Source organism: Streptomyces globisporus C-1027 (assembly GCF_000261345.2).
In the GTDB taxonomy this organism is placed as follows: domain Bacteria; phylum Actinomycetota; class Actinomycetes; order Streptomycetales; family Streptomycetaceae; genus Streptomyces; species Streptomyces pakalii.
In genome coordinates, this window is the sequence record NZ_CP013738.1 from 1,877,980 (window position 1) to 1,933,984 (window position 56,005).

The 56,005-nt window shown below is 72.5% G+C and carries 55 protein-coding genes and 1 riboswitch (2 of these 56 running past the window's edge); of the genes, 23 read left to right on the forward strand and 32 right to left on the reverse strand.

Going from position 1 to position 56,005, the window contains the following annotated elements; all coding sequences use genetic code 11:
* The 3 genes in view from WQO_RS08235 to rsmH are tightly spaced (at most 37 nt apart) and all read right to left on the reverse strand, a layout consistent with a single transcriptional unit that may run on beyond the window.
* Window positions 1-854 carry the 5' portion of a peptidoglycan D,D-transpeptidase FtsI family protein gene (locus WQO_RS08235; protein ID WP_010057885.1) on the reverse strand. The gene continues 1,135 nt to the left of window position 1, outside the view, so the window shows 854 of its 1,989 coding nt (coding positions 1-854); the start codon lies at window positions 852-854; its stop codon lies off the left edge, out of view.
* A 4-nt stretch (window positions 855-858) separates the two neighbouring features.
* Window positions 859-1,440 (reverse strand): cell division protein FtsL, encoded by a 582-nt coding sequence (gene ftsL / locus WQO_RS08240; RefSeq protein ID WP_010057883.1) that lies wholly within the window; start codon window positions 1,438-1,440, stop codon window positions 859-861.
* Window positions 1,441-1,477: 37 nt separating this feature from the next.
* On the reverse strand, window positions 1,478-2,443 hold the full coding sequence (rsmH, locus tag WQO_RS08245) for a 16S rRNA (cytosine(1402)-N(4))-methyltransferase RsmH (RefSeq protein WP_010057882.1): 966 nt from the start codon (window positions 2,441-2,443) through the stop codon (window positions 1,478-1,480).
* A 426-nt stretch (window positions 2,444-2,869) separates the two neighbouring features.
* Here rsmH and WQO_RS08250 point away from each other — a divergent pair, with 426 nt between their 5' ends.
* From WQO_RS08250 to WQO_RS08265, 4 genes are all read left to right on the forward strand, one after another.
* Entirely contained in the window at window positions 2,870-3,433 is a 564-nt protein-coding gene (locus WQO_RS08250; protein WP_010057881.1) for a beta-class carbonic anhydrase, read from the forward strand.
* Between the two features lie 251 nt (window positions 3,434-3,684).
* Window positions 3,685-4,728, forward strand: a complete 1,044-nt coding sequence (locus tag WQO_RS08255; protein WP_010057880.1) for an AAA family ATPase — start codon at window positions 3,685-3,687, stop codon at window positions 4,726-4,728.
* Window positions 4,728-6,095, forward strand: coding sequence for a DUF58 domain-containing protein (locus tag WQO_RS08260; RefSeq protein ID WP_010057879.1), 1,368 nt, complete (start codon window positions 4,728-4,730; stop codon window positions 6,093-6,095). The genes WQO_RS08255 and WQO_RS08260 overlap by 1 nt, the downstream gene beginning before the upstream one ends.
* Window positions 6,092-8,509 (forward strand): transglutaminase TgpA family protein, encoded by a 2,418-nt coding sequence (locus WQO_RS08265; protein ID WP_010057878.1) that lies wholly within the window; start codon window positions 6,092-6,094, stop codon window positions 8,507-8,509. Before WQO_RS08260 ends, WQO_RS08265 begins: the two co-directional genes overlap by 4 nt.
* Before the next feature lie 326 nt (window positions 8,510-8,835).
* Here WQO_RS08265 and WQO_RS08270 read toward each other — a convergent pair whose 3' ends face one another.
* The 3 genes from WQO_RS08270 to WQO_RS08280 all read right to left on the reverse strand — a co-directional run bounded on the left by WQO_RS08270 (window position 8,836) and on the right by WQO_RS08280 (window position 10,938).
* The gene (locus tag WQO_RS08270; RefSeq protein ID WP_006123866.1) at window positions 8,836-9,240 is read right to left on the reverse strand and encodes a DUF3040 domain-containing protein; all 405 of its coding nucleotides are present in this window, start codon (window positions 9,238-9,240) and stop codon (window positions 8,836-8,838) included.
* Between the two features lie 247 nt (window positions 9,241-9,487).
* A complete protein-coding gene (locus tag WQO_RS08275; RefSeq protein ID WP_010057876.1) occupies window positions 9,488-10,246 on the reverse strand; it encodes a methyltransferase in 759 nt (252 codons plus the stop codon).
* 164 nt (window positions 10,247-10,410) lie between these two features.
* A complete protein-coding gene (locus WQO_RS08280) occupies window positions 10,411-10,938 on the reverse strand; it encodes an SAV_6107 family HEPN domain-containing protein (RefSeq protein ID WP_010057874.1) in 528 nt (175 codons plus the stop codon).
* Window positions 10,939-11,103: 165 nt separating this feature from the next.
* On the opposite strand from WQO_RS08280, the gene WQO_RS08285 reads away from it, so the two are divergent.
* From WQO_RS08285 to WQO_RS08305, 5 genes are all read left to right on the forward strand, one after another.
* The gene (locus WQO_RS08285; protein ID WP_010057872.1) at window positions 11,104-11,949 is read left to right on the forward strand and encodes an ATP-binding cassette domain-containing protein; all 846 of its coding nucleotides are present in this window, start codon (window positions 11,104-11,106) and stop codon (window positions 11,947-11,949) included.
* Window positions 11,921-14,008, forward strand: coding sequence for a YhgE/Pip family protein (locus tag WQO_RS08290; protein ID WP_010057871.1), 2,088 nt, complete (start codon window positions 11,921-11,923; stop codon window positions 14,006-14,008). Before WQO_RS08285 ends, WQO_RS08290 begins: the two co-directional genes overlap by 29 nt.
* A gap of 53 nt (window positions 14,009-14,061) precedes the next feature.
* Window positions 14,062-14,673 (forward strand): TetR/AcrR family transcriptional regulator, encoded by a 612-nt coding sequence (locus WQO_RS08295; RefSeq protein ID WP_006123872.1) that lies wholly within the window; start codon window positions 14,062-14,064, stop codon window positions 14,671-14,673.
* A gap of 349 nt (window positions 14,674-15,022) precedes the next feature.
* A complete protein-coding gene (locus tag WQO_RS08300) occupies window positions 15,023-15,640 on the forward strand; it encodes a DUF4126 domain-containing protein (RefSeq protein WP_010057870.1) in 618 nt (205 codons plus the stop codon).
* Window positions 15,641-15,671: 31 nt separating this feature from the next.
* Window positions 15,672-17,186 carry a phytoene desaturase family protein gene (locus WQO_RS08305; RefSeq protein ID WP_079055636.1) on the forward strand — a complete coding sequence of 505 codons (1,515 nt, stop codon included), beginning with the start codon at window positions 15,672-15,674 and terminating at the stop codon, window positions 17,184-17,186.
* Between the two features lie 38 nt (window positions 17,187-17,224).
* Here the strand turns inward: WQO_RS08305 and WQO_RS08310 are convergent, their stop codons facing one another.
* The 6 genes from WQO_RS08310 to WQO_RS08335 form a co-directional block, all read right to left on the reverse strand.
* The gene (locus WQO_RS08310) at window positions 17,225-18,166 is read right to left on the reverse strand and encodes a hypothetical protein (RefSeq protein ID WP_058953917.1); all 942 of its coding nucleotides are present in this window, start codon (window positions 18,164-18,166) and stop codon (window positions 17,225-17,227) included.
* Window positions 18,167-18,215: 49 nt separating this feature from the next.
* Window positions 18,216-19,133 (reverse strand): methylenetetrahydrofolate reductase [NAD(P)H], encoded by a 918-nt coding sequence (gene metF, locus WQO_RS08315; RefSeq protein WP_029182030.1) that lies wholly within the window; start codon window positions 19,131-19,133, stop codon window positions 18,216-18,218.
* A 137-nt stretch (window positions 19,134-19,270) separates the two neighbouring features.
* Window positions 19,271-19,921 carry a thiamine phosphate synthase gene (gene thiE, locus WQO_RS08320; protein WP_010057864.1) on the reverse strand — a complete coding sequence of 217 codons (651 nt, stop codon included), beginning with the start codon at window positions 19,919-19,921 and terminating at the stop codon, window positions 19,271-19,273.
* Window positions 19,922-20,026: 105 nt separating this feature from the next.
* Window positions 20,027-20,392 carry an Rv2175c family DNA-binding protein gene (locus WQO_RS08325; protein ID WP_010057863.1) on the reverse strand — a complete coding sequence of 122 codons (366 nt, stop codon included), beginning with the start codon at window positions 20,390-20,392 and terminating at the stop codon, window positions 20,027-20,029.
* Window positions 20,393-20,473: 81 nt separating this feature from the next.
* A complete protein-coding gene (locus tag WQO_RS08330) occupies window positions 20,474-21,649 on the reverse strand; it encodes an NAD(P)/FAD-dependent oxidoreductase (protein WP_237274207.1) in 1,176 nt (391 codons plus the stop codon).
* Window positions 21,650-21,778: 129 nt separating this feature from the next.
* The gene (locus tag WQO_RS08335; RefSeq protein WP_010057860.1) at window positions 21,779-22,120 is read right to left on the reverse strand and encodes an avidin-fold protein; all 342 of its coding nucleotides are present in this window, start codon (window positions 22,118-22,120) and stop codon (window positions 21,779-21,781) included.
* Between the two features lie 52 nt (window positions 22,121-22,172).
* A riboswitch (TPP riboswitch) is annotated at window positions 22,173-22,285 on the forward strand.
* On the opposite strand from WQO_RS08335, the gene thiO reads away from it, so the two are divergent.
* The 5 genes from thiO (at window position 22,283) to WQO_RS08360 (ending at window position 27,560) form a co-directional block, all read left to right on the forward strand.
* A complete protein-coding gene (gene thiO / locus WQO_RS08340) occupies window positions 22,283-23,491 on the forward strand; it encodes a glycine oxidase ThiO (protein ID WP_010057858.1) in 1,209 nt (402 codons plus the stop codon). Its footprint overlaps the riboswitch before it by 3 nt.
* The gene (gene thiS / locus WQO_RS08345) at window positions 23,488-23,766 is read left to right on the forward strand and encodes a sulfur carrier protein ThiS (RefSeq protein ID WP_010057857.1); all 279 of its coding nucleotides are present in this window, start codon (window positions 23,488-23,490) and stop codon (window positions 23,764-23,766) included. Before thiO ends, thiS begins: the two co-directional genes overlap by 4 nt.
* 2 nt (window positions 23,767-23,768) lie before the next feature.
* A complete protein-coding gene (locus tag WQO_RS08350) occupies window positions 23,769-24,563 on the forward strand; it encodes a thiazole synthase (RefSeq protein ID WP_010057856.1) in 795 nt (264 codons plus the stop codon).
* Window positions 24,564-24,753: 190 nt separating this feature from the next.
* Window positions 24,754-26,688 (forward strand): Stk1 family PASTA domain-containing Ser/Thr kinase, encoded by a 1,935-nt coding sequence (gene pknB, locus WQO_RS08355; protein ID WP_010057855.1) that lies wholly within the window; start codon window positions 24,754-24,756, stop codon window positions 26,686-26,688.
* Between the two features lie 5 nt (window positions 26,689-26,693).
* A complete protein-coding gene (locus WQO_RS08360) occupies window positions 26,694-27,560 on the forward strand; it encodes a deoxyribonuclease IV (protein WP_010057854.1) in 867 nt (288 codons plus the stop codon).
* Window positions 27,561-27,564: 4 nt separating this feature from the next.
* Here the strand turns inward: WQO_RS08360 and WQO_RS08365 are convergent, their stop codons facing one another.
* On the reverse strand, window positions 27,565-28,197 hold the full coding sequence (locus WQO_RS08365; protein WP_010057853.1) for a sulfite oxidase-like oxidoreductase: 633 nt from the start codon (window positions 28,195-28,197) through the stop codon (window positions 27,565-27,567).
* A gap of 158 nt (window positions 28,198-28,355) precedes the next feature.
* Here WQO_RS08365 and bfr point away from each other — a divergent pair, with 158 nt between their 5' ends.
* The gene (bfr, locus tag WQO_RS08370; protein WP_003969666.1) at window positions 28,356-28,835 is read left to right on the forward strand and encodes a bacterioferritin; all 480 of its coding nucleotides are present in this window, start codon (window positions 28,356-28,358) and stop codon (window positions 28,833-28,835) included.
* A 15-nt stretch (window positions 28,836-28,850) separates the two neighbouring features.
* Here the strand turns inward: bfr and WQO_RS08375 are convergent, their stop codons facing one another.
* Together WQO_RS08375 and WQO_RS08380 are read right to left on the reverse strand one after the other, a co-directional pair.
* Window positions 28,851-29,093 carry a (2Fe-2S)-binding protein gene (locus WQO_RS08375; RefSeq protein WP_010057850.1) on the reverse strand — a complete coding sequence of 81 codons (243 nt, stop codon included), beginning with the start codon at window positions 29,091-29,093 and terminating at the stop codon, window positions 28,851-28,853.
* Window positions 29,094-29,261: 168 nt separating this feature from the next.
* On the reverse strand, window positions 29,262-30,608 hold the full coding sequence (locus tag WQO_RS08380) for a class II 3-deoxy-7-phosphoheptulonate synthase (RefSeq protein WP_029182028.1): 1,347 nt from the start codon (window positions 30,606-30,608) through the stop codon (window positions 29,262-29,264).
* Between the two features lie 102 nt (window positions 30,609-30,710).
* Here WQO_RS08380 and WQO_RS37375 point away from each other — a divergent pair, with 102 nt between their 5' ends.
* On the forward strand, window positions 30,711-30,779 hold the full coding sequence (locus WQO_RS37375) for a trp operon leader peptide (protein ID WP_106969533.1): 69 nt from the start codon (window positions 30,711-30,713) through the stop codon (window positions 30,777-30,779).
* 136 nt (window positions 30,780-30,915) lie between these two features.
* Window positions 30,916-32,865 carry a phenazine-specific anthranilate synthase component I gene (locus WQO_RS08385; protein WP_010057845.1) on the forward strand — a complete coding sequence of 650 codons (1,950 nt, stop codon included), beginning with the start codon at window positions 30,916-30,918 and terminating at the stop codon, window positions 32,863-32,865.
* A 10-nt stretch (window positions 32,866-32,875) separates the two neighbouring features.
* On the opposite strand, the gene WQO_RS08390 is transcribed toward WQO_RS08385, so the two are convergent.
* From WQO_RS08390 to WQO_RS08405, 4 genes are all read right to left on the reverse strand, one after another.
* Window positions 32,876-33,871 carry a 2-hydroxyacid dehydrogenase gene (locus tag WQO_RS08390; RefSeq protein ID WP_010057843.1) on the reverse strand — a complete coding sequence of 332 codons (996 nt, stop codon included), beginning with the start codon at window positions 33,869-33,871 and terminating at the stop codon, window positions 32,876-32,878.
* Window positions 33,872-33,955: 84 nt separating this feature from the next.
* A complete protein-coding gene (locus WQO_RS08395; protein ID WP_010057842.1) occupies window positions 33,956-34,660 on the reverse strand; it encodes a response regulator in 705 nt (234 codons plus the stop codon).
* Window positions 34,657-35,910, reverse strand: a complete 1,254-nt coding sequence (gene macS, locus WQO_RS08400; protein ID WP_010057841.1) for a MacS family sensor histidine kinase — start codon at window positions 35,908-35,910, stop codon at window positions 34,657-34,659. Before macS ends, WQO_RS08395 begins: the two co-directional genes overlap by 4 nt.
* Window positions 35,911-35,941: 31 nt before the next feature.
* Window positions 35,942-36,712 carry a lysophospholipid acyltransferase family protein gene (locus WQO_RS08405; RefSeq protein ID WP_010057840.1) on the reverse strand — a complete coding sequence of 257 codons (771 nt, stop codon included), beginning with the start codon at window positions 36,710-36,712 and terminating at the stop codon, window positions 35,942-35,944.
* Between the two features lie 220 nt (window positions 36,713-36,932).
* Between WQO_RS08405 and WQO_RS08410 the strand changes: the two genes are divergently transcribed.
* Both WQO_RS08410 and WQO_RS08415 read left to right on the forward strand, forming a co-directional pair.
* Entirely contained in the window at window positions 36,933-37,712 is a 780-nt protein-coding gene (locus WQO_RS08410) for an alpha/beta hydrolase (protein ID WP_010057839.1), read from the forward strand.
* A complete protein-coding gene (locus tag WQO_RS08415; RefSeq protein ID WP_010057838.1) occupies window positions 37,705-38,400 on the forward strand; it encodes a hypothetical protein in 696 nt (231 codons plus the stop codon). Before WQO_RS08410 ends, WQO_RS08415 begins: the two co-directional genes overlap by 8 nt.
* Before the next feature lie 36 nt (window positions 38,401-38,436).
* Here the strand turns inward: WQO_RS08415 and WQO_RS08420 are convergent, their stop codons facing one another.
* The 6 genes from WQO_RS08420 to WQO_RS08445 form a co-directional block, all read right to left on the reverse strand.
* A complete protein-coding gene (locus tag WQO_RS08420) occupies window positions 38,437-39,192 on the reverse strand; it encodes an endonuclease/exonuclease/phosphatase family protein (protein WP_010057836.1) in 756 nt (251 codons plus the stop codon).
* Between the two features lie 79 nt (window positions 39,193-39,271).
* Window positions 39,272-40,213: an ROK family glucokinase gene (locus tag WQO_RS08425; protein ID WP_010057834.1), complete on the reverse strand. Its 942-nt coding sequence runs from the start codon at window positions 40,211-40,213 to the stop codon at window positions 39,272-39,274.
* Between the two features lie 75 nt (window positions 40,214-40,288).
* Window positions 40,289-40,756, reverse strand: a complete 468-nt coding sequence (locus tag WQO_RS08430; RefSeq protein ID WP_010057832.1) for a DUF5304 domain-containing protein — start codon at window positions 40,754-40,756, stop codon at window positions 40,289-40,291.
* Between the two features lie 82 nt (window positions 40,757-40,838).
* Complete coding sequence (locus WQO_RS08435; protein ID WP_010057831.1) at window positions 40,839-42,026, reverse strand: ArsA family ATPase; 1,188 nt, start codon at window positions 42,024-42,026, stop codon at window positions 40,839-40,841.
* Between the two features lie 5 nt (window positions 42,027-42,031).
* The gene (locus WQO_RS08440; protein WP_006123902.1) at window positions 42,032-42,481 is read right to left on the reverse strand and encodes an SRPBCC family protein; all 450 of its coding nucleotides are present in this window, start codon (window positions 42,479-42,481) and stop codon (window positions 42,032-42,034) included.
* Between the two features lie 109 nt (window positions 42,482-42,590).
* Window positions 42,591-43,397, reverse strand: coding sequence for a metallophosphoesterase family protein (locus WQO_RS08445; RefSeq protein ID WP_010057830.1), 807 nt, complete (start codon window positions 43,395-43,397; stop codon window positions 42,591-42,593).
* Window positions 43,398-43,675: 278 nt separating this feature from the next.
* On the opposite strand from WQO_RS08445, the gene WQO_RS08450 reads away from it, so the two are divergent.
* A complete protein-coding gene (locus tag WQO_RS08450; RefSeq protein WP_010057829.1) occupies window positions 43,676-45,472 on the forward strand; it encodes an AMP-dependent synthetase/ligase in 1,797 nt (598 codons plus the stop codon).
* An 87-nt stretch (window positions 45,473-45,559) separates the two neighbouring features.
* On the opposite strand, the gene WQO_RS08455 is transcribed toward WQO_RS08450, so the two are convergent.
* A complete protein-coding gene (locus WQO_RS08455; RefSeq protein WP_010057827.1) occupies window positions 45,560-46,702 on the reverse strand; it encodes a glycosyltransferase family 4 protein in 1,143 nt (380 codons plus the stop codon).
* 108 nt (window positions 46,703-46,810) lie between these two features.
* Between WQO_RS08455 and WQO_RS08460 the strand changes: the two genes are divergently transcribed.
* Complete coding sequence (locus WQO_RS08460) at window positions 46,811-48,061, forward strand: glycosyltransferase 87 family protein (protein WP_010057825.1); 1,251 nt, start codon at window positions 46,811-46,813, stop codon at window positions 48,059-48,061.
* On the opposite strand, the gene WQO_RS08465 is transcribed toward WQO_RS08460, so the two are convergent.
* The 5 genes from WQO_RS08465 to WQO_RS08485 all read right to left on the reverse strand — a co-directional run bounded on the left by WQO_RS08465 (window position 48,037) and on the right by WQO_RS08485 (window position 53,565).
* Window positions 48,037-49,293: a hypothetical protein gene (locus WQO_RS08465; RefSeq protein ID WP_010057824.1), complete on the reverse strand. Its 1,257-nt coding sequence runs from the start codon at window positions 49,291-49,293 to the stop codon at window positions 48,037-48,039. The two genes, WQO_RS08460 and WQO_RS08465, sit on opposite strands and share 25 nt — an antisense overlap.
* Before the next feature lie 16 nt (window positions 49,294-49,309).
* Entirely contained in the window at window positions 49,310-50,338 is a 1,029-nt protein-coding gene (locus WQO_RS08470; protein WP_010057823.1) for a C40 family peptidase, read from the reverse strand.
* 265 nt (window positions 50,339-50,603) lie between these two features.
* Window positions 50,604-51,629 carry a C40 family peptidase gene (locus WQO_RS08475; RefSeq protein ID WP_010057822.1) on the reverse strand — a complete coding sequence of 342 codons (1,026 nt, stop codon included), beginning with the start codon at window positions 51,627-51,629 and terminating at the stop codon, window positions 50,604-50,606.
* 292 nt (window positions 51,630-51,921) lie between these two features.
* Window positions 51,922-53,283, reverse strand: a complete 1,362-nt coding sequence (locus WQO_RS08480) for an NYN domain-containing protein (RefSeq protein WP_010057821.1) — start codon at window positions 53,281-53,283, stop codon at window positions 51,922-51,924.
* A gap of 39 nt (window positions 53,284-53,322) precedes the next feature.
* Window positions 53,323-53,565 (reverse strand): hypothetical protein, encoded by a 243-nt coding sequence (locus WQO_RS08485; RefSeq protein ID WP_003969643.1) that lies wholly within the window; start codon window positions 53,563-53,565, stop codon window positions 53,323-53,325.
* A gap of 194 nt (window positions 53,566-53,759) precedes the next feature.
* Between WQO_RS08485 and WQO_RS08490 the strand changes: the two genes are divergently transcribed.
* Both WQO_RS08490 and WQO_RS08495 read left to right on the forward strand, forming a co-directional pair.
* Complete coding sequence (locus tag WQO_RS08490) at window positions 53,760-54,515, forward strand: rhomboid family intramembrane serine protease (RefSeq protein WP_010057820.1); 756 nt, start codon at window positions 53,760-53,762, stop codon at window positions 54,513-54,515.
* Window positions 54,512-54,793 (forward strand): Lrp/AsnC family transcriptional regulator, encoded by a 282-nt coding sequence (locus WQO_RS08495; protein WP_003969641.1) that lies wholly within the window; start codon window positions 54,512-54,514, stop codon window positions 54,791-54,793. The genes WQO_RS08490 and WQO_RS08495 overlap by 4 nt, the downstream gene beginning before the upstream one ends.
* A 64-nt stretch (window positions 54,794-54,857) precedes the next feature.
* Here WQO_RS08495 and WQO_RS08500 read toward each other — a convergent pair whose 3' ends face one another.
* Window positions 54,858-56,005, reverse strand: partial view of an aminotransferase class V-fold PLP-dependent enzyme gene (locus tag WQO_RS08500; RefSeq protein ID WP_010057815.1) — the 3' portion only. 232 nt of this gene lie beyond the right edge of the window; only the last 1,148 of its 1,380 coding nucleotides appear in the window; its start codon lies off the right edge, out of view; its stop codon occupies window positions 54,858-54,860.

Sequence of the window (56,005 nt, forward strand, 5' to 3'; positions counted from 1 at the left end):
ATCTCGCTGCTGCCCGCCGTGGGGACCCGCCGGCCGCCCGCCTGGGCGTAACGGATCTTGCCGTCCTCGCCCGCCAGCTCCTTGTTCAGCTGGGACTCCAGGCCGCCGCCGCCCTTGCCGTCGGCGCTGACGAAGCCCAGTATCCCGGCGGCGAGATCCCCGTTGGGGTAGACGCGCTTGGTGGTCGGCTCCTGGAGGACACCGGCCAGGACGTTGGCTCCGGGGCCGCCCTTGAGCTGGTCCTCGGACGCCTTCTCGGCGAAGACGGCCTTGAGGTCCTTGATCTGCTTCCAGACCTGGGGGGTCTGCCGGTAGGCGAGGACGGTGTAGCGGCTCTTGGGCGCCGAGAGCTTCTTGACCAGCTCGTCGACGTCCTTGCCGAGGATCGGGGCGAGCAGCGCCGCGGCCTGCTGCGGGGCGTCGGGCGCCTTGCTCTCCCCGGGCGTGAAGAGCTTGGGGTCGGCCGTGATGTTGTGCGCGTCGACGCTGGTGGCGAGCGCGACACCGTTGCGGTCGGTGATCTCGCCGCGCTCGGCGGCGACGGTGTACTCCAGGTAGCGGTTCTTCTCGGCCTTGGCCGCGTACGCGCTGGCGTCGACGGCCTGGACCTGGAGCAGCCGGGCCACGAAGGCCAGCATGACCAGCGTCAGCCCGAGGCTGACGAGCCGCAGCCGGGGGCGCGGGCTGCCGAGGCGCAGGGAGCGGGGTGCGGTGCCGCGCCGGGTGGTGCGCCCCGGGGCGGGGCGGGGGCGGCGGGCCGGTGGGCGCGCGCCGGAGCGTCCGGATCCGGATGCCCCGTTACGGGGGCGGGCCGGTCCGGGTACGCGGCGGCGCGGCGGTTCCTTGGGCGGCACTGCGTCACCTGCCGGGGCTCGTCGGGGGCGGGCTGTTCTCCGCCGAGGGGGCGGCTGCGGGGTCCGGCGTTGTCGCGGATACGGATCCGGAGGGCGACGGGGAGCCGGAGGGGCCGGCCGACGTACCGGAGGCCGAGGGTCCGGCCGCCGGGGCGTCGGCACCGGGTGAGGCGCTGGGGCTCGGGGTGGGGCTGGGGCTCGGGCTGGGCGGCGGGGCCGTCGCTTCCGTCGGCTTGCCGCGGACCGTGCCGTCGGGGTTCAGGAAGGCGGGGCTGCCGCCGGGGACCATGCCCAGCTCCCGGGCGCGCCTCTCCAGGGCGTCGGGCTGGGACCGGCTGTCGACGTCGCGCTGGAGGGCCTGCTGCTCGTCGGTGAGCTCGGTGGTGTCCCGCTTCAGCTCGCTGAGCCGGAAAGATCCCTCGTTGAGAGCGGAGTTCAGCAGGAGCAGGGTGATGAGTCCGCCGCCCAGGAGCAGGACGACCAGCAGGACGAAGGGGGTGCGGGCGGCGGTGCTGGGCCCGGTGGACGGCATCAGCCGGGCGAGCCGGGCGGCCCGCCCCTTCAGCGGTGCGGCCGGTTTGCTCACCCCGCGACTCCCCCGCTGCGGCGTCCGGCCCCGGTGCTCATCGCTCCTCCTCGCGGATGCGCTGGGCGCCGCGCAGCCGGGCGGGGGCGGCGCGCCGGTTCTCGGCGACCTCCTCCTCGGTGGGCAGCTCGGCACCGCGGGTGAGCTGCTTCAGCCGGGGCTGGTAGCGCTCCGGGACGACGGGCAGTCCGGAGGGCGCGGTGTTGGCGGCGCCGGCCGCGAAGACCTGCTTGACCAGCCGGTCCTCCAGCGAGTGGTACGAGAGCACCGCGATGCGGCCGCCGACGGCGAGGCTGTCGACGGCGGCCGGAATGGCCCGCTCCAGGACGCTCAGCTCGCCGTTGACCTCGATGCGCAGGGCCTGGAAGGTGCGCTTGGCCGGGTTGCCGCCGGTGCGCTTGGCGGCCTGGGGCAGCGCGTCGCGGATCAGCTCGACGAGCCGGGCGCTGTTGCTGAACGGCTCCTTCTCGCGCTCGCGCACGATCGCCGAGACGATCCGCTTGGCCTGCTTCTCCTCGCCGTACGCGCGCAGGATCCGCACGAGCTCGCCGGGCGGGTAGGTGTTGAGCACCTCGGCGGCGCCCATCCCGGTGGACTGGTCCATGCGCATGTCGAGCGGGGCGTCCTGGGCGTAGGCGAACCCGCGGTCGGCCTCGTCCAACTGCATGGAGGAGACGCCGAGGTCGAACAGGACGCCCTGGACCTTCGCGATCCCGAGCCGCGCGAGGACCTCGGGGAGTTCGTCGTAGACCGCGTGGACGAGGGTGGCCCGGTCGCCGTAGGGGGCGAGCCGTTCGCCGGAGAGGCGGAGCGCCTCCTTGTCGCGGTCCAGGGCGACCAGCCGGGCGGTGGGGGACGCGGCGAGCAGCGCCTCGCTGTGCCCGCCGAGGCCGAGGGTGCAGTCGACGACCACGGGCTGCGGGTGGGCCGGATCCTGGAGAGCCGGGGCCAGCAGGTCCAGACACCTCTGGAGCATCACCGGGACGTGTCGGGTCTGGCTCAATGCGCCCTCTCAGGCTCTGTCCCGCGGCCGGCACGTACGTCCTGGTCCCCGCCCGCTCTGAAGGGGAGGCCCGCCGGCGCCGGGGAAGGGGCGTCGGCCGACCGAGAGCGGGAGAGGGCCGGGTCGCACGTACGCCGCACATCACGGGGGAAATACGGAATATGCAGGAGGTGCGGGGGGTGCGATGGGGCAGTGGAGCGGGAATGCGGGTGTTGACTTCGCGTTACTTTAGTCCACCCTGCCATTCGATCGATTCGCGATCAACGAACCGCGCAGCGCGTCGCGCCACCCGACCGGATGCGGCGAACCCACCCGAACGGGTGCGTCCACGAGGGCCTGTGGGTTAGCTCACAACAAGCCGTGTTGACGTTCTTTGTCCGCTCTCACAGCCCGCCCGGACCAGGTGGGAAGGCTAACGTCGTAGCCATGTCGACTTCTGCTCACTCCCCCGCCGAGTCCGCCACGTCCACCGCTGCGGCGGTCCGCGAGGGGGGCCAGGTCACCGACCGCCTCGTCGCGCTGAACTCCGAGTACGCGAAGGACTTCCGCGACCCGGGCATGGACGCGCGCCCCGTCCTCCAGGTCGCCGTGGTCGCCTGCATGGACGCCCGTCTCGACCTGCACGCCGCGCTCGGCCTGGAGCTCGGTGACTGCCACACCATCCGTAACGCGGGCGGTGTGGTCACCGAGGACGTGATCCGCTCGCTCACCATCAGCCAGCGGGCGCTCGGCACCCGCAGCGTGGTCCTGATCCACCACACCAACTGCGGTCTGGAGTCCCTCACCGAGGGCTTCCGGCAGGACCTGGAGCGCGAGGTGGGCCAGCGTCCGGCCTGGGCCGTGGAGGCCTACACGGACGCCGACCAGGACGTGCGCCAGTCGATGCAGCGGGTGCGGACCTCGCCGTTCCTGCTGCACACCGACGACGTGCGCGGCTTCGTCTTCGACGTGACCACCGGTCTGCTGCGGGAGATCGACTCCGTTTCCTGAACGGATCCCCGCCGCCTCCCGGCCCTCTGCTGCACCTCACGCACGCATCGCCGCGTCCCGCGGCGCCGGAATCGTGACAGACACTGCCTTTTCACACCCACTTATCCACAGGCGAGTGACACGAAGCGGTAACGGCAACAAGAATGCGGGTGTGACCTCCCCCGGGTCTTCCGGAGGGGTGTCCGATTTTCCGGGGTGGGCCGCGCGGGTACGCGCGACGGCCCCTGCGCAAAAGGGCCGAGGAGGGCCGGGTGACGACCTATGACGATCGAGCGAGCCTCACGGATCTGACCACCACCGCAGAGCGGGTGCGCAGGTCGGTGGAGGGTGTGATCGAGGGCAAGCCCGAGGTCGTACGGCTATCGCTGACCGTGCTGCTCGCCGAGGGACATCTCCTCATCGAGGATGTCCCCGGGGTAGGCAAGACCATGCTGGCCAAGGCGCTGGCGCGGTCCATCGACTGTTCGGTGCGGCGGATCCAGTTCACGCCGGACCTGCTGCCCTCGGACATCACCGGCGTGTCGATCTTCGACCAGCAGCGACGGGACTTCGAGTTCAAGCCGGGCGCGATCTTCGCCCAGATCGTGATCGGCGACGAGATCAACCGCGCCTCGCCGAAGACCCAGTCGGCGCTGCTGGAGTCGATGGAGGAGCGCCAGGTCACCATCGACGGGCACACCTACGAGCTGCCCGACCCTTTCATGGTGGTGGCCACGCAGAACCCGGTCGAGATGGAGGGCACCTACCCGCTGCCCGAGGCCCAGCGCGACCGCTTCATGGCCCGGGTCTCCATCGGCTACCCGAGCCCGGAGGCCGAGCTCCAGATGCTCGATGTGCACGGGGGCCTCTCCCCGCTGGACGACCTCCAGCCGGTGGCCCACGCCCACGACATCGTGAAGCTGATCGACGCCGTCCGTACGGTGCATGTCGCCGACGCCGTGCGGCGTTACGCCGTGGAACTCGTCGCGGCCACCCGGACCCACCCCGACCTCCGGCTCGGCGCCTCCCCGCGCGCGACGCTGCATCTGCTGCGCGCCGCGAAGGCGTCCGCCGCGCTCAGCGGGCGCGACTACGCCCTGCCGGACGACGTCCAGGCGCTGGCCACCCCGGTGCTCGCGCACCGGCTGCTGCCCACCGCCCAGGCCCAGCTGAACCGCCGCACGGCGGAGCAGGTGGTCGGGGAGATCATCCAGCGCATCCCCGTACCGACCTCGGCCGGCGGCACCGCGCCGCCCGCGCAGGAGCCGGGCCGCCCGCTGTACCACCAGCAGCAGCCCGGGTCACGGCGGCTGTGATGGCGGCCGGCGAGCCCGGCGCCGTGGAGGGCGGCGGGCGGAAGGGCGGTCTCCGGACGGCCCTGGGCGGACTGACCACCCGGGGGCGCTCGTTCCTGGCCGCCGGTCTCGCCGCCGCCGTCTGCGCGTACGTCCTGGGCCAGGGCGATCTGCTGCGGGTCGGGCTGCTGCTCGCCGTGCTGCCGCTGGTCTGTGTGACCGTGCTCTACCGCACCCGCTACCGGGTCACGGGCACCCGGCGCCTCTCGCCGTCCCGGGTACCGGCGGGCGCGGAGGCCCGGGTGCATCTGCGGATGGAGAACGTCTCCCGGCTGCCCACCGGTCTGCTGATGCTCCAGGACCGCGTTCCGTACGTGCTGGGCCCGCGCCCCCGCTTCGTCCTGGACCGGGTGGAGTCGGGCGGCCGGCGCGAGGTGTCCTACCGGGTCCGCTCCGACCTGCGCGGCCACTATCCGCTGGGCCCGCTGCAGCTGCGCCTCGGCGACCCCTTCGGGATGTGCGAGCTGACGCGTTCCTTCAGTGCGTACGACACCCTCGTCGTCATCCCCCGCACGGTGCCGCTGCCCGCGCTGCGGCTGGCGGGCGAGGCCTCCGGGTACGGCGACGGGCGGCAGCGTTCGCTCGCGCTCGCCGGGGAGGACGACATCATTCCGCGCGGCTACCGGCACGGCGACGATCTGCGCCGGGTCCACTGGCGCTCCACCGCGCGCCACGGCGAGCTGATGGTGCGCCGCGAGGAACAGCCGCAGCGGGCCAGATGCACGGTCCTGCTGGACACCCGGCAGATCGGCTACCAGGGCGCCGGGCCCGACTCGGCGTTCGAATGGGCGGTCTCGGGGGCGGCCTCCGCCCTCGTGCACATGCTGGAGCGCGGCTTCGCCGTCCGGCTCCTCACCGACGACGGGAACGCGGTGCCGGGCGAGGGGACCGACGGCTACGCGGGCTCGACCCAGGAGTCCGCTGACTCGGCGGGACTGATGCTCGACACGCTCGCCGTCGTCCGCCACTCCGACGGCGGGGGCCTCAGCCGCGCCCATGACGTCCTGCGCGGTGGCAACGAGGGACTGCTCATCGCCTTCTTCGGCGATCTGGACGAGGAGCAGACCGCGGTCGCGGCCCGGATGCGGCAGCGCGCCGGCGCCGGGGTCGCGTTCGTCCTGGACAGCGCCGCCTGGGCCGACGACGAGAGCGCGACGGGCGCGGCCGACGACCGGCTGCGACGGCTGCGCGAGTCCGGCTGGACGGCGGTGCCGGTGGAGCCGGGTGACGAGCTGCCCGAGCTGTGGCAACTGGCCGGCGGGATGCGCACGGACGCACCGTCCGCCCCGAGCGGCGGCCCGAACGGTTTCCCGGGGGGATGGTCATGAGCGGACGGGCCAGGCTGGCGCTGAGCGCCTATGTGGCGACCCTGCTGGCGGCGGGGGCGCTGATCCCGCTGGTGGAGGGGGTCGGCTGGCTGGTGCAGGCCGCGGTGCTGCTCGGCGTCCAGAGCGGGGTGGGCGCCCTGGCGCGCCGGGTCCCGCTGGCCCGGACGCTGACCGTCGCCGCCCAGGCGCTGGCCGCCCTGGTGCTGCTGACGCTGGTGTTCGCGCGGGACCACGCCCTGCTGGGGGTCCTGCCGGGACCGCAGGCCGTCATGCGGCTCGGTGAGCTGCTGGTGGCGGGCGGCGAGGACGTCGGTACGTACTCCACCCCGGCCCCGCTGACCGACGGCATCAAGCTGATGGTGGTCGGCGGGGTGATCCTGATCGGCCTCGTCGTGGACGCCATGGCCGTGACCTTCCGCAGCGCGGCCCCCGCCGGGCTGCCGCTCCTCGCCCTGTACTCGGTCGCGGCCGGCCTCTCCGACGGCGGGGCGGGCTGGGTGTGGTTCCTGCTGGCCGCCTCCGGCTACCTGCTGCTCCTGCTGGCGGAGGGCCGGGACCGGCTCTCCCAGTGGGGCCGTGTCTTCGGCGGGGCCTCGCGGACCAAGGGGGGTCTGACCGACGGACTGTCCGGGGTGAGCGGCGGCTCCTCCCCCGTCCGTACCGGGCGGCGGATCGGCGTGCTGGCGCTCGGTATCGCCCTGGTGGCCCCCCTCGCCCTGCCCGCGCTGGACAGCGGCCTGCTCGGCGGCAACGGCCCGGGGAACGGCAAGGGCAGCGGCGGCGGCACCATCTCCGCGGTGAATCCGCTGGTCTCGCTCCAGAACAACCTCAACCAGCCGGAGAACCGGGAGGTGATGACGTACCGCAGCAACATCGAGAACCCGCAGAACCTCTATCTCCGGATCCTGGCCCTGGACGAGTTCAACGGCAGCGAGTGGCGTTCCTCCACCCGGCGGCTGACGGACGTTCCCGACCGCCTCCCCCTCCCCGCGGGGCTCGGCGGGGACGTCTCGGTCACAGAGGTCCGGACGAACATCTCCGCCTCGCGCTCCTACCAGCAGACGTATCTGCCGCTCCCCTACCCGGCGAGCGAGGTCCGGGTCGGCGGCCGCTGGCGGTACGAACCCGAGGGCCGCACCCTGGTCGGCGACGACGGCCAGACCACGCGCGGCGCGCAGTACGAGGTCGGCAGTCTGGTCGTCGAGCCCACGGCGGAGCAGCTCGCGACCGCGGGTCCGCCGCCCGAGGAGCTGCGCCGCGAGTACACCCAGCTGCCCGGCTCGCTTCCGGAGGTGGTCGCCGAGACCGCCGCGCAGGTGACGGAGGGCTCGGCCAACGCCTACGAGCGGGCCGTGAAGCTCCAGGACTGGTTCGCCTCCGAGGGCGGCTTCACCTACGACACGACGGTCACCTCGGGCACGGGGTCGTCCGCCATCGCCCGGTTCCTCCGTGACAAGGAGGGCTTCTGCGTCCACTTCTCGTTCTCGATGGCCGCGATGGCCCGGACGCTGGGCATCCCGGCCCGGGTCGCGGTGGGCTTCACCCCGGGCACCATGAAGTCGGACGGGGCGATCTCGGTCGGGCTGCGCGACGCGCACGCCTGGCCCGAGCTGTATTTCGAGGGCGTCGGGTGGACCCGGTTCGAGCCCACCCCGAGCCGGGGCAGCACCCCCTCGTGGACCCGGCCCGAGGTCCCCACGGACACCGCGAGCGATGCGGCCGAGCCCTCCGCGGACACTTCCACCGCACCGTCCGCCCTCCCCTCCGCCGACGACAGCTGCCCGCCGCAGCTGCGCCAGGAAGGCGGGTGCGGGCCCTCCCAGGCGGCGGGGGCGGCGGCGCCGACCGACCGGGGCACCCCGCTCGGGACGGTACTGCTGGTGGTCCTGGCGGCGGTCCTCCTGCTGGTGCTGCCGTTGTCACCGCTGCTGTGGCGGACCCGGACGAGAAACCGCCGGCTGGGCTCCGGGGGCCGGACGCCCGCCGACGCCGCGGCGCGGACGCTGGCCGCCTGGCGGGAGATCACCGACACGGCGTGGGACCACGGCATCGCCCCGGACGACTCGCTGACCCCCCGGAAGGCGGCGGCCCGGATCGTGCGGCTGGGCCGGCTCGACACCACCGCGGCCCAGGCGATGCACCGGATCGCGGGCTCGGTGGAGCAGGTGCTGTACGCCCCCGAGCCGCGCCCGGCGGCCGGCCTGGCCGAGGACGCGTCGGCGGTGCGGGCGGGTCTGCGGGGATCGGCGGGCCGTGGCACCCGGCTGCGGGCAACGCTTCTGCCCCGCTCGTCCGTCCGGGTGGTGTGGGCCGTCGCCGACCGCCGGACGGCGCTCGCGGAGCGGTGGACGGGCCGCGCGGGAGCCGGTCGCTGGACGGCCCGGCTGCGCCGCCTCACACGCCAGCACGGCTGAGGCGGGCAGGGGCTCGCCCGACCCGAGTCTCCGGTCCGGACCCTGCGAACGGGGGCCCGGGCCGGAGGCTCTCGCGGTTCTGGAGGGGGAGGGGGTTCTCCCGCGCGGGGCGCGGGGGTGACCGCGTCTCCCGCCTTGGGCGCGGACGTAACCGCGCCTCTTGCGCGGGGCGTCACCGTAACCGCGCGGGACATGGGTCTACCGCCCGGGACACCGTCCGGCAACGGCTGAGGGGCGGCCGCGGAAATGCGGCCGCCCCTCACCCATCGGTGTCCTGCGTCGTACCATCGCCCGGCCCTGGGCGGGAAGAACAGGGCCGGTGCGTACTACTGGCCCTGTTCGTCGCGGCGGCGCTGCCACCTCTGCTCGATGCGGTTCATCATCGACCGGCGTTGTCTCGGTCGGCGGCGTGCGCCGCTGTCCCCGCCACCTGCGGCGGCCGGCTGCTGTTCACCGGGCTTGGGCGCTTTGCGCCAACCGGTGACCGCGAGCACGGCACAGCCGAGCATGACGAGGAACCCCACCACGCTGATCCAGATCTGCTGGGCGACCATTCCGGCCATGAGGAGCGCGATACCCACCAGGAAGCCTGCGACCGCCTGGTAGACCCTTTTGCGGGTGTACGTACGCAGCCCGCTTCCCTCGAGCGCTGTCGCGAACTTGGGATCTTCGGCGTACAGCGCTCGCTCCATCTGCTCGAGCATGCGCTGCTCGTGCTCCGAGAGCGGCACGGGATCCTCCTCGTCGTCGGCCGCGGGGGCGACCGGTATGCGGCCCTTCCAGGATAGGCAGGGATTCGCCCCCGTGAAACCCGCCCTCTAGCGTTCAGCCAGTCCGGACCGCTATGTCGGCTCGGCTGCTGAGGCGTAGATTCCCCGACGACCGATCCGCCATGCCGGATGGTGTCACCCGATCATACGGGGCTTACGCCCTGTACGGGGGTCCTGAGTCCCACTCCGTGCGCAGCTTCGTTGCTGATCAGTGGCGCTTCTCGCCCAGAACGTGCAGCTGGGTGGCGACCGAGTGGAACGCGGGCTGCTCGGCGGCGGCCGCTTCGAGCTTGAGGAGTGCCTCCACGGCACCGGGCTCGGTGTCCACCAGGACGCCCGGCACGAGGTCGGCGAAGACCCGGACGCCGTGCACCGCGGTGATCTCCATCCCCGCGTCGGAGACCAGGTCGGAGAGCTGCTCGGCGGTGAACCTGCGGGGCACGGGGTCGCCCTCGCCCCAGCGGCCGGCCGGGTCGGTGAGCGCCTGCCGGGCCTCGGTGAAGTGTCCGGCGAGCGCGCGGGCCAGAACGGCTCCGCCGAGGCCGGCGGCGAGCAGGCTGAGCGCGCCGGAGGGCCGCAGCGCCTCGACCGCGTTGCGGACGCCCTCGGCGGGTTCGTCGACGTACTCCAGGACGCCGTGGCAGAGCACCGCGTCGAAACCGTCGCGCTCGACGACGTCGAACAGGCCGAGGATGTCGCCCTGGACTCCCCGGACCCGGTCGGCGACCCCGGCCTCGGCGGCACGGCGCTCCAGCGCGAAGAGGGCGTTGGGGCTGGGGTCGACGACGGTGACCCGGTGGCCGAGCTTGGCCGCGGGCACGGCGAAGTTGCCGGTGCCGCCGCCGGTGTCCAGGACATCCAGGGCGTCCCTGCCGGTCGCCTTGACCTGACGGTCCAGGGCCTCCTTGAGGACCTCCCAGACCACGGCGGTACGGAGGGAGGCGCGGGGGCGCGGCTGGTCCGACACGGCAGATGTCTCCTCGGCACGATGCCGCCGGGGACGGCGGAGCGTGAACAGTGCGGGTGGTGATGTGAGTGGTCACCACCCTATGGCCTCGCCCCGCCGTCCAGGGCCAGGCGTCGCCCGGCCGCCCTCCGGGCGACGACGGCAGTCCGACGCCTGGCCCTGCGTCACCCGCCGCCCGGCGACTCCTGCCGGGGTTGCGGAAGGACCGGCTGGAGCACCAGGAGCCGTTCCACCAGGCGCAGGAACATGGCCGCGTCGCGCAGCAGATCGTCGGCGTCGCCTCCGCTCGCTGCTCCCGGCATGCCCGCCTCGGCACGGGCCCGGCGCTCGGCGCCGGAGGCGAAGAGGTCGCTCCACTCGGTCAGTTCGGGAGCTATCTCCGGGAGGACTTCCCAGGCGCTGCGGATGCGGTCGCGGTGGCGCTTGTTCGTCTCGGGGCGGCCGCGGGCGGCCAGCACGGCCGCCGCGGTGCGCAGGGCGGCGAGGTGGGCGGTGGCGTACCGCTCGTTGGGCTCGGGGAGCCCGGCGGCCTCGTCGAGGCCGGAACGGGCCTTGGCGAGCAGGTCGAGTGCGGCCGGCGGCGCCGAGGCCCGGCGCAGCACGGGATGGACATCGCTGGAGGCGCCGGTCAGTGAGGGGGCAGGGCTGACTGCGCGGCGCCGCGGGGCGGCTGCTGCGGACGAGCTGGCCATGACGAACCTCCTGTCGTCGTGTGACGGCTCCGTGGCCGTCTGTGTCCATGGTGGCGGCCACCACTGACAATCGGCCGTGTACCCGCTTTGAGCAGCGACTTTGCTATCGGGCGCATGTTCGGGCTACCTTTTGAACTGACTGGTCAGTTCAAAAGGGGAGGGTCTGTGGAGAGCCCGCACGGCGCGGCTGTGAGCGCCGAGGACTTCGGACTGGAAGGACCGCGCGGCCGGGTCTTCCAGAACGTGACGTTCAGCGCCGAGCCGGGGGAACTGGTGGCGATCGAGGGGCCGTCGGGGTCGGGCCGCACCTGTCTGCTGCTCGCCCTGACCGGCCGGATGCGGACCACCGAGGGCCATGCGGAGACCGGCGGACTGCGTCTGCCCAAGCAGGCCGCCGCCGTCCGCAGGATCGCCGCCCTGGGTCCGGTGCCGGGCGTCAGCGAGCTGGACCCCGCCTTCACCGTCGCCGAGCACCTGGGCGAACGCGCCCTGCTCCAGGGCCGCTACGGCTCGACCCTGCGCGCCCTGCTGCGCCCGCGCGCCGAGCGCCGGACCGCCGCCGAGGCACGGGTGGACGAGGCCCTGGAGGCCGCGGGGCTCGACCCCGCCACCCTGCCGAAGTCGGGGCGCACCTCCGTACGCGACCTGGAGCGTCTTGAGGCGCTGCGGCTGTCCGTCGCGCTGGCGCTGATCGGCAGGCCGCGGCTGCTGGCCGTGGACGACACCGACCTCAAGCTCTCGGACGCCGAACGCGAGCAGGCCTGGGCGCTGCTGCGGTCCGTGGCCGACGCCGGGACGACGGTGCTCGCCGTGTGCAGCGAGGCCCCCGGGAACACCCAGGTCGTGCGCACCGCACCGGCCGACGGAGAAGCCGGCGCCGGAGAGCCGGTCGCCGCACCGGCCGATGACGAAGCCGACGCCGAAGAACCGGCCACCGAGAAGCCCGCCGCCGAGGGACCCACCACCGAAGAGGAGACGGCCGATGCGTTCGCCGAAGCTCGCCGCGCTTGAGCTGAAGCGGTTCGGCCGGGGCAAGCTTCCCGCCGCCGCGCTCGTCGCCCTGCTGCTCCTGCCGCTGCTCTACGGCGCCCTGTACCTCTGCTCGTTCTGGGACCCGTACGGGAAGCTCGACAAGCTGCCCGTCGCACTGGTCAACAACGACAAGGGGGCCTCCAGCGACGGCAAGCGGATCGCCGCCGGGGACGAGATCAGCGAGAAGCTGCTCGACTCCAAGGTCTTCGCCTGGCACGAGGTCGGCTCCGCCGAGGCCGAGAAGGGCGTCGAGGAGGGCACGTACTACCTCTCGCTGACGATGCCGTCGGACTTCAGCGAGAAGATCGCGTCCAGCGGCGGGGACTCCCCCGAGACCGGCGCGCTCCAGGTGCGGACGAACGACGCCAACAACTACATCGTCGGGCAGATCTCGAAGACGGTCTTCGGCGAGGTGCGCAACGCCGCCTCCACGAACGCCTCCCGGGGTTTCCTGGACCGCATCTTCATCAACTTCTCCGATCTGCACGACAAGACCGCCGAGGCGGCCAAGGGCGCCGACGACCTCAAGGGCGGCATCTCGAAGGCCAAGCAGGGCTCCAAGGATCTCGCGGACGGCCTCAAGGACTCCAAGGCGGGCAGCAAGAAGCTCTCCGACGGGATCGTGAAGCTGAACCAGGGCTCCCGCGACCTGGCGACGGGCTCCCAGCAGGTCGCCGGAGGCACCCAGGTCCTGGCCGACAAGGTCAACGGCATCGCCGGTGACGTACGCCCGTTCTTCAAGGACAACGGGAAGTCCATCCAGGACACCGCCCGGCTCGTCGCCGACACCTCGGGCGCCGTACGGCACAACCTCGACGTGCTGGTGAAGACCGCGCCCACCGCGGCGTCCGGCGCCAGGAAGGCCGCCGACGACCTGGCCGAGATACACCGGACCCGGTGCGAGGAGGCCGAGGAGCCCGACGCCACGGTCTGCCCGCCGCTGGAGCGCGCCAAGGTCACGGCCGAGGACGCCGCGAAGATCGCCGCCGATGTGAACACCCTGGTCGCCAACCAGAACGGCGATCTCAAGAAGCTGAGCAACCAGCTGGTCACCTTCCAGAAGCAGGCCGAGGCGCTCGCCCAGCGCGCCCCGACGCTGGACGACGACCTGGCGACCGCCGTGGCCAAGGTCAACGAGCTCAACTCCGGGGCCAAGAAGGTCGCCAAGGGTGCGCAGGCGCTGCACACGGGCCTCGGCACCGCGCAGACCGGCTCCAGCAGCCTGGACACCGGCGTCGGCAAGCTGAAGACCGGCGCGGAGAACCTGGACGGCGGGCTGTTCCGGCTCGGCGACGGCTCGGCCCAGCTGGCGCAGGGCCTCAACGACGGCGTGGAGAGGATCCCGGACTACGACAAGAAGGACCGCGACGCGCGGACCGACGTCATGGCCGACCCCGTCCAGCTGGCCTCCAAGTCGCTGCACGAGGCCCCCAACTACGGCACCGGCTTCGCCCCGTACTTCATCCCGCTGTCCCTGTGGGTCGGCGCGATGGTGGCGTACATGCTCATCCAGCCGATGAACCGGCGGGCGCTCGCCGCCGGGGCCTCCTCGTGGCGGATCGCGTTCGCCGGCTGGCTCCCGGTCGCCGCCATCGGCACGGCCCAGGTCGGCGCCCTGATGGCCGTCCTGCACTGGGGCCTCGGCCTCCAGATGACCCATGCGGCCGGAACGATCGGCTTCCTGGCCCTGGTGACCTGCTGCTTCGCCGCGATCGTGCAGTGGCTGAACGCCTGCTTCGGGGCGGCCGGACGGATCCTGGTACTGGTCGTGCTGATGCTCCAGCTGACCTCGGCCGGGGGCACCTACCCCGTCCAGACGAGCCCCGGATTCTTCGGCGCGATCCACCCGTACCTCCCCATGACGTACGTCGTCGAGGGGCTGCGCAGGCTGATCACGGGCGGTCCGCTCACCCCGGTCTGGCTGGGCTGCGCTGTGCTGGCGGCCTTCACGGTCGGCGCGCTCGCCCTGACCGCGTTCACCGCCCGCCGCAAGCAGGTGTGGAGCCTGAGCCGGCTGCACCCGGAGCTGAGCCTGTGAGCGCGCCCGCGGTCGCGTCCCCGGGTGTGCCCGGGCCTGGAAGAATCGGCCCCATGGAAAGCAGTGGCACCACGCGCCGCCAGGCCACCCGGCAGAGGCTCTACGAGGCGGCGGTGACGCTCATCGCCGAGAAGGGCTTCTCGGCGACCACGGTCGACGAGATCGCCGAGCGGGCGGGGGTCGCCAAGGGCACGGTCTACTACAACTTCAAGAGCAAGACCGAGCTGTTCGAGGAGCTGCTCCGGCACGGCGTGGGGCTGCTCACCGCCTCGCTGCGGGCCGCCGCCGAGGAGTCCGAGGAGCGGGGCGGCACCCGGGTCGAGGCGCTGGACGCGATGATCCGGGCCGGGCTCGCCTTCATCGACCGCTACCCGGCCTTCACCCAGCTGTACGTGGCCGAGCTCTGGCGCACCAACCGCGCCTGGCAGTCCACGCTGCTGGTGGTGCGTCAGGAGGCCGTGGCGGTCGTCGAGGGCGTCCTGCGCGACGCGGTGCGCAGCGGTGAGCTGAGCGAGGAGATCGACATCCCGCTGACGGCGGCCGCGCTGGTCGGGATGGTGCTGGTGGCGGCGCTGGACTGGCAGGCGTTCCAGCCGGAGCGTTCGATCGACGAGGTCCACTCGGCGCTGTCCCTGCTGCTGCACGGGCGGGTCAGCGGGCACTGAGACGGCGTCGGGAAAGCCGAAGACGCCGGCCGATGAGGTTCGCATCCCCCGCGAACACCATCGGACCGGCGTCTTCCGTGCATCCGGAAACCCGTTCCCCGTGACCCCGTATGTCCCCCGTGGTCCCCGGGCTCCGTCGCGCACCCCCGTTGCGTCGGGGGAACCGCACCGTTCTGCCGCCCCGTGCCGGCGGTCCTGGCGCAGCGCCCCTTCCGTGGTCATCACTCTGCCGTCCCCGCAGGTCGGGGCCTATCCGCGCAGGTACTCATCTGTGCGCCTAGGTACGGATACTCAGGGCTGCGCCCGCGACCTCACCCGGGTCCGGCAGGGGGTCGTTACGATCGCCTGCGTGTCTGTCATCCCTCTCGTGTTCACCAGCGGCTGGGCAAGCGGGATCAACGCGTACGCGGTGGTCCTGCTGCTCGGTCTGTTCGGCGCGACCGGCGTCTCCGACGAGGTGCCCGCCGCACTCCAGCGCACCGACGTCCTGATCGTGGCCGGTGTGCTGTTCCTCTGCGAGGCGATCGCGGACAAGGTCCCCTACGTGGACTCGGTCTGGGACACCGCGCACACCGTGATCCGGCCGGTGGCCGGGGCGGTGGTGGCCGCGCTGCTGGCCGGGGAGAGCGGCTCGCTGCCGGAGCTGGCGGCCGGGGCGATCGGCGGGTCCACGGCGCTGATGAGCCATCTGGTGAAGGCCGGTACGCGGATGGCCGTCAACACCTCCCCGGAGCCCTTCAGCAACGTCGGGATGAGCATCGCCGAGGACCTCGGGGTCGCGGGGGTCATCACCTTCGCGATATTCAACCCGGTGGCGGCCGCCGTGATCGCGGCCGTCCTGCTGGTGCTCGGGATCGTCACCGTGCTCTTCCTGGCCTCCCGGATCCGCCGCTTCCTGCGCCGCCGGGCCCAGCGCCGCGAGGAGAAACGCCTGGCCGGGACGGGTGGGCACTGGCCTCCCGGCTGAGCTGTCGGTGCCGGTCGATAAAGTCACCGGCATGGCACGTATTGCGGTGATCGGCGCCGGGACGGGCGCGATGGCGGCGGCCGCCCGGCTGGCCGTGGCGGGCGAGAAGGTGACGGTCTACGAGCGGTCCGCGAGCTACGGCGGCTCGGTCGGCCGCCATGAGCACGAGGGCTTCGTCTTCGACACCGGGCCCGGGCTGCTGCATCTGCCCGCCGTCCAGCGGGACCTCTTCGTGAAGACCGGCAAGGAGTCGCTGGAGCAGTCCGTGACGCTGGCCCAGGTCGATCCGGCGAGCCGCCATCTCTTCGCGGACGGCACCGCGGTGTCCCTGCCGAACGCCTCCCGGGCCGGAGTGGCCGCGGCCCTGGACGGGGCGCTGGGCGCGGGTTCCGGGGCGCGCTGGAGCGACTTCATGGACCGGGCCCGGGACGCCTGGGACCGCTCCCGGCGGCCGCTGCTGGAGGAGCCGCTGCGCGCGGACCACCAGGTGCTGGGGCGCGATCCGTATCCGGCGGTGCGGCAGCGGCGGCTGCTGCGCCCGGCCCGGCAGGCGGCCACGGTCGCGGAGACCGGCGCGTGGGAGCTGGCGGACCCGCGCCTGGCGGCCCTGCTCGACGGGTATGCGCTCGCCCACGGCCTCGACCCGCGTAACGCCCCCGCGAGCGCCGCGCTGCTGCCGTACATGGAGCAGACCTTCGGCAGCTGGTACGTGATGGGCGGGATGCGGGAGCTGGCCCGGGCGGTGCACGAGCGGTGCGTGGCCCGCCGGGTGGAGTTCGTCTTCGGGGCCGAGGTGGTCCGGGTCGTCGAGAAGGACGGCCGGGCGGCGGGCGTGGAGCTGGCGGGCGGTGAGGTGGCCGAGGCCGACCGGGTGGTGCTCGGGGTCCGGCCGCGTCCGGGTCTGGTGCCGGGTCAGCAGGTGTGGGGCGCGGGCGATGTGCCGGTCCGGGCGGGCTCGGGGGCGGGCGCGGCGGGCCGGTTCACGGTGCTGCTGTCGCTGCGCGGGGCCCGGGAGGCGGACGCGGTGCACCGGACCGTGGTGCACAGCGCGGAGGGGGCGGCGGAGCAGGAGGCGGTGTTCGCGGGCCGGGTCGCCGGCCACCCCACGGTGACGGTGCTGCGCCCCGACGATCCGGCGACCCGGCCGGACGCGGAGCACGAGGCGGTGACGCTCTCCGCGACGGTGGCTCCGCAGGGTCCGGTCGACTGGCGGGACGCGGAGGTGCGGCAGCGGTTCGCGGACGTCCTGGTCGAGCGGGCGGGCGCGGCCGTTCCCGGGCTGCGGGAGCGCATCCTGCACACGGAGATCCGTACGCCGGCGGAGACCGAGGCGGAGACGGGGGCCGAGGGCGGGGCGGTGCCGCCGCCCGCACTGGCCGGGGCGGACGGCGCGTATCTGCACCCGGGCAACCTGACCCGGCTGCCGGGGCTGTATCTCGCGGGCGGCTGGGCGCATCCGGGCGGCGGTCTCGCGCACGCCGGGATGTCGGGGACGCTGGTGGCCGGACTCGTGGTGGAGGGCGACGGCTTCCGCGGCTCCCGCTGAGGGCCCGGCAGCGCGGGCGGGCCCCGGCAGGAGCGCGCTCAGTACCGGTACTGCTCGTTCTGGCCGGTGTCGTGACCGTTGCCGTTGCCGTACGGGGCGGGCTCGGTGGGCTGCTCCGGGGGCATCGGGGGGTACTGCTCGGCGTCGCGCTGCTGCGGGACCCAGACGCCGCCGGGCGGGGTGTCCGTGGAGTACGCCCCCGTGTCGTACGCGTCGGCGCCGTAGCTCTGGGCGTAGGGGTCGGCGTAGCTCTGCTGCCCGCCCTGGGTGTCGTAGCCGTCGCCGTTGCCGTAGGCGTCGTAGCCGTAGGAGGGGGCCTGGTTGGTGGTGCCGATGTACGGGTCGGAGTAGGCGGCGTAGCTCTGTTCGCCGGTGCCGTAGTCGTACGTTCCGGCGTAGGGGTCCTGGGCCTGCTGCTGGCCGTAGCCGGTGTACGGGTCGTACGCGGCGTACTGCGGCTGGGCCGAGGGGTCGGCGTCGTGGCCCTGGTCCTGGTGGGTGTGGCCGTTCGTGTCGTAGCCGGTGTCCCCGTACACGCCGTACTGGCCGGTGTCGTCGGGGAGCGGCTCCGTCGCGTAGACGGACGGTGCGGGCGGGGCGGCCGGGGGCCGGTCGTATCCGGCGGGGGCGCCCGGCTCCGCGACCTCCAGGTCCGAGACCTGCAGCGTGGGGTCCTTCACCGCCGCGCCCTCGCCGCCGCTCTTGCGCCGGCGGCTCTCCCCCGGGCTGCCGCCTATGGCCCAGCCGGTGGAGAAGCCGCGTCGGAAGGACAGCGTCACGAAGGTCTGGCCGGTGGCGAAGGCGAGCGTCCCGACGATGATGACCGGGACGGAGGCCAGCAGCACCCCGACCACCACGCCGAGGAAGCCGCCGAAGGCGAGCAGCCGCCAGCGCAGTCGTGCCTTGTACTGCAGCAGCACCTCGCCGAGCAGCCACAGTGCCACCAGACCGAATGCGATGTAGAGGACCGTCCAGCCCACGCCCGCCCCCTCCTTCGGCCGTCACCGCTTCGGGGGCGGGTACGACCGGTCACGACTGCTTGTGCAGTCCGAGTTTCTCGTAGATTTCGAGCGTAGCCGTCGAGTTGTTGAGCGTGATGAAGTGCAGCCCGGGCACACCCTCGGACAGCAGCTTCGCGCAGAACTCCGTTGCGAACTCGATGCCAATGGAGCGTACAGCGGCCGGATCGTCCTTGGCCGCGAGGATGCGCTCTTTCAACGACTCGGGCACGGTCGCGTTGCTGAGCTGGGAGAACTTTTCCAGTTGCTTCACGCTGGTGAGGGGCATCACCTCGGGGATCACCGGCGTTTCGCAACCCGCGGCGACCACACGGTCACGCATCCGGAGATAATCCTCCGGGCGGAAGAACATCTGGGTGATCGCGTAATCCGCGCCCGCCCGGCACTTGTCCACGAAATGACCGATATCCGTCTCCCAGTCGGTGGACCGGGGGTGCATTTCGGGAAATGCCGCGACGCCGACGCAGAAGTCGCCCGATTCCTTGATGAGGCGGACGAGGTCGGCGGCGTACTTCACCCCCTGCGGGTGCTCCACCCACTCGCCCATAGGGTCGCCCGGCGGGTCGCCGCGGACCGCGAGGATGTTCCTGATGCCCGCGTCGGCGTACTGCCCGACCATGTTGCGCAGCTCGGCGATCGAGTGGTTGACCGCGGTGAGGTGGGCGACGGGGGTGAGCGTGGAGTCCGCCGCGATCTCCTGGGTGGCCTTGACCGTCCCGGCGCGGGTGGAGCCTCCGGCGCCGTACGTCACGGAGACGAAACTCGGCCGGACCGCCTCGACCCGGCGCAGCGCGTTCCAGAGGTTGCGCTCACCTTTTTCCGTCTTGGGAGCCCAGAACTCGAAGGAGTACGACGTTTTGCCGGTCGCCAGGAGGTCACGCACGGTACGCGCGTGATCCGTCCTGGTCGAAGGTGTTCCGAGGGCCATAAGGGGAGGTTAACCAGGGGGTGGACACTCACCCAACCGGAGCCGGAGACTTTGTCTTGTTTTGCCGGACTGTTGTCCACCCCTCGGACGCTCCTCGGATTCAGGCCCGGGATGCCCGCCGCCCGTACGCCTGGCGTTCAGCTCGTGTGGGCCCGGACGCGGCGGGCCAGTTCGGCGGTGGCGGCGGCCGGGTCGTCGGCCTCGGTGATGGCCCGGACGACGACGACCCGGCGGGCCCCGGCGTCCAGCACCTGGTCCAGATTGCCCGCGTCGATCCCGCCGATCGCGAACCAGGGGCGCTGTCCGCCGAGCGAGGCGGTGTAGCGCACGAGGTCGAGGCCGGGGGCGTGGCGGCCGGGCTTGGTGGGGGTGGGCCAGCAGGGGCCGGTGCAGAAGTAGTCCACACCGTCCTGGGCGACGGCGGCGTCGACCTCGGCCTCGGCGTGCGTGGACCGGCCGATCAGCCGGTCGGCGCCGATGATCGCGCGGGCCGCGGGGACGGGCAGGTCGCCCTGGCCGAGGTGCAGGACGTCGGCGCCGATGGCGTGGGCGACGTCGGCGCGGTCGTTCACGGCGAGGAGCTTGCCGTGCCGGCGGCAGGCGTCGGCGAACACCGCGAGGTGTTCCAGCTCCTCGGCGGCCTCCATGCCCTTGTCCCGGAGCTGGACGATGTCGACGCCCGAGGTGAGCACGGCGTCGAGGAAGGCGGGGAGGTCACCCTGCCGCTTGCGGGCGTCCGTGCACAGGTAGAGCCGGGCGTCGGACAGCAGCTCGCGAGGTGTGGACATGGTGGAAACCCCCCGTGGTCGTCACGGCGGAGTGGATTCCCCCGTGGTCGTGCGGGTGCACGGGCCGTGTCGGACGGCCCGTGCACCGCTTCCTGTCGTATCGGATCAGACGGCGAGCGCCTGGGCGCGGCGCTTCACCTCCGTCCCGCGATTCTCGCTCAGCGCCTGCGCGGGGGTGCCGGGCAGGGTCGGGTCGGGAGTGAAGAGCCACTCCAGCATCTCTTCCTCGGAGAAGCCGTCGTCCTTCAGGAGGGTCAGGGTGCCGGAGAGGCCCTTGACCACCTTGTCGCCGTCGATGAAGGCGGCGGGCACCTGGAGCGTCCGGTTCTCACCACGGCGCACGGCGATGAGCTGGCCCTCCTTGACCAGCTGGCGCACGCGCGTCACCTCGATGTCGAGCATCTCGGCGATGTCGGGGAGGTGGAGCCAGGCAGGGACGAGAGCATCGGTCTTTGCGTCAATCTCGGTCACAGGGACAAGCGTGCCACCTGGGACTGACAGCCGGTAGCCGGGCCGACCGTACGGGGGGTGTCAGCGGCGGCCCCGGGGCGGTCAGAGGGCGGTGGACTTCAGCGGTACGGCGGGGTCGGCGACCTTCTCCGGGTCGAGGGCGGCCCCCGACTCGATGAGCCTGCGCCCCTGGGCGAGATCGCGCGGGCGGCCCACGGCGAGCACGGCGGCCAGCGCGCCGCCGCGCAGCCAGCAGGCCGACCAGGTGGCGTCCGCCCCGTCGCCGCGCCACAGCAGGGTGTCGGCGTCGGCGTGGTGGCCGGCGTACTGCACGAAGCGGCCGAACTGCTCGGACCAGAAGTACGGGACGGGGTCGTAGACCGGAAGCGGTGCGCCGCTCTCCGCCGCCATGATCGCGGCCGCGGCGGTGCGCGGGCCCTGGAGGGCGTTGTCCCAGTGGTGGACCAGCAGCCGGGTTCCGTAGCGGGCGGAGGGGAAGGAGGCGCAGTCGCCGACCGCGTACACATCGGGCAGCGAGGTGCGCAGGGCGCTGTCGGCGGTGACCGAGCCGTCCGGGCCGAGCGCGATCCCGGAGCCCGCCAGCCAGCCGGTGGCGGGGCGCGCACCGACGCCGACGACCACGGCTCCGGCGGGCAGGGTGCGGCCGTCCGCGAGGATCACGGCCCCCTCCTCGACGCGCTCGACCCGGGCCCCGGTGAGGAGTTCGGCGCCGCTCCCGGCGTACCAGGCGGCCATCGGGGCGGCCACCTCGGCGGGCAGGGTGCCCGCGAGCGGGCGGGCCGCGGCCTCGACCACGGTGACCGTGCAGCCCGCGGCACGGGCGGCGGTGGCGAACTCCGCGCCGATCCAGCCCGCCCCGACGACGACCACGTCGTGCTGCCGGTCCAGGACGGGCCGCAGCCGGGCGGCGTCGTCGAGGGTGCGCAGCAGATGGACGCCGGGTACGCCCTCGGTGCCGGGCAGGGTCAGGGGTTCGGCGCCGGTCGCGAGGATCAGGGCGTCGTAGCGGACGGGCCCGTCGGCGGTGTCCAGGACATGGTCGGCGGCGCGCAGGGCGGTGACGTCCAGGCCGAGGCGCAGGGTGATGTCCAGCGCCTCGAAGTCGACGTCGAAGGCGGAATCCTCGGCCTTGCCCAGCAGTACCGCTTTGGACAGCGGCGGGCGGTCGTAGGGCTGGTGGGGCTCGGCGCCGATCAGGGTGACGGGGCCGGTGAAGCCCGCCTCGCGCAGGGCGACGGCGCTCTGCACGCCCGCCATGCCCGCGCCGACGACCACGACGTTCCGGGCGGGACTCTTCTCCGTCTGCTGCTCGCTCACCTGTCCACCTTAATCATCTGACGGAGTGTCAGGAACACGGCTACCGGACACCGGCCTTCAGAACGGCCCTCAGGAGGCCACTTCCTCCACCACGCTCGTCCCGCTGCCCTCCTGGGACTCCCACTCCCAGCGCTCCTCCAGCCGGACCCGGCCATCGGTGAGCTCGGTGACGGTGGAGAGGCAGTGTCCGGAAGAGGTCGTTCCGTCGTGCTTGAGCTGGACGTAGCGGAAGTCCAGCGCATCCCCGTCCCGGGTGCCGACGAGATGGCCGCGGACCACGTCGCCGCCCGTGTACTCGGCCCAGATCCGGCCGTCCTGCTCGTGGTACGTGAAGCGGGTGCGGGTGCCGACCTGGCCGGGGGCCTGGTCGGCGACGGGCGCGAGGACGAGTCCGTCGAGCGAACGGGCCACGGTGGCTGCTCCCCTACTGGGCGAAAGGCGGGTGGGTTTAGGGTGGCCAACGTAGAACACTCGCGGGAGCCCGGACGCACCGGGCTGAGAGGGAGGCTGGACGGCCTCCGACCGTACGAACCTGATCCGGGTCATGCCGGCGAAGGGAGGGGCTGGACACTCATGCGCGTCTCGGGGAAGACCTCCGGAGCCCTGGGGGGAACGGGAACCTCAGGATCCGACGTCCTCGTCATCGGGGGCGGCATCATCGGCCTGGTCACCGCGTGGCGGGCCGCGCAGCGCGGGCTGACGGTCACCGTGGCCGATCCCGCACCGGGCGGCGGAGCCGCCCAGGTCGCGGCGGGCATGCTGGCCGCCGTCACCGAACTGCACTACGGCGAGCAGATGCTGCTCGGGCTCAACCTGGCCTCCGCCGCCCGCTATCCGGCGTTCGTCGAGGAGCTGGAGGAGGCGAGCGGCCGGGACACCGGCTTCCGGAGCTGCGGCACGCTCGCCGTCGCGCTGGACTCCGACGACCGGGCGCATCTGCGCGAACTGCACGCCCTCCAGGAGCGTTCGGGTCTGGAGTCGGTCTGGCTGAGCGGCCGTGAGTGCCGTCGTCTCGAACCGATGCTGGCCCCGGGTGTCCGGGGCGGGCTGCGGGTCGACGGCGACCACCAGGTGGATCCGCGCCGCCTCGCCTCGGCGCTGCTGACCGCGTGCGAGCGGGCCGGGGTCGGGTTCCGCCGGACGACCGCCGAGCGGCTCACCGCCGACGGGGGCCGGGCCACCGGAGCGTCGCTCGGCGACGGTACGGAGTTCGCGGCCGACCAGGTCGTGCTCGCCGCGGGCAGCCTCAGCGGGCGGCTCGCGGGGCTCCCGCCGGAGCTCGTGCCACCGGTACGCCCGGTCAAGGGCCAGGTCCTCCGGCTCACCGTGCCCCCGGCGTACGCCCCCTTCCTCAGCCGCACCGTGCGCGCCGTGGTGCGGGGCGGCCACCTCTACCTCGTACCGCGCGAGAACGGCGAGCTGGTCGTCGGCGCCACCAGCGAGGAGATGGGCTGGGACACCACGGTCACGGCCGGCGGGGTGTACGAGCTGCTGCGCGACGCCCATGAGCTGGTGCCGGGCATCACCGAGCTGCCGCTGACCGAGACCCGGGCCGGTCTGCGTCCCGCGTCGCCCGACAACGCCCCGCTGCTCGGCCCGACCGCCCTGCCCGGCCTGCTGCTCGCCACCGGTCACCACCGCAACGGCGTCCTGCTGACGCCCGTCACCGGGGACGCGATGGCCGACGCCCTGACCACCGGCGAGCTGCCCGAGGAGGCCCGCCCGTTCGCCCCCGGCCGCTTCGAACCCGCCGCCCCCGTACTCCAGGAGCAGCCCGTATGACCCAGCAGCCCGCCGCACCGGAAGGCACCTCCGTACCGCGAGCAGCCGCACCGGAATCCGCCGCGGCCACCACCGTTTCCGTCTCGGTGAACGGGGAAGCCCGTGCCGTTCCCGCCGGGACCGATCTGGGCGCCCTGGTCGGCGCCCTGACCCAGGCCCGGTCCGGGGTCGCCGCAGCGGTCAACGAGAGCGTCGTCCCGCGCGGCCTGTGGGCCACCACCACACTCGGCGAGGGCGACCGCGTCGAGGTCCTGACGGCCGTACAGGGAGGCTGACCATGTCGGACGACGTCTTCACACTGGGACCCGCCACCTTCGGATCCCGGCTGATCATGGGCACCGGCGGGGCCCCGAGCCTGGAGGTGCTGGAGCGCTCGCTGATCGCTTCGGGCACCGAGCTGACCACGGTCGCGATGCGCCGTCTCGACCCGACCGTGCAGGGGTCGGTGCTCTCCGTGCTGGAGCGGCTCTCCATCCAGGTCCTGCCGAACACCGCGGGCTGCTTCACCGCGGGTGAGGCGGTGCTGACCGCCCGGCTGGCCCGGGAGGCGCTCGGTACGGACTGGGTGAAGCTGGAGGTGGTGGCCGACGAGCGGACCCTGCTGCCCGACCCGGTCGAGCTGCTGGACGCGGCGGAGATCCTGGTCGACGACGGGTTCGTGGTCCTGCCCTACACCAACGACGACCCGGTGCTCGCCCGGAAGCTGGAGGACGTGGGGTGCGCGGCGATCATGCCGCTGGGCTCCCCCATCGGCTCCGGGCTCGGCATCCGCAACCCGCACAACTTCGAGCTGATCGTGGAGCGGGCCGGGGTGCCGGTGATCCTCGACGCGGGGGCCGGGACCGCATCGGACGCGGCGCAGGCGATGGAGCTGGGGTGCGCGGCTGTGATGCTCGCCTCGGCGGTGACCCGGGCCCGGGAGCCGGAGCTGATGGCGGGTGCGATGCGTCACGCGGTGGAGGCGGGCCGACTGGCCCGCCGTGCCGGCCGGATTCCCCGCCGCCACTTCGCCGAGGCGTCGTCGCCGGTGGCGGGGCGGGCGGCGCTGGATCCGGAGCGGCCCGCGTTCTGAGCCGGTGATCGTCGGGGGCGCTGCCCCGAACCTCCGCTCCTCAATCACCGGAGGGGCTTGAACGGGCCAGCGGAGGGGTTTGAACTGCACCGCGGCCGCAGAACGTGCCCTGTCACGGATCGGCTGCAGAACGGCCCCGGGAATGCCCCGGCCCGTCCGGGGTGTCCGTGGCGGCTCGTAGACTCTCGGGGTGGACACGACCCTCCAGGACCCTCTCGTCGGGCAACTGCTCGACGGCCGGTATCGCATTGAGGCGCGCATCGCCGTCGGCGGGATGGCCACGGTCTACCGGGCCGTGGACACCCGCCTGGACCGGGTGCTCGCCCTCAAGGTGATGCACCCGGCGCTCGCCACCGACGTCTCGTTCGTCGAGCGCTTCATCCGGGAGGCCAAGTCGGTGGCCCGCCTGGCGCACCCCAATGTCGTCGCGGTCTTCGACCAGGGCGCTCAGGGCGCGTACGTCTATCTCGCGATGGAGTACGTGGCGGGCTGCACCCTGCGCGACGTGCTGCGCGAGCGCGGGGCGCTCCAGCCCCGGGCCGCGCTGGACATCCTGGAGCCGGTCCTCGCCGCGCTCGGCGCCGCGCACCGGGCCGGGTTCGTGCACCGCGACATGAAGCCGGAGAACGTCCTGATAGGGGACGACGGCCGGGTGAAGGTCGCCGACTTCGGCCTGGTCAGGGCGGTCGGCACGGCCACCGACACCACCGGCTCGCTGCTGGGCACGGTCTCGTATCTGGCCCCCGAGCAGATCGAGCACGGCACCGCCGACACCCGCAGCGATGTGTACGCCTGCGGGGTCGTGCTGTACGAGATGCTCACCGGCGCCAAGCCGCACACCGGCGAGAACGCCGCCCAGGTCATCTACCAGCACCTCAACTCCGACGTCCCGGCCCCGTCCGCCGTCGTGCCCGGGCTCCCGGTCGCCCTGGACTCCCTGGTGGCGAGCGCGACCGCCCGCAACCCCGAGGTGCGCCCGCACGACGCGGTGCTGCTGCTGGCCGAGACCCGTGAGGCCCGCGCCGGGCTGACCGACGCCGAGCTGGACGCCGTACCGCCGCAGGCGCTGGCGGACTCCCATGACGGCGCGGACGACCGTACGAGCGTGATCCCCCGGGCCCTTCCGGAGGACGGTGACGGGGACGGCGTGCACCGCACCAGCCGCCTGGCGATGCCGCCCGCGGGGCCCGCCGCTCCGGCCCGGCGCCGGGCCGGCCGGCGCGGTCCGTTCGGCGGGCCGCACCGCAAGCTGATCATCACGCTCGCCGCCGTCCTGCTGACCCTGGGGATCGGCACGGGCGTCTGGTACATCAACTCCGGCCAGTTCACCCAGGTCCCCTCGGTGCTCGGGCAGACCCAGCAGACCGCCGAGGAGCGGATCGCGGACGCCGGGCTCGGGCTGAAGGGCGTGGACCGGGTCTTCAGCGACACGGTCGAGCGGGGCGAGGTCGTCAGCAGCGAGCCCGCCTCCGGCGACCGGATCCGGGGCAACGGCTCGGTGCGGCTCGTCGTCTCGCGGGGCCCGGAGATCGTGCGGGTGCCCGATGTGGTGGGCAGCTCCCTCGGGGACGCCCGGCGCTCCCTGAAGAAGGTGGGCCTGGTCCCGGGGATGGTGACCAGGGAGTTCAGCGAGGACGTGGCCCGGGGCGAGGTGATCCGCACGGATCCCCGCGCCGGTACGGACCGCAACCCGGACACGGCCGTGGCGCTCGTCGTCAGCAAGGGCGCCCCGGTCGACGTCCCGGACGTCACCGGGCTCTCCGCCGAGGAAGCCACCGCCGAGCTGGAGGCCGAGGGGCTGAAGGCCGAGGTGCTGCCCGGCCGGGTCCACTCCCCCGAGGACGAGGGAGCCGTCGCCGAGCAGTCCCCCAAGGAGGGCGCCGAGGCCGCCGAGGGCGACACGATCCAGCTGACCGTTTCCAAAGGCCCCCGGATGCTGGATGTCCCCGACGTCACCGGCCGGGACGTCGACGAGGCCCGGAGCACTCTGGAGGAGGCGGGCTTCGAGGTCAAGGTGGACCGGCCGTTCCTCTCGTTCAGCGACACGATCGCGAGCCAGTCCGTGGACGGCGGCGAGCAGGCCCCCGAAGGCTCCACGATCACCATCAAGACCAAGGGGCTCTAGAACCGATGGACTCTCTGCGCAACCCGGTGGGCGGGCATGTCCCGGTGGCGGGCGGCCTCGCCAAGGTCGGCCTGGAGTACGCGCGCGAGCTGGCGGCGGAGACCGTGCAGGTCTTCGTGGCGAACCCGCGCGGCTGGGCGACACCCGTCGGGAACCCGGCGCAGGACGAGCTGTTCCGCGCCGAGTGCGCGGCGGCCTCGATCCCGGCGTACGTCCACGCCCCGTATCTGATCAACTTCGGCTCGCACACCGAGGCGACGGTGGAGAAGTCCGTGGAGTCCCTGCGCCACTCACTGCGGCGGGCCCGGGAGATCGGCGCGCTGGGCGTGGTGGTGCACACCGGTTCGGCGACCGGCGGGCGGCCGCGCGCCGAGGCGCTGGCCCAGGTGCGGGAGCACATGCGGCCGCTGCTGGACGAGCTGACCCATGACGACGATCCGGATCTGCTGCTGGAGTCGACGGCCGGCCAGGGCTTCTCGCTCTGTTCCCGGACCTGGGACTTCGGCCCGTACTTCGAGGCGCTGGACTCCCACCCGAAGCTCGGCATCTGCCTGGACACCTGCCACATCTACGCCGCCGGGCACGACCTGACCGGTCCCACGGGGATGCGGCAGACGCTGGACCTCCTGGTGGGGACGGTCGGCGAGGGGCGGCTGAAGCTGATCCACGCCAACGACTCCAAGGACGTCGTGGGCGCCCACAAGGACCGGCACGAGAACATCGGCGCAGGGCACATCGGGGCGGAGCCGTTCGCCGAGCTGTTCGCCCATCCGGCGACCGAGGGCGTACCGCTGATCATCGAGACGCCCGGCGGCAAGGAGGGGCACGCGGCGGACGTGGCCCGGCTGAAGGAGCTGCGCGGCACCCGCTAGCGCGCTACAGCTCCGGGCCGTCGCCCGGCTCCTCCTGGTAGGAGTAGCGCTGCTCGGACCAGGGGTCGCCGATGTTGTGGTAGCCCCGCTCCTCCCAGAATCCGCGCCGGTCCGCCGTCATGTACTCGATGCCCCGGACCCATTTCGGGCCCTTCCAGGCGTACAGGTGCGGGACGACGAGGCGGAGCGGGAAGCCGTGCTCGGCGGTGAGGAGTTCGCCGTCCTTGTGGGTGGCGAAGAGGGTGCGCTCGGAGGCGAAGTCGGCCAGGCGCAGATTCGAGGAGAAGCCGTACTCGGCCCAGACCATCACATGGGTGGCGTCGGGGGCCGGCGGTGCCAGGTCGAGGATCGCGCGGGCGGGGACCCCGCCCCATTCGGCGCCGATCATGCTGAACTTCGTCACGCAGTGCAGATCGGCGACGACCGAGGAGAACGGCAGCGCCGAGAAGTCCTGGTGGTTCCAGCAGTGCTTGTCGCCGTCGGCGGTGGCTCCGAAGACCCGGAACTCCCAGCGGTCGGGCTTGAACTTGGGAACGGGCCCGTAGTGGGTGACCGGCCATCCGCGCTGCAGTCGCTGTCCTGGTGGAAGCTCCGACTGCTCTGCTCCGCGATTCTCCCGGTTTTCCGGCTGACCCATGTCTCCATGGTGACAGACAGGCAGGGGTGGTCATGACCAGGGAGGACCGCCATGGGGGCAACTCGTACTAAGCGTGCACTTACTGGACGGCCGCTGGGCACGGTGCGAGGATCTGGCCTACTTGCCAGATCGATCACCGGTTGGAAGGAACCTTTGCCATGCAGGGCGACCCCGAGGTCCTTGAGTTTCTCAATGAGCAGCTGACCGCCGAATTGACTGCGATCAACCAGTACTTCCTGCACGCGAAGATGCAGGAGAACTTCGGGTGGACCAAGCTCGCCAAGTACACCCGGGCCGAGTCCTTCGACGAGATGAAGCACGCCGAGATCCTCACCGACCGGATCCTGTTCCTGGACGGACTGCCGAACTACCAGCGGCTGTTCCATGTCCGGGTGGGTCAGACGGTGACCGAGATGTTCCAGGCGGACCGCCAGGTCGAGGTGGAGGCGATCGACCGCCTCAAGCGTGGTATCGAGGTGATGCGCGGCAAGGGAGACATCACCTCCGCGAACATCTTCGAGTCGATCCTGGAGGACGAGGAGCACCACATCGACTATCTCGACACCCAGCTGGAGCTGGTGGAGAAGCTCGGTGAGCCGCTCTACATCGCGCAGCTGATCGAGCAGCCGGAGAGCTGACCGCCGGGCGGCCGCTCAGGCGGCGTCGGAGAGAACCGGGCTGGCGACGGAGGCGGCCACGGGTTCCGGCCGCTGGTCGAGCAGCTCGCGGCGCGGGCAGTCACCGCGGCCCAGCAGAGCCTGGATGCGGCGCACACAGCCGCCGCAGTCCGTGCCGGCCTTGCAGGCCGACGCGATCTGCCGGGGTGTGCAGGCACCGGCGTCCGCATGCTTCTTGACCTGTGCCTCGGTGACGCCGAAGCAGGAGCAGACGTACATGCGGTTCACCTCCCTGCGGGTCGGTCGCTGGTGCCGTCCCCGTCTTCATCGGTGAGGCTAACCTAACCTAACCTTACCCGCCCCCCGGGTGGCGCGAAAGTCCTGGGTACGACTGTGGGGCACGGATCACATGGATCCGTGCCCCACAGGTGCGTCCGGCGAGGACTTCTACTGGTCGCGGTACATCTCGGCGACGAGGAAGGCCAGGTCGAGCGACTGGCTGCGGTTGAGCCGGGGGTCGCAGGCCGTCTCGTAGCGCTGGTGCAGGTCGTCCACGAAGATCTCGTGGCCGCCGCCCACGCACTCGGTGACGTCGTCGCCGGTCAGCTCCACGTGGATGCCGCCCGGGTGGGTGCCGAGGCCCTTGTGGACCTCGAAGAAGCCCTTGACCTCGTCCAGGACGTCGTCGAAGCGGCGCGTCTTGTGGCCGGACGCGGCCTCGAAGGTGTTGCCGTGCATCGGGTCGGTCACCCAGGCGACGGTCGCACCGGAGGCGGTGACCTTCTCGACCAGCTCGGGGAGCTTGTCGCGGACCTTGTCGGCGCCCATACGGACGATGAAGGTCAGCCGGCCGGGCTCGCGCTCGGGGTCGAGGCGGTCGACGTAGCCGAGCGCCTCGTCGACGGTGGTCGTCGGGCCGAGCTTGATGCCGATGGGGTTGCGGACCTTCGAGGCGAACTCGATGTGCGCGCCGTCCATCTGGCGGGTGCGCTCACCGATCCAGACCATGTGGCCGGAGGTGTCGTACAGCTGGCCGGTGCGCGAGTCGGTGCGGGTCAGCGCCGTCTCGTAGTCCAGCAGCAGCGCCTCGTGCGAGGCGTAGAACTCGACCGCCTTGAACTCGGCCGGGTCGGTGCCGCACGCCTTCATGAAGTTGAGCGCGTTGTCGATCTCGCGGGCCAGGGCCTCGTAGCGCTGGCCTGCGGGGGACGACTTCACGAAGTCCTGGTTCCAGGCGTGGACCTGGCGCAGGTCGGCGTAACCGCCGGTGGTGAAGGCGCGCACCAGGTTCAGCGTGGAGGAGGACGCGTGGTACATCTGCTTCAGCCGCTGCGGGTCCGGGACCCGGGCCTCCTCGGTGAAGGCGAAGCCGTTCACCGAGTCGCCGCGGTAGGTCGGCAGGGTCACGCCGTCGCGGGTCTCGGTCCCCTTGGAGCGCGGCTTGGAGTACTGGCCCGCGATCCGGCCGACCTTGACGACCGGCACGGAGGCGGCGTAGGTCAGGACGGCGCTCATCTGGAGCAGCGTCTTCAGCTTGGCCCGGATGTGCTCGGCGGACACGGCGTCGAAGGCCTCGGCACAGTCGCCGCCCTGCAGCAGGAACGCCTCGCCCTTGGCGACGGCTCCCAGACGGGCGCGCAGCTGGTCGCACTCGCCCGCGAAGACGAGCGGCGGATACGACGCGAGGTCCGCGAGTACATCGCGCAGCGCCTCGGAGTCGGGGTACTCGGGCTGCTGCGCCGCGGGAAGGTCTCGCCAGGTGTTGCCACCGGCGACGGAGGTATTGGCGTTCACGGTCACGTGCACAACATTACGGGGTCCCGGTGGGCGTCCATTCGAGCGCTCAATGGGTGAGACACCCGCTCAGGTGCCCGGATCGTCCGCTAAGGTCGGGGCATGTCGACGCAGAAGATCCAGATCTCGATCCAGAACTGGTGGTGGACCGCTCATCCGGCGGCCCGCTGATTCATCGCGCTGACACTTCGCGAAGGCCGCCCGAGGGGCGGCCTTTTCTGTGTTCAGGAGCCGTTCCTCTCCCTGTGAACCCGTGCGGATCCCCTGCGGATACCCGTGCGGACCGTCCGGAAGGAACCTGCTCCCCATGTCCCAGACCCCGTCCAGATCCGCCTCCGCCCTCATCCGCCGGCTGCTCGCCGAGGACGCCCCGCCGTTCGCGCTGCTGCGCCGCCGTACGCCCGGCCGTGACCACGATCACGTCGAACTGCTGATCGGCGGGGTGCGGGAGGCGGACCGGCTGGCCGATCTGCCGGTGGGCGCGTCGCCCGCGCTGGCCCTGGTGCCGTTCCGGCAGATCGCCGAGCGCGGCTTCGACGTCCGCGACGACGGCACCCCGCTGAGCGTGCTGGTCGCCGACGAGTCGTACGAGCTGGAGCTCGCGGAGGTGCTGGCGGCGCTGCCCGCGCACGAGGTGACCGTGGCGGACGGCGGTTTCGACGTGCCGGACGAGGAGTACGCGGACATCGTGCGGCGGGTGATCCGGGACGAGATCGGGCAGGGCGAGGGCGCCAACTTCGTGATCCGGCGGACGTTCCGGGGCGAGATCCCCGGGTTCGGGCGGGCGGACGCGCTGGCGCTGTTCCGGCGGCTGCTGGCGGGCGAGCGGGGCGCGTACTGGACGTTCGTGGTGCACACAGGTGGCAGCGGGCCCGAAGGGGCCTCCGTCTCGGGGCGGCGGCGGGCGACGGGTGGGCGGACGCTGGTGGGCGCCAGCCCGGAGGTGCATGTGCGGATGTCGGGCGGGACGGTCGTGATGAACCCGATCAGCGGGACGTACCGCTACCCGGACGGGGGGCCCACCGCGGAGAGCCTGCTGGCGTTCCTCGGGGACCGCAAGGAGAGCGAGGAGCTGTCCATGGTGGTCGACGAGGAGCTGAAGATGATGTGCACGGTGGGCGACATGGGCGGGGTGGTGGTCGGCCCCCGGCTCAAAGAGATGGCCCACCTCGCGCACACCGAGTACGAGCTGCGCGGGAAGTCCTCGCTGGACGTCCGGGACGTGCTGCGCGAGACGATGTTCGCGGCGACCGTGACCGGCTCCCCGGTGCAGAACGCGTGCCGGGTGATCGAGCGGTACGAGTCCGGGGGCCGCGGCTACTACGCGGGGGCGCTGGCGCTGCTGGGCCGGGACACGAACGGGGCGCAGACGCTGGACTCGCCGATCCTGATCCGTACCGCCGACATCGCTCCCGACGGTTCGCTGAAGGTGCCGGTCGGGGCCACGCTCGTACGCCACTCGGACCCGGAGAGCGAGGTGGCCGAGACGCACGCCAAGGCGGCCGGGGTGCTGGCCGCCCTCGGGGTGCGGCCGGGCCGCCCGGCGGCGGAGGCGGACCGTCCGCGTCTCGCCTCCGACCCCCGGGTGCAGGCGGCGCTGGACGACCGGCGCGGGGGGCTCGCCCCGTTCTGGCTGCGGATGCAGGAGCGCGTCCGGGACCTGTCCGGCCACGCCCTGGTGGTGGACGGCGAGGACACGTTCACCGCGATGCTGGCCCATCTGCTGCGGGCATCCGGGCTCGACGTCTCGGTGCGCCGGTACGACGAGCCGGGGCTGCGCGAGGTGGTCCGGGCGCACGAGGGGCCCGTGGTGCTGGGCCCCGGCCCGGGGAATCCGGGCGACCTCGGCGACCCCAAGATGCGGCTGCTGCGGGAGGTCGCCGCCGAGCTGGTGCGGGACCACCGGCACGGGCTGCTGGGGGTGTGCCTCGGGCACGAGCTGATCGCGGCGGAGCTGGGGCTTGAGATCGTCCGCAAGGCGGTGCCGTACCAGGGGGCGCAGACCAGGATCGAGCTGTTCGGGCGGCCGGAGACGGTCGGCTTCTACAACAGCTTCACCGCTCGCTGCGACGGCCCGGCCGCCGCCGAGCTGGCCGCGCACGGGATCGAGGTGAGCCGGGACGAGGAGAGCGGGGAGCTGCACGCGCTGCGGGGGCCGGGCTTCGCCTCGGTGCAGTTCCACCCGGAGTCGGTGCTGACCGTGCGGGGCTCGGCGATCGTGACGGAGCTGCTGGCGGGGCTGCCCGTGGCGGGCTGAGCGGCCGGTCTCACGTCCTCGGCACGAGGACGTTCTCGCCGGTGCGGCGGGCCAGGTAGTCGGTGACGTTCTGTACGGTCGCGTCGATGATCTGGCCCACCGCGTCCTCGGTGTAGTACGCCTGGTGGGAGGTGACGATGACGTTGGGGAAGGTCACCAGCCGGGCGAGGGTGTCGTCGTCGATGCCCTCCAGGGACTTGTCGAGGAAGAACAGCCCGGCCTCCGCCTCGTACACGTCGAGTCCGACGCCGAGGAAGCGGCCCGCGCGGAGTTCGGTGACCAGGGCGGCGGTGTCGATGAGGCCGCCGCGGCTGGAGTTGACGAGGATCGCATCGTCCTGCATCGCCTTGAGGGCGGCCTCGTCGATGATGTGCTGGGTGCTGGGCAGCAGCGGCACGTGCAGGCTGATCAGGTCGGCCTCGGCGAACAGCCGCTCCTTCGCCACGTACTCCATGCCCAGCTCGACGCAGGCCGGGTTCTCGACGACGTCCCAGCCGAGCAGTTTCATGCCGAAGCCGTGGGCGATCCGGGTGAACGCCTCGCCGATCTTGCCGGTGCCGAGCACGCCGACGGTGCGGCCGCGCATGTCCCGGCCGAGCAGCCCGTCGAGGCGGAAGTCGAAGTCCCGGGTACGGCTCGCGGCCCGGATGATGCGCCGGTTGACCGCCATGGCCAGCGTCCAGGCGAACTCGGCGACCGAGTACGGCGAGTAGTACGAGACCCGGGCGACGCGCAGGGCCAGGCGCTCGGCGACCTCCAGGTCGATGTTGTTGAAGCCGGTGGAGCGCTGGGCGATCATCTGCGTGCCGCCCGCGGCGAGCGTCTGGAGCACCGGGGCGCTGAGGTCGGCGTTGACACTCGTGGAGATGATCTCGTGGCCGGCCGCGATGGGGGCGGTGTCCCGGTTGAGGAAGACGTCCAGGCAGCGGACCTCGTGCAGCCCCTCGAAGGCCTTCTCGATGAGGGGCTTCTCGTCGGACTGCACACCGAAGGCCAGGATTTCCACGGGTTCTCCCGAGCTGTGTCTGGGGTCGGAACAGGGCAGGGCCGGTCAGCGCGAATATACGGCCACGGCCCCGCCCCCGCCGGGTCAGACGTCGTCGAGGCCGCGCTCGATGGCGTACCGCACGAGCTCCACCCGGTTGTGCAGCTGGAGCTTGCCGAGGGTGTTCTGCACATGGTTCTGGACCGTGCGGTGGGAGATCACCAGGCGTTCGGCGATCTGCTTGTACGAGAGTCCCTTGGCGACCAGCCGCAGCACCTCGGTCTCCCGGTCGGTGAGCTGCGGGGCCTTGGGCTCGTCCGACGCCACGGGTGCGGGGTCGGAGGCGAGCCGGCGGTACTCGCCGAGGACCAGGCCCGCCAGGCCCGGGGTGAAGACCGGGTCGCCGGCCGCGGTGGAGCGGACGGCGTCGGTCAGCTCCTGGGTGGAGGCGGACTTCAGCAGATAGCCGGTGGCTCCGGACTTCACCGCCTCCAGGACGTCGGCGTGCTCGCCGCTCGCGGAGAGGACCAGGACCCGCAGGCCGGGGTGGGAGCCGACGAGCTCCTTGCAGACCTGGACGCCCGGCATGCCGGGGAGGTTCAGGTCGAGGACGAGGACGTCCGGGCTCACCGCCTTGGCCCGGCGCACCGCCTGCGCGCCGTCCCCGGCGGTCGCGACGACGTCGAAGCCGGACTCGGTCAGGTCGCGGGCGACCGCGTCGCGCCACATGGGGTGGTCGTCGACGACCATGACCCTGATGGGGCGGTCCGCCGCCGCCCCCTGCTCGTCCTGTGGTGTGTTCGTGCTCATCGGGCCGATCCTGCCTTCCCCCGGGAAACCTTCGGTGCTTTGGGAACCTTCAACTCGACCTCGCAGCCCTGTCCGGGCACCGAGATCAGCTCTGCCGTGCCGCCCAGGTCGCGCAGCCGGCCGCGGATGGAGAGCGCCACCCCGAGCCGCCCTTCCCCTTCCGCCTGGGCGAGCCGCCCTTCGGGGATGCCAGGGCCGTCGTCCCGGACGGTGACGATCACCTCGTCCGGCTCGTCCTCGACCAGGATCCACGCCTGGGCATCCGGGCCCGCGTGCACCCGGACGTTGTCCAGGGCGGCGCTGACGGCGGCGGCCAGCTCCCGGGCGGAGGCGGCGGGGAGCAGGACCGGCGCGCCCGGCTCGGCGAAGCTCGTACGGGATCCGGCGTGCGGGGCGAGCAGGGCGCGCAGGTCCACGGCGCCCCCGTCGCCGGGGCCCTCCTCCTCGTCGACCTCGACCGTGCGGACCACGGCGCCCTCGGCGGCGTCCTCGGAGACCCGGGTGGGGGGCACCAGGCCGCTGGAGACCAGGGTGCGCAGGGCGACCTCCTGCTCCCCGGCCATCCGTCCCAGGTCGGCCGCCTCGCCGCCGATGGCCGTCCCGCGGCGCTGGACCATGGCGAGGACCTGGAGCACGCTGTCGTGGATGTCGCGGGCGAGCCGTTCGCGTTCGCGGGTGGCGGCCTCGATCTCCAGGGCGCGGGCGAGGGTGCGCTCACTGGCGCGGGCGACCTCGACGACGTACCCGATGGCGATGGAGGCGACCCAGACCAGCAGGACGTTGTGGTAGGTGTCCCGGCTGGGCTCGCCGCGCTGGATGATGTTGGCGGCGGCGACGAACGTGGAGGCGAAGGCCGCCCACCGCCAGCCGCCCTTGATGGCGAAGGCGAGGACCGCGCCGGCCGTCCAGATCGACGGCAGCGTCGGCCCGTCGAAGGACTGGGAGTCGACGTCGGCGAGCGGGGTGAGCAGGATGCCGGTCAGCGCGACGACGAGGTCGGCGCCGAGGAAGCGTTTGGTGCAGTTCGCGGCCGAGCGGACCTTGGGCAGGGTGGCGAGCGTCCAGACGCAGAGGAACGCCAGATAGGCGACGGCGACCCAGGGCCGCTCGAACCGCTCCCGGCCGAGGTTGTCCTTGCCGAAGATCGCGAGCAGCACCGCGTAGATCATCGTCAGGACGCGGTAGCCCGTCAGCGCACGCCACAGTGGCAGCTCGACCGACATCCGTACGACCCGCTCACGCCTGGTCATGGCCCCACCCCCCGGACGGTCAACGACGCGATTACGCGCCGGACCGTTCCGTTCCGTTCTCGTTTCCCGCGGCGGCCTGCTTCCGCTGCCGCTTGGCCTCCTCGGCCTTGGCCTTCGCCTCGTCGGCGAGCTGGCGCTTGGCGGCGGTGGCGTAGACGTCCACGTACTCCTGGCCGGAGAGCTTCATGATCTCGTACATGACCTCGTCGGTCACCGAGCGCAGGATGAAGCGGTCGCCGTCCATGCCCTGGTAGCGGCTGAAGTCCAGCGGCTTGCCGATCCGGATGCCGGGGCGCATGAGCTTGGGCATCACCTGGCCGGGCGGCTGGATCTTCTCGGTGTCGATCATGGCGACCGGGATGACGGGGGCGCCGGTGGCCAGGGCCACCCGGGCGAGGCCACCGGGCTTGCCGCGGTAGAGGCGGCCGTCGGGCGAGCGGGTGCCTTCGGGGTAGATGCCGAAGAGGCCGCCGCTCTCGACGACCTGTATGCCCGCCTTGATCGCCGCCTCACCGGCGCCGCGGGCTCCGGAGCGGTCGACGGGGAGCTGGCCGACGCCCTTGAAGAAGGCGGCGGTGAGCTTGCCCTTCACACCGGGCGAGGTGAAGTACTCGGCCTTGGCGATGAACGTGACCTTGCGGTCCAGCACGGCCGGGAGGAAGAACGAGTCGGAGAACGAGAGGTGGTTGCTGGCGAGGATCGCCGGACCGCGCTCGGGGATGTTCTCCAGGCCCTCCACCCACGGCCGGAAGGCGAGCTTCAGGGACCCGCCGATGGAGAACTTCATGGCGCCGTAGATCAACTCTGGTTCCTCCTGTGTGCTGTCGCTAGAGATTAGCCTGTGCCGCCGTCGCGGCCTCCGCCCGGCAGGGGGCCCGCCTTCCCGGCCGGGCTCCGGGGGCGCTTCACGGGGGCGTGAAGGACCTGGTCGGTGTCGGTCCGGTCGCGTACGGTGAAGTCATCCGTCAAGCACTCCCCCAGGTGCGCCCTCCCCCGCCCCGTCCCACGAACAGGAGACCCTGGTGCCGGTCCTCCCTGGAGCCGAGCCGTTCCGCCACGAGGGCGGAGAGGTCGGCGTCCTCCTCTGCCATGGCTTCACCGGATCCCCGCAGTCGCTGCGCCCCTGGGCCGACTATCTCGCCGAGCGCGGACTGACGGTCTCGCTGCCGCTGCTGCCGGGCCACGGCACCCGCTGGGAGGACATGGCGGCCACCGGCTGGCAGGACTGGTACGCGGAGGTGGACCGGGAGCTGCGGGTCCTCACCGAGAGGTGCGAGCAGGTCTTCGTCTTCGGGCTCTCCATGGGCGGCGCGCTGTCCCTGCGGCTCGCGGCCAAGCACGGGGACGCGATCAGCGGTCTGGTGCTGGTCAACCCGGCCAACAAGGTGCACGGCCTCTCGGCGTACGCGCTGCCGGTCGCCCGCCATCTGGTGCGGACGACGAAGGGTCTGGCCGACGACATCGCGCTGCCGGGCTCGCACGAGGTGGGCTACGACCGGGTTCCGCTGCACGCGGCCCACTCGGTGCGGAAGTTCTTCCGGCTGGTCGACGGGGAGCTGCCCCAGGTGACCCAGCCGGTGGTGCTCCTGCACAGCCCGCAGGACCATGTCGTGCCGCCCGCCGACAGCGCGCGGATCCTCAGCCGGATCTCCTCCACGGATGTTTCCGAGATCCTGCTGGAACAGAGCTACCACGTGGCGACGTTGGACCATGATGCGGAGCGGATCTTCGATGAGAGCTACCGGTTCATCGGCCGTCTCGCACCGAACGTCGGGATGAAGGGGAGCACGTCCGGTGGCTGAGCACGACGCGGAACGCACAGGCAGCGACGAGGAGCGCGAACCGCGCGCCACGGAGCCGGCGGCCGTCCCGGAGGGGACGAAGCCGGCGGGGGACGGCGGAGCGGAGCAGGAGCGGGCGATCGACGAGGACGCGGCGTGGGCCGCGATCGTCGCGGGGTACGGGGAGGAGCCGCCGGACCCGCCGGGCGCCAAGCCGTTCAAGTCCATCGAGGACCTGGCCCTGCTGGAGGACGACCAGCGCAATGTGACGGGGTCCGGCGACGGCTCGGCCGGGGACCCGGCGGACAAGGGGCCCGACAAGAGCCCCCCGAAGCCGCCGGAGAAGAAGGCGCTGGGCAGCTCGGTGGTCTTCGCGCCCGGCGTCGCGGGCCCCCGCGACTACGAACTGCCCGCGTCCAAGGACGCCGGCATCGACGAACCGGACGACGAGGACGAGGGCCACTTCGTGCCCCCGGAGCCGCCGCCGCTGCCGGAGGCCGACGTCACGGCGAAGTTCGCCTGGCTCGCGGTGATCGGCGGTCCGGTGCTGATGCTGATCGCGGTGCTGTTCCAGTGGGAGATGACGTGGTGGCTCACCACGCTCTGCATCGGCGGTTTCCTCGGCGGCTTCGCCACGCTGGTGGCCCGGATGCCGCACGACGACGATGACGACACCTACGGCGACCCGGGGCGCGGCGCGGTCGTGTAGGGGTGTCCGGCGGATCAGGGCCGGACACCCCGCAGCTCACTTCGCGGCAGGCACTCTGAGGGCGGCCAGGACCGGCAGATGGTCCGTGGCCGCCCTCAGGTCTGTGTCACTGACCCCGGGGAGCCCGGCCGGCACCCCGCAGCCGAGCACCTCGATGCCCGGGGTCGCGAAGACGGCGTCGATGCGCTTACGGGGCTCGTCGGGCGGGAACGTCAGCTCGTCGCCCCACGGGGCGACGGCCCGGCAGTCCTGGAGCTCCCCGGCCAAGTGCCGGAACGGCTTCCCCGTCGGTACGTCGTTGAGGTCGCCACCTGCCACGGCGTGCTCCACGCCCATCGAGGCCAGCTGCTCCAGCAGCCGGTCCGCCTGGGCGAGGCGTTCGTCGTGCTGGAGGCTCAGATGGCAGCTCAGCACCCCGAGCCGGGCCCCGGCGATCCGCACGACGGCGGTGGCGAAGCCCCGGCGGTGCAGGCCGGGGGTGAGGGGCAGCAGGACGTCCTCGGTGCGCTCGACCCTCGCCCGCAGCGAGCACAGCAGCAGGGGTCCGGCGGCGGTGGCCCCGCCGCTCAGCACCACCAGGTCGCTGCTCTTCGCGAGCCGGGCCGCCGCCTTGCGCCAGCGGAAGAAGCGCGGGGCCTCCTGGACGAGAACCAGATCGGGTGCGCAGGCGCGGATGACGCGGGCCAGGGCCGCGGTGTCGTCGTGCAGGGAACGGACGTTGTAGCTCAGCACTCTGATGACGGCTGAACCGTCCGGCTCGGTACGGGAGTCGGGCAGGGGCGTCAGGACCATGCGGGCCACGATACGGCGGACGCCCGCCGCTGCCCCGGAGGGCGGCGGCGGGCGTCCGATGCGTCGTGCCGTACGGGACTCAGCCCTGGCGGGCCAGGTCGGCCGCGCCCACGAGCCCTGCCTTGCCGCCGAGTTGGGCGGCGAGCACCTGGGCGTGCGGGCGCCATTCGCCGCCGATCAGCCAGCGCCGGAACGACTTGCGGATCGGGTCGAGGACGAGCTCGCCCTCGTCCGAGACGCCGCCGCCGACGATGAACGCGGACGGGTCGAACAGCGAGGCGAGGTCGGCCAGTCCGGCGCCGGCCCAGCGGGCCAGCTCGCGGAACGAGTCGATGGCCACCGGGTCGCCCTGGCGGGCGGCCGCGCTGATGTGCTTGCCCTCGATGCCGTCCACCGAGCCGTCGCCGAGGCCGAGCAGTATGGCGGCGTTCTCGGGGGTGGCGTTGGCGCGCTGCTTGGCGTACCGGACGAGCGCGCGGCCGGAGGCGTACTGCTCCCAGCAGCCCTGGCTGCCGCAGCCGCAGAGCAGACCGTCCGGGACGACCCGGATGTGGCCGAACTCGGCGGCGACGCCGAAGCGTCCGCGGCGCAGCTTGTTGCCGATGATGATGCCGCCGCCGAGGCCGGTGCCGAGCGTGATGCAGATGACGTCGTCGTGGCCCTGGCCTGCCCCGAAGCGGTATTCGCCCCAGGCCGCGGCGTTGGCGTCGTTCTCGACGACGACGGGCAGGCCGACGCGCTGCTCGACCTTGTCCTTGAGCGGCTCGTGACGCCAGTTGATGTTCGGTGCGAAGAGGACGGTGGCGCGCTTGTCGTCGACGTAACCGGCGGCGCCGATGCCGACGGCCTCCACGTCGTGACCCTCGCTCGCCCCGGCGACCGCCGCGCAGATCGCGTCGACGATGCCTTCGGCCGTCGGCGGGGTCGCCACCTTGAACGTCGAGAGGATCCGGCCCTCTTCGTCGACCACTCCAGCCGCGATCTTCGTGCCGCCGATATCGACGCCGATGGTGAGTCCCATGAATCCCTCAGTTTCGGTCGAGCCCCGCTAAGGGCAACCGTACCCGAGGCCGCACCCGGTACCGGCCGGAGCCGGTCAGTCCAGGTCGATGCGTTCGGTGCCGGAAGGGCCCTCGTCCCGGGGGTCGGACGGGTCGTCGGCGGCCTTCTTCGAGGGGCCCGCGGTGCCCGAGGCGCCCTCGGTGGTGCGGGTCCAGCGGCTCTCCTGGCCCTCCACCGCGGAGCGGTAGGCGGCCAGCAGTTCGTTGCCCGCGGCGGCGAGGTGGTCGAAGACCTGGGGGTTGCGCTCGATGACCGGTTCGACGGCGGACTTCGCCTGCCGGATGGCCTGCTGGACCGCGGGGGCGGCGACGCCGAACAGCGGGGTCTGGAGCGAGGAGACCTTGTCGGCGACGGCGTCGACCAGCTTGCGCAGCTCCTCGGCGGCGGATCCGGGCGGCGGGCCGTACTCCGCGCGGCGGCGGGCCTTCTCGGCCGCGAGGTCCTCGGCGCAGGCGTCGGCCCACGCGTCGCCGTCGACGGGACGATCGGTGGCTTCACTCATGGCGGACTCCTGCGACGCGGGCGGCCGACGGTCGGCCTGCGGTTCACGTACTACCGACGTTACCCGAATGGCCGCACGGCGTTCAGGAGGTGCGCGGCCACAGGGCCGGGTCCGGCGTGAACCGCACCCGCAGCACCCCGTCGGCCAGGGCCGCGCCGGAGACGGTGCAGCGGCGCAGCGCGGAGGCGATCCGCACGATCCGGTGGAAGGGGCCGACGGTCAGGAGCAGTTCGTCGCCCCGGCGGACCAGGCGCAGGTCCTCCTTGGCCGCCCCGGGCAGCGGCAGGCACCAGGCGATGGTCGTGGCCCCGTCGTCCGCGTCCTGCTCCTCCTCGGTCCACCAGGGGTCGCCGGCCCGGCCGGGCGTCCGGTCGTCGGGGGCGGGGATCTCCAGAGCGGCCAGGTCGCCCGCGCCCTCGGGGTCCCGGCCCAGGTGGGCGGCCTCGTGCACCGGGAGGTCGGGGGCCACGTCCTGGTGCCAGTGGTCCAGGCACTTGTCCTGCTGGGCGGCGAGCGCGGCGAACCAGGGGTCCGAGGAGTGCCGGGGCAGCACACGGGAGGCGACCAGCAGATCGGCGCTCAGACCGTGCAGGGCGAGGCCGGTCCGGGCGGTGCGCAGGGCGTCCTCGGCGGCCGGGCCCGGCTCCGCGACCAGCCGGAGCGTGGTGGCCCCGTCCTCGATCAGGGTCTGGACGGCGGCCAGCTCCTCGTCCTTGCGGGCGGCGGCCTCGTACAGCCACTGGGCGGGCATCGGGACCCCGGCGAGCTGGGCGAGGACGGGGCGCAGGGCGCGGGCGGCCTGGCGTTCGGCGGGGAGCAGCCGGCGCAGGTAGCGGCGCAGCTGTGCGGGGAGGGCGAGCAGGGCCAGGGCCTCGGTCAGCGGCGGGAGGTCGACGACGAGGGTGTCGTAGCCGGACAGGTCGCCCTCGGCGGCGCGGCGCAGCGTGTGCAGCAGGGCAAGCTGAGCGGAACCGGGGAGTTCGGTGAGTTCCTCGCCGTCGAGCCGGCCCGCGCCGAGCAGGTCCAGGACGCCGGAGGCACGGTTCTGCAGCTCGGTGAGTTCGGCGCGGAAGTGCTCGCCGGAGTCGATGCGGACGTGGTCGAGGCGGTCGGTGACCGGGGTGGGTCCGGCGGCGGCCGGGAAGCCGGGTATGGCCTCGGCGGAGAGCAGCAGGGTGCGGTCGCCGCGGTCGGCGGCGGCCAGTGCGGTGGCCGCCGCGACGGTGGTACGGCCCGCGCCGCCGGGGCCGGTGACCAGGACCGTACGCATGTCGCTCAGGCCTTGGGGGCGGACTCGACGCGCTTCTTCAGACCGGCGAGGGCGCGGTCGATGATGACCTTCTCGGCCTTCCGCTTGATCATGCCGAGGAGCGGGATCTTGACGTCGACGGCGAGCCGGTAGGTGACCTCGGTGCGCTCGCCGCCGGCGAGGGGGGTCAGGGCGTAGGTGCCGTCCAGGGAGCGCAGCATCTGCGACTTGACGAGGCTCCAGCTGACCTCGTTCTCGCCGGTCCAGGTGTAGGCGAGGACGTGGTCGTCCTTGATCGCCCCGGCGTCCAGGACGAGGCGGACCTGCTCGGCGCGGCCCTGGTCGTCGGTGGAGAGGACCTCGGCCTCCTTGACCTCGCCGGTCCACTCCGGGTAGCGGGCGAAGTCGGCGATCACGCCCATGACGTCGGCCGGTGCCGCCTCGATCGTGATGCTCGAGCTGGTGTGTTCAGCCATCGCCGTGGCCCTCCAGTGCGGTGTAACCGGTCGCTGTCGGCAGGAGCCTGCCGCTGTGCAGGCTATCGCGTGCCCGGGGCGCTCCGGTCCACGCCCCGGCCGCCCGCGCTCACCAGGTCAGCGCCCAGGGCGTTCCGGTCGAGGCGAAGTGGCCGACGTTGACGCACTCGGTGGTACCGATGCGCATCCGGCGGACCAACGGCTGGTGAACATGGCCGAAAAGCGCGTATCGGGGGCGGGTGGCGCGGATCGCCTCCAGCAGAGCGGTGCTGCCGCGTTCGAAGCGGCGGGCGACGGTGTCGTACGTCAGCTCGGGCACCTCGGGCGGGATGTGCGAGCAGAGGACGTCGACCGGGCCGAGCGCCTCGACCTTGGCGGCGTACTCCTCGTCGCTGATCTCGTACGGGGTGTTCATCGGGGTCTTGAGGCCGCCGCCGACGAAGCCGAAGACCCGGCCGCCGATCTCGACGCGTTCGCCGTCGAGCACGGTGGTGTTGGGGCGGGCGTACTCGGGCCAGAGGGTGGGGACGTCGACGTTGCCGTAGGTGGCGTACGTCGGAGTGGGGAAGGCCGCGAAGAGTTCGGCGTACTGCTTGCGTACCGCGCCGAGGATCTCGGTGTTGCGGTCGCGGCCGGCCCACAGCTCGCGGCCGAAGGCGCGGGCCTCGTCGTAGCGGCGGGCGGTGCGCAGGGCGACGATGCGGTCGGCGTTCTCCTTGCCGAACAGGTCGGGGAAGATGCCGCGCGAGTGGTCGGCGTAGTCGAGGAAGAGCACCAGGTCACCGAGGCAGATCAACGCGTCGGCGCCGTCCCCGGCGCGGGCCAGGGCCTCGGTGTTGCCGTGCACGTCGCTGACCACATGGATCCGGGTCGGCCTGGTGGCCGGGTCCCGGCTGTCCGGTTCGCTGCCTCGCATGCGATCACCCTAGAGTGCCCCTCCGGTCCCGGGTAGACCGTCCGGACCTGCGGTTACTTCCACGTCGGGACGGCAGTGGACTACTGTGCGCGAAAGGGCCATTTATATGTGTGATGCATAAGACATCTGGCCGGAACCCCCTATCCGGAACCGAGTACCGGTGGGTAACGTCCGGGCAGTCCAGTCGTGCTCACCCCACTGAGCACCCGCCAATCTTGGACCGCAGCCGGTGCGTCACACAGAGCCGTGGCACCGGAGCCCGATGAGGAGCAGCAGTCTTGCGCGAGTTCAGCCTTCCGGCCCTGTACGAGGTCCCGACGGACGGCAACCTGACGGATCTCATCCGCCGCAATGCCGCTCAGCATCCCGAAGTCGCGGTGATGAGCCGCAAGGTGGCCGGCGTCTGGACGGACGTCAGCGCCACCCAGTTCCTGGCCGAGGTGAGAGCAGCCGCCAAAGGGCTGATCGCCTCGGGTGTGCAGCCCGGCGACCGGGTCGCCCTGATGTCGCGCACCCGTTTCGAGTGGGTGCTGCTGGACTTCGCGATCTGGAGCGCGGGCGCGGTGACCGTGCCGGTGTACGAGACCAGCTCCGCCGAGCAGGTGCAGTGGATCCTCGGTGACTCCGGGGCGGTCGCGGTGCTCGTGGAGAGCGACGCGCACGCCGCGGCCGTGGCCTCCGTACGGGACTCCCTGCCGGAGCTGGCGCATGTCTGGCAGATCGACGCGGGCGCCGTGGAGGCGCTCGGCAAGGCGGGTGCCGAGGTCTCGGAGGAGACCATGGACCTGCGGATGGTCAGCGCCAAGGCGGACGACCCGGCGACGATCGTCTACACCTCGGGCACCACGGGCCGCCCGAAGGGCTGTGTGCTCACCCACCGCAGCTTCTTCGCGGAGTGCGGCAACGTGGTGGAGCGGCTGAAGCCGCTGTTCCGTACGGGCGAGTGCTCGGTGCTGCTGTTCCTGCCCGCCGCGCACGTCTTCGGCCGGCTGGTCGAGGTGGCGTCGGTGATGGCCCCGATCAAGCTCGGCTGCGTCCCGGACATCAAGAACCTCACCGACGAGCTGGCCTCGTTCCGGCCGACACTGATCCTGGGCGTCCCCCGGGTCTTCGAGAAGGTCTACAACGCGGCCCGCGCCAAGGCGCAGGCGGACGGCAAGGGCAAGATCTTCGACCGGGCCGCCGACACGGCGATCGCCTACAGCCGGGCGCTGTCCACCCCGCAGGGCCCCGCGCTGGGTCTGAAGCTCAAGCACAAGCTCTTCGACAAGCTGGTCTTCAGCAAGCTCCGCGCGGTGCTCGGCGGCCGGGGCGAGTACGCGATCTCCGGCGGTGCCCCGCTGGGCGAGCGGCTCGGCCACTTCTACCGGGGCATCGGCTTCACGGTCCTGGAGGGCTACGGCCTGACCGAGTCGTGCGCGGCCACCGCGTTCAACCCGTGGGACCGGCCGAAGATCGGTACGGTCGGCCAGCCGCTGCCCGGCTCGGTCGTGCGGATCGCGGACGACGGCGAGGTGCTGCTGCACGGCGAGCACCTGTTCACGGGCTACTGGAACAACGAGTCGGCCTCCGCCGAGGCGCTGGCCGACGGCTGGTTCCACACCGGGGACATCGGCACGCTGGACGAGGACGGCTACCTCGCGATCACCGGCCGCAAGAAGGAGATCATCGTGACGGCGGGCGGCAAGAACGTCGCCCCGGCCGTCATCGAGGACCGGATCCGCGCGCACGCCCTGGTCGCCGAGTGCATGGTGGTCGGCGACGGCCGCCCGTTCGTCGGCGCGCTGGTCACCCTGGACGAGGAGTTCCTGGGCCGCTGGGCCGAGGAGAACGGCAAGCCGGCCGGCTCGACGGCCCTGTCGCTGCGCGAGGACGCGGAGCTGCTGGCCGAGGTGCAGCGGGCGGTGGACGACGGGAACGCGGCGGTCTCCAAGGCGGAGTCGGTGCGCAAGTTCCGTATCCTGCCGACCCAGTTCACCGAGGAAGCGGGCCACATCACCCCGTCGCTGAAGCTGAAGCGGAACGTGGTGGCGAAGGACTTCGCGGACGAGGTGGAGTCGATCTACCGCGCCTGAGAGTGCCTGAGGATGACGGCGAAGGGGCCCGCGCTTTCGACAAGCGCGGGCCCCTTCGCCGTACAGTCCTCTGCGTCGTCCGTACGGTCACAGCAACGTCTTGAGCTTCTCCGCGAGCAGGTCCCAGCGCCACTTCTCCTCGACCCAGGCCCGGCCGCGCTCCCCCATCCGCCGCCGCAGCTCCGCATCGCCGAGCAGCGTGACGATCCGGTCCGCCGACTCCTCGGCACTGCCGCCGCGCACCACCCAGCCGGTCTCGCCGTCCAGCACCGCGTCCGGGGCGCCGCCGGAGTCCCCGGCCACCACGGGCAGCCCGGTCGCGGACGCCTCCAGGTAGACGATCCCGAGGCCCTCCACGTCGAGCCCGCCGCGCCGGGTCCGGCAGGGCATCGCGAAGACGTCCCCGGCCCCGTAGTGCGCGGGCAGCTCCGCCCAGGGCACCGGGCCGGTGAAGCGCACCGAGTCCTGCACCCCGGTCTGCTCCGCGAGCCGCTTCAGGTCCTTGGCGTACGGTCCGCCGCCCACGATCAGCAGCACCGCGTCCGGGATCCGCGCCAGGATCGCGGGCATGGCCAGGATCAGCGTGTCCTGGCCCTTGCGCGGCACCAGGCGCGAGACGCAGACGACCACCGGGCGGTCGGAGAGCCCGAGGCGGGCCCGGACCCGGTCACCGCCGGAGCCCGGGTGGAAGGTCTTCTCGTCGACGCCGGGCGGCAGTTGGACCATGCGGCCGGCCGCGTCGGGGGTGAGCGCGGCGGCGATCCGGGAGCGGGTGTACTCACCGAGATAGGTGATCGTGTCCGTGCCCTCCCCGATCCGGCGCAGCAGTTGCCGGGAGGCGGGCAGTTGCGCCCAGCCCGCCTCGTGGCCGTGGGTGGTGGCCACCAGGCGGCGGGCGCCCGCGCGGCGCAGCGCCGGTGCCATCAGGCCGAGCGGGGCGGCGGCGCCGAACCAGACGGAGGTGCAGCCGTGTTCGCGCAGCAGCTCGGTGGCCCGGCGGGTGACGCGCGGGGTCGGCAGCAGCATCGTCGTCCGGTCGCGGACCACGGGGTACGGCTGCTCGGCGTCGAAGGCGGCGGTGGCCGCCGCGCCCTCCTCGCCGCGCTTCCAGGTGGAGGCGTAGACGACGACCCTCTCGGGATCCAGGCGCAGCGCCATGTTGTGCAGGAACGCCTGGATGCCACCGGGGCGGGGCGGGAAGTCGTTGGTCACGATCAAGGTCTTGTCCATCGCCGCCGACAGTACCGAACGGCCGCGCTTCACCGCTGGGGACCTCTCCCGACGGCATCATGAGCCGCCGGGGGGCGGCCGGGGACGAGCGACGACGAGGCGGCGGCGATGACGACGGGACGAGCACCCACCGGCACCGGACCGTGGCCGTACGCGGTGTGGGCGCTGACCCGGGCCTGGCTGCTGGCCTGCGTGTTCAAGGTGGTCACGGTGCCCGGTCCGGACGTGACGGTGGACGTGTCGGTGATCTACCGGGGCTGGTACGAGGTCCTGCTGGCCGGCACGTACCCGCTGGACGACGTCACCTGGCAGTACCCGCCCGGGGCGGCGCTGGCGGTCCTCTCCCCCGCCCTGCTGCCGTTCTTGGAGTACGCGACCGCGTTCTTCGTGCTGGTGCTGGTCTGCGACGCGCTGGTGCTGGGGCTGTTGCTGTATGCGGGCCGGCGGCCGGGCATAAGGGTGGCGGGCGCGTGGGTGTGGGTCGTGGGGGTGCCGCTGCTGGGCCCGACGGTCTACGCCCGTTACGACCTGATGGTGACGGCGGTCGCGGTGGCGGCGCTGCTGGCGGGCGTGCGCAGGCCCCGGGCGCTGGGGGCGCTGGCCGCGTTCGGGGCGCTGCTCAAGGGGTGGCCCGCGCTGCTGCTGGTGGGGGTGCGCAAGGGGCGTCCGACCCGGGCGGCCTGGACCTCGGCGGCGCTGAGCGCCGCGGGCCTGGCTGCGGCGTTCGCGCTGTGGATGCCCGGGGCGTTCGCGTTCCTGGCCTTCCAGCGGGACCGGGGCACCGAGATCGAGTCGCTGGGGGCGCTGGTCTTCCACCTCGCGCGGCAGTTCGGCTGGGAGGGGAGGGTGGAGCTGCGCTACGGCTCGATGGAGTTCGTCGGGCCGCACGTGGAGCTGGTGTCGACGCTGGCGCTGGGGCTCGCGGTCCTGGCGCTGGGCTGGCTGCTGCTCTGGCGGTTGCGGGCCCGGTCGTTCGCGGTGCGCACCCCGGCCGAGGCGGCGTTCACGGCGGTGCTGCTGTTCACGGTGACCAGCCGGGTGATCAGCCCGCAGTACGTGGTGTGGCTGGTCGGTCTGGCCGCGGTGTGCCTGCTGTTCCGGGGAACGGCGATGACCCTGCCCGCGGTCCTGGTGCTGGTGGCGGCGGGGGTGACGCTGCTGGAGTTCCCGGTCGGCTTCGTCCATGTCGTGGAGAGCGACGCGCGCGGGGTGACGCTCCTGGTCGCACGGAACGGGCTGCTGGTGGCGGCCTCGCTGATCGCGGCGGGGCGGCTGTGGCGGTCGACGGTGCCGGGGAGACCGGGCGCGGAGGCGGCCCCGAACGTGGTCGGGGGTCAGCCGAGCCGGGTGGCGAGGTAGTCGCGCCAGTCGGCGGTGAACTGCTCGGGGGTGGTGTCGAGCACCGCCTTCAGGGCCTTCTCCACCGCCCCCTTCCGTCCGTCGTGCGCGCCCACGGCCTCGTAGAAGGCGATCAGCTTCTCCTTGCCCCACCGCTCCGCGATCAGCTCGCAGGCCAGCCAGCCGCCCTCGTACGCCCCCGCGAGCTTCGCCGGGTCGCCGTCGAAGCCGAAGTCCGGGTCGGCGGGGAGTTCCGCGGGGGTCCGGCCGCTGCGGACGGCCTCGGCCAGTTCGGGCGCGACGCTGTCGGCGGCGCGGTCCTCGCCCCGGTAGGCGGTCCAGTCGGCGAAGCCCTCGGAGAGCCAGACGGGGGTGGCGGTGGAGGTGCTGGTCCGGGTGGCGACATGGGTCGTCTCGTGGGTCAGGACGATCCGCTGCCCGAAGCTGCCGAGGGTGGCGTACGCCTGCGGGTTGACGATGACCCGGTCGGCGATGGCGGGGCTCTCGCCGGTGCCGCCGACCTCACCGGTGGTGACGGCGGCGATGCCCCGGTAGCTGGCCTCCGGCGAGCCGAGCAGCCCCGCCATCGACTCGACGGAGTCCGGGACCAGGACGACCACCCGCCGGTTCCACGGGCGCGGCCAGGCGTCCGAGACGGCCGGTACGGCGAGGTCCACGGTGTCGGCGATCTGCCGCAACTCCTCCTCGCCCCGTCCGACGCCCAGGACGATGCTGTGGGCGCCCTGGACGACCTCCACGTCCCCCTGCTGCCACAGCTGCCCGGAGGCGCCCTTGGCGGGCCGGTCCTCGGTGATGTACCAGCGGTCACCGTCGCGCATCAGCTCCAGGACGCGGCGGGTGGCGACCGGGGCGGTGTCGTAGCCGTCGATCCGGTAGCGCAGCTCCACCTCGGCGGTGGCCCACTGCCCGTCCTGCTCGGTGATGTCCTTGACGTCGTACGTCCACGACTTCAGCGGTACGTCGGCGAGCCGGTCCAGCTCGGTGCGCTGGACGGCCCGCAGCTTCGCGGCGTCCGGGGCGAGGCCGTCGAGGTAGCCCGCCGGGTCGTGGGCGAGGACGGCCGCCGCGCGGCGCTCCAGGGTGGCGTCGAGGGCCCCGGTGGTGAGGAAGGTGTCCGGTTCGCCGGATGCCGTGCAGGCGGAGGCGGTCAGGAGCGCGGCGAGCAGCAGGCCCGCCGCACGCCGCCGTCCCCGGGGGCCTCCCCCACGCGCGTCTCGTCCTCGTCCGGCCACCCTGCCGATCGTACGGTCAGATCCGCGTGACCGAGGAGACGGGCATCATGCCGACCGGATCGTAGCGGACCGGGGCGCCCGGGTAGGGGGCGTGGATGACCTGGCCGTTGCCGACGTACATGCCGATGTGGCTGGCGTCCGCCCGGTAGGCGACCAGGTCACCGGGCTGTGCCTGGGAGAGGGGCACCATGCGGCCCGCGTAGCGCTGGGCCTGGGAGGTGCGGGGCAGGCTCACCCCGGCCTGGGCGTAGGCCCACTGCATCAGGCCGGAACAGTCGAATCCGGAGGGCCCGTTGGCGCCCCAGACGTAGGGTCTCCCGAGCGCCTGGTGGACGGCGGCCACGGCGGACATCGCGCGGGCCGAGCCGGGGGCGACGCCGGAGAGGTCGGGCACGCCGTCGCGGCCGGAGCGGGAGGCCCGGTCGAAGGAGGCGCGTTCCTCGGGCGGCAGCGAGTCCAGCAGCCGGCGGGCCTCGCGGAGCTTGGACTCGACGGCGCGTTTGTGGCGGGCGACGGCGGCCCGGTTGCGCTCCAGGTCGGTCAGGGCGCGGGTGGTCTCGGCGCGGGTCTGGGCGAGCCCCCGCTGGGCGTGCCGCAGTTTGTCCAGGGTCATCGCCTGGCGGGCGCCGGCCCGGTCGAGGGCGGCGGCCTGCTCCAGGTAGGTGTCCGGGTCGGCGGAGAGCAGCAGGGCGACCGACGGGTCGATGGAGCCGGTGCGGTACTGGGCGCCCGCCATCGCGCCGAGCGCGTTGCGCATCTCGTTGACGCGTTCCTGGCCCCGGGCCGTGGCGTCCTGGGCGCGGTCCGCCTCGCCGCGCAGCCGCTTCACGCGCTCCCCGGCCGCGTTGAACCGCTCGGTGGCCTGCTCGGCCTCCTCGTAGAGGCGGTCGACGGCGGCCTTGGCGCTCTCCCGGGTCTCCTTCGGGTCGGCGCTCGCCGGGGCCCCGGTCAGGGTGGCGGCCGCGGTGGCGGCGGCCGCCGAGACGACCGTGACCCGGACGCCTCTGGTGAAGCCGGACTGTGTGCAACGGCGATGGGACACCACTGGTAGCCGCACTCCCTTCCGCTCACGCGGTGGTGCGCAGCCCCTGCCGCCCGGGGCGGGCGGACGGAGTCCGGGAGCTGCACAGCAGCCAGACAGTAATCGGACGACTACGCACCGGCCAAAGACCGTGCCGTGGGCGCGAGAGGGGCCGAAAAGCCCCCGCCCCGCCGGTGACCTTGGTCTCCGGCGGGGCGGGGGCGTCAGCGTGGTGCGCGGCGATTCCCTCGTTCGGGCGTGCCGTGGCGTGCCGCTCGGCGCGGTCCGGTCAGACGCGGACGCCGAACTGGAAGGTGCCCATGTAGTCCATCGACTCGTAGCGGACGACGGTGCCCGGCTTCGGGGCGTGCAGGATCTGGTTGTTGCCGGCGTAGAAGCCGACGTGCGACAGGCCGTTGAAGAAGACCAGGTCGCCCGGCTTGAGCTGGCTGCGGCCGATCCGCTGGCCGTCGTGCTGCTGGGTGTACGTGGTCCGGGTGATGGAGACGCCGGCCTGGGCGAAGGCCCACTGCGTCAGCCCGGAGCAGTCGTAGGAGTTGGGACCGGAGCCGCCGGAGACGTACGGCTTGCCGATCTGCGTGGCGGCGGCGCTGAGGGCGGCGGCACCACGGCCGGACGCGGGGGCCTCGTTGCCGAGTTCGACCCGGTCGCTGGCGGCACGGCTGGCGCGCTGCTCGTCCTGCTGCATCTTGGCCCGCTCGGCCTGCGTCAGCGTGTTGAGGAGCTGCTGGGCGTCGGCCAGCTTGCCCTGGTACTTCTTCTTGTTCTCACCGAGCGCCTTGCGGACGTCGGCGAGGTCGCCGAGCTTGTCCTGGGCCTCCTTGCGCTGCTGGGCGAGGGTGCGCTGCTTGGACTGGATCTTCTGCAGCGCTTCCGTCTGCTTGACCGTCAGCTGGTCGAGCGCGGAGGCCTGGTCGAGGAAGCTGTCCGGGTCCGAGGCGAGGAAGAGGGCGACCGACGGGTCGATGCCGCCGGAGCGGTACTGCGCGGTGGCGATCGAACCCAGCTCGGTGCGGAGCGTGTTGAGCTCGGCCTGGCCGCGGGCGACCTTGTCCTGGAGCGCGTCGACTTCCTTCTTCAGGTTGTCCTGCTGCTCCTTGGCCCCGTTGTACTTCTCGGTGGCGGCCTCGGCCTCGTGGTAGAGCTTGTCGACCTTCGCCTTGACTTCGCTCTTGCTCGGCTTGGGGTCGGCGTGGGCGGCCTGGGAGGTCAGGGCCACGGCCGCGGCGGCGGTCGCGGTGAGCACGGTCACGCGGGTGCGGCTCGGCTGCTTGGGACGACGGTGGGACGCCACGAAGGACGAGCTCCTTCTTCCTCAGCCGCCTACCGGGCAAGTGGGGGAAAGAATCCCCGGCTCCGTGCACATGACGGACTCGGCGGTTCCTTCGCCGCCACCCCCAATGGGTGATCAACCGTGCGAAGGTTCGAGGCCTGACCCTAGTGACCATCTTGTGATCAGTTCAAATCCTCACAGGATTTTTCTCGTCACACCAGGCAACTCTTTACTCTCACCCCACCGCGTGTAGCGGCGACTTGACGGTACGTTCCCAGAAATCCGGCATGTCACACATGCCACCCAAACCCCTTTAGACGCGTGAAAGGCGCTTGAGGAGCAAGACGGACGCGACCGGCCGCGCCCCGGCCTTCGCCACACCGTCCGCCACCTCACGGTCGGTGGAGACGACCACCACGGGCCGCCCGGGCGGTTCCGCGCGGGCGAGTTGACGGATCACCTCGTCCGCCGTGACACCGGGCTTGCTGAACAGCACCCGGACGCCGCGCGGCGGGGCGAGCAGCACCGGGGCGGCCAGTTCGGCCCCGTCGAAGACACAGGTCATCTCGGCACCGGTCTGCGCCGCGAGCACCGAGAGCCCGCCCAGCAGCCGCAACCGCTGCTTCTCCAGCGGCATCTGGGGATAGCCGGTCTTGGTGACGTTGTAGCCGTCCACGATGAGGTGCGCCTGCGGCAGGGCCAGGAGCTGGTCCAGCAGCGCCGGATCGGTCTCCGAAAGAGCGCGCGCGGCGATGTCCTTGGGCGACATCCGGCCCGGCTCCAGCGCGTCCACGGTGTCGGCGGGATGCGTGGTCGCCGGAGGGAGCGCCAGCTCCCGGCGCAGCCCCGAGGCCGCGTCCAGCACGGTGTCCAGGAGCAGCCGCAGCCGCATGTCCTCCACCGAGCGGCCCTCGCGGGCGGCGCGCCGGCTCGCCTCCAGGGCCGCCTCGGCCTCCCCCAGCCGCCCCTTGAGCCGGCGTGACTCGCTCTCCACGGCGGAGATCTGGGCGGCCGACTCGGCCCGTACGGTGTCGGTCTCGGCGGCACTGCGGCGCAGGGCGGCCTCGCCGCGCTTCACCTCGCTGAGCGCGCTGCGCAGCTTGCGGTGCAGCGACTCGGCCTCCTTGCGGGCCGCCTCCAGCTCGGTGCGCAGCCGCTCGGTCTCGGTACGGGTGTGGGCGCGGGCCCGCTCCAGCTCCTCGCGCAGCTGGTCCAGTTCCCGCCGGGTCTCCTCGTCCGCCCGTTCCGCGTCGGCGCGCTGGACCTCCTCGCCGGCCGATTCGACCAGCTTGACCCAGCCGACCGGGCGCAGCACATAGGCGGCCGCGGCCACATCGAGGGGATCGGCGGCGGCGGGCGGCGCGCCCGCCTCCAGCGCACCGGTCAGCTCGGGCTGGGACTGGCCGAGCCGCTCACCGATCCGCTGCCGGAAGACGGCGTCGCTCTCCAGCGCGGCGGCCATCGCGTTCCCCGCGAACTTCGCCCGCCGGGTCGGGGTGAACCGGGCGTACTGCCGCAGCTGGGCGGGCAGTTCGGCGACGGTCAGGGCGCCGAAGGCGTCCGAGACCAGCGCGATCACCCGCCGTCGCACACCCTCGGGCAGCGGACGGCCGAGCGCCTCTGCACCGCCGTCGGCCTCATCGGCCGGTCCGGCGCCGCTGGTCGGCTGATCCACCGTCCGTCACCCCATAGATATGTCGAAGGGTGCGCTCCCTCAGGAAGCGGCACCCGGCCTGTCCACCAGTTCGATCTGGTCCACCGCGTTGCACCAACGACAGCGGACCGACTCGATGGTCTCACTGACGACCTCCCGCTCCTCGACACTCGACTCACCGGCCAGGTCGAGGTGCACGTACTCCACGACCTTGGAGGAGCGGGTGACGTCGAAGCGCGTGAGGTTGCCGCACAGGGTGCAGCGCCAGCGGGTCGAGTCCGTCGGCAGGGGAACCGTCGTCATCGTTAGCGTCCTCTTTCGTCGTTTCCAGGAGCCCGCGCCGGGCGCGCCGCCGCGACTCCACCTGTCTACGTCAAGGATCTCGCGGTGCGCCGTCGAACTGCGGAAGTCCTGGCGTAACCCTACGGCCTCGCGTATAGGCATCGGCACGGCGAGGCGCTCCGTCCCGTTCTCGACCGGTACGTCATGCTCTGTACATGTTCGAGTGGCGGCAGGCCGAATGGCGGACCACGGTCGGCAGGATCCGGGACGCGGCGGTGTCGAGCGGCGCCCCGGTCACGTACGGGCTGATCGGTGTCTGCGGAGTGGTCTTCCTGATCAGTCCGCTCTCCGGGTTCGGTGGCGCCGCCCACCGGAGCGAGGAGGCGCTGCTCGCCGCGCAGGTCGCGTACTTCGAGCGCTGGGGGGTGATCCCCGCCGAGCTGTGGGAGGGCTCGGCGCACGCCCTGATCACTCCGTTCACGGCGCTGTTCGTACACGGCAGCTGGCTGCACCTGCTGGGGAACCTGCTCTTCCTCTACGTGTTCGGCGCGATGGCCGAGGAGCGCATGGGGCGGACGCAGTTCGCGCTGTTCTACGTGGGCTGCGGCTATGTGGCGCTGGTCTGCTACGCGGCGGCGCACGCGGACTCCGAACAGACGCTGGTCGGGGCGTCGGGCGCGATCTCCGCGGTGCTCGGCGCGTTCCTCTACCTCTTCCCCAAGGCCCGGGTGACGAGCCTGTTCCCGTTCCTCTTCTTCCTGCCGCTGCGGTTTCCCGCCTGGATCGTGCTGATCTTCTGGTTCGGGCTCCAGTGGGCGGCGGCGCAGGGCGCGGACGCCGGGCCGGGGGTGGCGTATCTGGCGCATGTGGCCGGGTTCGCTGCGGGGTTCCTCTACGCCTGGGTGGGCTATGGGCGGAGAGCTAGAGTGAAGGTTCCAGCCACGGCCACCGAGGGAGACAGCCAGCCGTGATCACCGCGATCGTGCTCATCAAGACCAGTGTGGACCGGATTCCGGAGATCGCCGAGGCCATCGCCGCGCTGGACAGCGTCAGCGAGGTCTTCTCCGTCACCGGCACCTACGACCTGATCGCCATGGTCCGGGTCGCCCGGCACGACGACCTCGCCGATGTCATCCCCGGCAGGATCAGCAAGATCCCGGGCGTCGAGGGCACGGACACCCATGTGGCGTTCCGTACGTACTCCCAGCACGACCTGGAAGCGGCGTTCGCCATCGGCCTCGACGCGTAGCTCCGGCACACTTCGGCCGGGGACGGGCAGCGCGCCCGTCCCCGGCCGAAGTGGTTTCCGGGCCTCAGACCTGCGGGGCCTCGCCCCGGTCGGGGACGCAGCGGCCGTCCTCGGTGCGGTACTTCCACTGGGCGCCCTCGCGGACCAGTTCGGTCACCGCGCGCAGGAAGCGGTCGATGTGCTCGTCGGGGGTACCGGCCCCGAAGCTCACCCGGATCGCGTTCAGCGAGCGCTCGCCCGGCTCGGCCTCGGGGGCGCCGCACTCCCCCGGGTCCTGCGGGTCGCTGCCGAGGAGGGTGCGCACGAGCGGGTGGGCGCAGAAGAGACCGTCGCGGACGCCGATGCCGTACTCCGCGGAGAGGGCGGCGGCGAAGTGGGAGCTGTTCCAGCCGCGCACCACGAAGGAGATGACGCCGACCCGGGGGGCGTCGTCGCCGAACAGCGAGAGCACCTGCACCTCGGGCACCTCGGCGAGCCCTTCGCGGACCCGGGACACCAGCTCCTGCTCCCGGGCGACCAGGTTGTCGAAGCCCGCCTCGGTGAGGGCCTTGCAGGCGGAGGCGATGGAGTAGACGCCGATGACGTTGGGCGAACCGGCCTCGTGGCGGGCGGCCGTGGTGTGCCAGTCGACGTCCACACCGCCGTCGGCGCGCCGGGCGACCTTGCGGGAGGCGCCGCCGCCGGCGAGGTACGGCTCGGCGGCCTGGAGCCAGTCGGCGCGGCCGGCGAGGACCCCGGAGCCGAAGGGCGCGTGCAGCTTGTGGCCGGAGAACGCGACCCAGTCGACGCCCAGTTCGGCGATGTCGACGGGGTGGTGCGGGGCGAGCTGGGCGGCGTCCAGGACGATGCGCGCGCCGTGCGCGTGGGCGGCGGCGGCCAGTTCCCGCACCGGCCACAGCTCACCGGTCACGTTGGAGGCGCCGGTGACACAGACGAGGGCCGGGCCGTAGGGGTCGCGGTCGGCGAGCGCGCGCTCCAGGGTCTCGACGGCCTGGCCCGGGGTGCGTGGTGCGTTGAGGTAGGTGACCTGGGCGTCGCGCCAGGGCAGCAGCGAGGCGTGGTGCTCGGTCTCGTACACGAAGACCTGGCAGTTCGCGGGGATCGCGGCGGCCAGCAGGTTGAGGGAGTCGGTCGTGGAGCGGGTGAAGACCACCTGGTCCTCCGGGCGGCAGCCGAGGAACTCGGCGACCGTGCGGCGGCTGTTCTCGAAGA

Coding starts and splice junctions, on each gene's coding strand:
- WQO_RS08250 (WP_010057881.1), top strand. CDS start 2,870: ATGTCGACTTCTGCTCACTCCCCCGCCGAGTCCGCCACGTCCACCGCT.
- WQO_RS08260 (WP_010057879.1), top strand. CDS start 4,728: ATGGCGGCCGGCGAGCCCGGCGCCGTGGAGGGCGGCGGGCGGAAGGGC.
- WQO_RS08265 (WP_010057878.1), top strand. CDS start 6,092: ATGAGCGGACGGGCCAGGCTGGCGCTGAGCGCCTATGTGGCGACCCTG.
- WQO_RS08280 (WP_010057874.1), bottom strand. CDS start 10,938: ATGGCCAGCTCGTCCGCAGCAGCCGCCCCGCGGCGCCGCGCAGTCAGC.
- WQO_RS08290 (WP_010057871.1), top strand. CDS start 11,921: ATGCGTTCGCCGAAGCTCGCCGCGCTTGAGCTGAAGCGGTTCGGCCGG.
- WQO_RS08295 (WP_006123872.1), top strand. CDS start 14,062: ATGGAAAGCAGTGGCACCACGCGCCGCCAGGCCACCCGGCAGAGGCTC.
- WQO_RS08305 (WP_079055636.1), top strand. CDS start 15,672: ATGGCACGTATTGCGGTGATCGGCGCCGGGACGGGCGCGATGGCGGCG.
- metF (WP_029182030.1), bottom strand. CDS start 19,133: ATGGCCCTCGGAACACCTTCGACCAGGACGGATCACGCGCGTACCGTG.
- thiE (WP_010057864.1), bottom strand. CDS start 19,921: ATGTCCACACCTCGCGAGCTGCTGTCCGACGCCCGGCTCTACCTGTGC.
- WQO_RS08330 (WP_237274207.1), bottom strand. CDS start 21,649: ATGGCGGGCGTGCAGAGCGCCGTCGCCCTGCGCGAGGCGGGCTTCACC.
- thiO (WP_010057858.1), top strand. CDS start 22,283: ATGCGCGTCTCGGGGAAGACCTCCGGAGCCCTGGGGGGAACGGGAACC.
- thiS (WP_010057857.1), top strand. CDS start 23,488: ATGACCCAGCAGCCCGCCGCACCGGAAGGCACCTCCGTACCGCGAGCA.
- WQO_RS08350 (WP_010057856.1), top strand. CDS start 23,769: ATGTCGGACGACGTCTTCACACTGGGACCCGCCACCTTCGGATCCCGG.
- WQO_RS08360 (WP_010057854.1), top strand. CDS start 26,694: ATGGACTCTCTGCGCAACCCGGTGGGCGGGCATGTCCCGGTGGCGGGC.
- WQO_RS08365 (WP_010057853.1), bottom strand. CDS start 28,197: ATGGGTCAGCCGGAAAACCGGGAGAATCGCGGAGCAGAGCAGTCGGAG.
- bfr (WP_003969666.1), top strand. CDS start 28,356: ATGCAGGGCGACCCCGAGGTCCTTGAGTTTCTCAATGAGCAGCTGACC.
- WQO_RS08375 (WP_010057850.1), bottom strand. CDS start 29,093: ATGTACGTCTGCTCCTGCTTCGGCGTCACCGAGGCACAGGTCAAGAAG.
- WQO_RS08385 (WP_010057845.1), top strand. CDS start 30,916: ATGTCCCAGACCCCGTCCAGATCCGCCTCCGCCCTCATCCGCCGGCTG.
- WQO_RS08395 (WP_010057842.1), bottom strand. CDS start 34,660: ATGAGCACGAACACACCACAGGACGAGCAGGGGGCGGCGGCGGACCGC.
- macS (WP_010057841.1), bottom strand. CDS start 35,910: ATGACCAGGCGTGAGCGGGTCGTACGGATGTCGGTCGAGCTGCCACTG.
- WQO_RS08420 (WP_010057836.1), bottom strand. CDS start 39,192: ATGGTCCTGACGCCCCTGCCCGACTCCCGTACCGAGCCGGACGGTTCA.
- WQO_RS08425 (WP_010057834.1), bottom strand. CDS start 40,213: ATGGGACTCACCATCGGCGTCGATATCGGCGGCACGAAGATCGCGGCT.
- WQO_RS08430 (WP_010057832.1), bottom strand. CDS start 40,756: ATGAGTGAAGCCACCGATCGTCCCGTCGACGGCGACGCGTGGGCCGAC.
- WQO_RS08435 (WP_010057831.1), bottom strand. CDS start 42,026: ATGCGTACGGTCCTGGTCACCGGCCCCGGCGGCGCGGGCCGTACCACC.
- WQO_RS08440 (WP_006123902.1), bottom strand. CDS start 42,481: ATGGCTGAACACACCAGCTCGAGCATCACGATCGAGGCGGCACCGGCC.
- WQO_RS08445 (WP_010057830.1), bottom strand. CDS start 43,397: ATGCGAGGCAGCGAACCGGACAGCCGGGACCCGGCCACCAGGCCGACC.
- WQO_RS08455 (WP_010057827.1), bottom strand. CDS start 46,702: ATGGACAAGACCTTGATCGTGACCAACGACTTCCCGCCCCGCCCCGGT.
- WQO_RS08460 (WP_010057825.1), top strand. CDS start 46,811: ATGACGACGGGACGAGCACCCACCGGCACCGGACCGTGGCCGTACGCG.
- WQO_RS08485 (WP_003969643.1), bottom strand. CDS start 53,565: ATGACGACGGTTCCCCTGCCGACGGACTCGACCCGCTGGCGCTGCACC.
- WQO_RS08490 (WP_010057820.1), top strand. CDS start 53,760: ATGTTCGAGTGGCGGCAGGCCGAATGGCGGACCACGGTCGGCAGGATC.